Raw genomic sequence first — 53,644 nt, forward strand, 5'->3', positions numbered from 1 at the left:
GGTTTCGAGCCCGAAGCGATTGTCGGCGAGCAGCGCCGCCTCGGGTTCGTAGATTTCGATTCGGTCGGTCTGCTTCGCCCGCTTGAGCGCGATCTGCGCGTGGCGGATCTGATCGGCGACATCGGTGTCGGGCGCGGATTGAATGGCGCACCCCAGCGCGCAATCGACGCTGACCTTCAGCTCGCCGATGCGGAAGGGGTGGTCGAAGCAGCCGCGGATGCGGCGCGCCATTTCGCGGACGTCGGCCTTGCCGCCAGCGATACGCGTCGAGATGGCGAATTCGTCGCCGCCGGTTCGCGCCAATATGTCGCCGCTGCGCAGGCTCGATTTCAGGCGCCGCGCCACGGTGATGATCAGCTCGTCGCCGGCGAGCGGACCAATATGTTCGTTGATGCGGCTGAACCGCGCGAGATCGAGCAACAGAATGGCGTGATCGCCCGCTTCCTGCTCGGCACTGCGCTGTTCGACCAGCTCCTCGAATCCGGCGCGGTTGGGGAGGCCCGTCAGGCTGTCGGAAACAAGTTCGCGGCGCAGATTGCGCTCGGTCATCATTTCCTGCGTCCGGTCGATCAGGGTCAGCAGGAACAGCGAATCGTCGCCGCTCTCGTCCGACAGCGGACCGATCGATCCGCGCAGGTCGCGCGCCGCCGGGCCTTCGCCCAGGCGGCAGGAAAATTCGTGGACGCCGCCAATATGCTGCGCGGCCTTTTCGATCGCGCGGCGCAGTTCGATCGGCGCCTCGACACCCGCCGGGGACAGGTCGAGCCGGTCGAAGGCGGCGTTGCTGGCGTGCAGGCGAAAATTGCCGCGTGCCAGCGGCCGCACAAGCGCGGCGGGGACCGGTAAGGCGTCGATCCAGCCGACAAACAAGGATGGCCGGTCTTCACCGGTTCTATCTATTGGCATAATAAAGGGTTTGATGCGACCTTTCCCCATTGGTCGATGCCTAAGTGACCGGAGGTAAAGAAGCTATTTACGGCAACGTAAATTGCGATCAGTCGAAGCGATTGTTACGCGGGAAACCGGTTGGCGGCATCCGCCCCGACGCACTGCGCGCGACGCGCCACGGCCCGAGGTCGGTTTCGGTGCGCACGCGCCCCGTCTCGCCGCCCATCGTCCAGCTCAGCCCCTCGGCAAAGACGAAGCTCGTCGCGTCGGACAGGCCGCCATCGCGATATTTCTGCAGCATCACGCCCTGACCGCGCGCCATCACCGGCACTTCGGCAATCGGGAAGACAACAAGTTTGCGGTTCTCGCCGATCACCGCGACGCTGTCATGGTTTGCCGCGATCGTGCGGACGACCGACAAGTGCGCCCTGGGCTTCAGATTGACGACATTGCGGCCCTTGCGCGTCTCGGCGATCACATCGGCCACCTGCGCTACGAAGCCGTGCCCGCTCGTCGAAGCGAGCAGCAGCCGGCCGTCGGCGCTCGCGGGGATCAGCGCTACGATACGGGCGTCGGGGTCGATGTCGACCATCAGGCGCAGCGGCTCGCCGAAGCCGCGGCCGCCGGGCAGCTTGTCGGCGCCTACGGTATAGAAGCGCCCGTCGCTCGCGGCGACGAGCAGCTTGTCGGTCGTCTGGGCATGCGCCGCAAAGGCGAGTTCGTCGCCTTCCTTGAACTTGAACTCACCCCATTGGTCCGCCGCGACATGGCCGCGCTGAGCGCGAATCCACCCGCGCTTCGACAGGATCACCGTCACCGGTTCCTTCTCGATCATCGCGTCGAGCGGAATGTCGCGCACCGGCGCGGCTTCGGCGATCGCGGTGCGCCGCGCGCCGAGCGGCGTGTCGAGGCCATAGACGGCCTTCAGCTTTTCCAGATCCTTGCGCAGCCGCGTCTTCTGGCGGTCCTTGCTGGCGACGAGCTTCGCCAGCTCTTCGCGCTCGGCGATCAGGTCGGCCTGCTCGCGCTTCAGCTCCATTTCCTCAAGCTTGCGCAAGCTGCGCAGGCGCATGTTGAGGATCGCCTCGGCCTGGCGGTCGGTCAGCTCGAATTCGGCCATCATCACCGCCTTCGGCTCGTCCTCGGTGCGGATGATCTCGATCACCCGGTCGAGGTTCAGGAAGGCGATGAGGTAGCCGCCGACCAGTTCCAGCCGATCGTCGATCTTGCCGATGCGATGCTCCGCGCGGCGAACGAGGACGATGATCTGATGCTGCAACCATTCGGTGAGCAATTGGTGCAGCCCCATCACCTTGGGCGTGCGCGTCGCATCGAGGACGTTGAGGTTTAGCGCGAAGCGGCTTTCGAGCTCGGTCAGCCGGTAGAGGCTTTCCTTCAGGATGTCGGGATCGACGTTGCGGCTCTTGGGCACCAGCACGATGCGGATATCCTCGGCGCTTTCGTCGCGGACATCTTCGAGGATCGGCAGCTTCTTGTCGGCGATAAGCTGCGCGATCGTTTCGATCAGCTTGCCCTTGGAAACGCCATAGGGAATCTCGCTGATGACGAGCTGCCATGTGCCGCCCGCCTGCTTCTCGATCCCCGTCTCCTCCCACGCGCCGTCCTGCTTGCCGGTCGAAAAGCGCGCGCGGACGCGAAAACTGCCGCGTCCGGTTTCAAAGGCGTGGGCAATCGTCTCTGCGCTGTCGACGATGACGCCGCCGGTCGGGAAATCGGGGCCGCGCACGTGCGTCAGCAACTCGGCAAGCTCGGCCCTGGGATTATCGAGCAGGACGAGCGCGGCGTCGATCACCTCGGCGGCGTTGTGCGGCGGAATGTTGGTCGCCATGCCCACTGCAATGCCGCTCGCGCCATTGGCAAGCAGGTTGGGGAACAAGCCGGGCATGATCTCCGGCTCTTCGTCTTCGCCGTTATAGGTCGGACGGAAATCGACCGTGCCTTCGTCGAGCCCCTGCATCAGGTCGATCGCGACGCGCGTCAGCCGCGCCTCGGTATAACGATAGGCGGCGGCGTTATCGCCGTCGATGTTGCCGAAATTGCCCTGCCCGTCGACCAGCGGATAGCGCAGCGAAAAATCCTGCGCGAGGCGGACCATCGCATCATAGACCGCAGTGTCGCCGTGCGGGTGAAATTTACCGATGACGTCGCCGACGACGCGCGCCGACTTCTTGTAGCCCTGCGACGGGTCGAGCCGCATCGCGCGCATCGCCCACAAGAGGCGGCGATGCACGGGTTTCAGCCCGTCGCGCAGGTCGGGCAGCGACCGCGCCGTGATCGTCGACAGCGCATATACCAGATAGCGCTCCGACAGCGCGCTGCCGAAGGGGGTGTCGATGTTGCCGGGTTCAGGAGGCGTAAGGTCGTCGGTGGTGCTGGCCATTGTCGCGGCGCGATAGCAATCCTAGCGCATCAACGCAAAGGGCTTGGGAGGATCGCGTAGGGACAGGGCCCTAAGGCTTGTCGGCATAGGCCTTGACCAGATCGTACATGAAGTCGCGGCCGACATAGACCGCCTTCACTTCGACCCTTTCGTTGAGGCCATGGACGCCGTTGCCATCGGGGTCGCCCCAGATGCCGGGAATGCCATAGGTCGGGATGCCCACCGCGCCGAGGAAGGTCGCATCGGTATAGCCGTTCGCCATCGACGGGATGACCTTCAGCCCCGGCCAATAACGCGCGACGAGCTTTTCCATCGGACCGATCACCTTGGGGTCGAGGGGCGGTGCTGGCGGCGCGGGGCGCTTGGGCGGAAGCTGCGTCACGGTGACGCCGGGGTCGCCGATCACCTTTTCCAGCTCGGCCTTGATCTCCTCGATCGGATGACCGGGGAAGATGCGGCAGTTGATATTGGCGCCCGCCCGCTGCGGCAGCGCATTGGGGGCGTGACCGCCGTCGAGCAGGGTCGCGACGCAGGTCGTGCGGATATTGCCGTGGAGGAACCGATCCTTGTTGACGATTGCCTCTGCCGCCTTGTCGGCGGGATCGGCGGCGAGCGCGGCCATCGCCTTGCCCGTTGCGTCGCCGCGCGCGGCGCCCGCTTCGCTGAAGAAGCGCCGCGTCGTGTCGGTCATTTCGACCGGAAATTCATATTCGTCGATCCGCGTCAGCGCCCGCGCGAGCTGATAGATCGCATTGTCGCGCACCGGCACCGAGCTGTGGCCGCCCGCGTTGCGGGTTTCGAGGCGGAAGTTGGCGAAGGTCTTTTCGCCAACCTGCACCGACTGGCCGATCACATGGCCCTTGCCGTCGCTGTCGCCGCCGCCGCCTTCATTGAGCGCGAATTCGGCATCGATAAGATCGCGCTTGTTCGCCGCCAGCCATTCGGCGCCGTTGAAGGCGCCATTGGTTTCCTCGCCGCAGGTCAGTGCCAGCTTGACGGTGCGCTTCGGCTTGTACCCTTCCGTGCGGAAGCGGATCAGCATGTCGGTCCAGATCGCCGCCTGCGCCTTGTCGTCGAGCGTTCCGCGGCCATAGAAATAGCCGTTTTCCTCGACCATCTTGAACGGGTCGCGTTCCCAGTCCGCACGTTTCGCCTCGACGACGTCGATATGCGCGATGAGCAGGATCGGCTTGGCGGTCTTCGACGTGCCGGGATAGACGGCGACAAGGCCGCCCTCCTTCGGATGATCGGGGTCCGCGAACAGCGTCAGTTGATCGTCGCCAAAGCCCGCTGTCTTGAGGCGCGCGGCCATGCGTTCGGCGGCGAGCGTGCAGCTCCCCGCCGACAGCGTGGTGTCGGTTTCGACCAGTTCCTTGTAAAGATCGCGAAAGGCGAGCTGGTCCGCGCGCGGCGCCGTCTGCTGCGCGGTGGCGGGCGCGGCGACGAGCAGCGCCGACGACAGCAAGGCGGACAAGATTTTCATTGGTTGGCCTCCCCTGAACAGGCCGCGAAAGGAGCAGAAAGCGCCGCGCGCTGCAAGCCGCTTGCGCGCGGCGCCGCTTTCGCGCAAGTCGCGCTGAGGATGGGGAGAGAGACGTGACGCCGATCGAAGACGATCAGCCTGGGCCGGTCGCGCGCGCGGTGCGCCGCCTGCTATTGCTGCTGTACCGGCTGCGCGGCTGGACCGCGGTGGGCGAGGTGCCCGAACCGCGCCGCTTCATCATCATCGCGGCGCCGCACACCAGCAACTGGGATTTCGTCAACTATCTCGGCCTGACAGCCGACCTAGGCGTGCGCGCCCATTTCATGGGCAAGCTGTCGCTGTTCAAATGGCCGCTCGGCGGCTTCATGCGCCAGATGGGCGGGATTGCGGTCGATCGCCGGAACAGCAGCAATGTCGTACAGCAGATGGTGCAGGAATTTGCGCGGCGGCGCGAGTTCATGCTGACCGTCGCGCCCGAAGGGACACGGGGCAAGGCGAAGAAATGGCGCACCGGCTTTTACCAGATTGCGCTCGCCGCGAAGGTGCCGATGGTCGTCGGCCTGATGGATTATGGCACCAAGACCGGCGGCCTGGGGCCGCTGATCTGGCCGACGGGCGATTTCCGCGCCGACATGATGAAGGTGTTCGACGTCTATAAAAGCTGTATTCCCAAAATACCCGAGCGCGCCGTCCGGTCGATCGACGACATCGTCGGCCGCCGTGAGGAAGCGCAGGACACCGAGGCAGAGAGCGAGGAGGCACGGGGCCGATGACCGACATGGTGACGCTTCTGGCGATCAATTTCGCGGCGCTGATCGCGGCGATCCTCGTCCTCTGGGGTATCGCGGTTGCGATCCGCGATGTCTCGTTCATCGATGCCTTCTGGGCTTTCGGCATGGTGCTGCTGGCACTCGCAAGCGCGGCGCAGGTCGGTATCGAAGGCGTGCACGCGGCGGCGATCCTCGCGCTCACGGCGCTGTGGGGGCTGCGCCTCTCGATCCATCTTTTCGTGCGCTGGCGCGCGCATGGCGAAGACCCACGCTACGCACGGATCATGGCGCGCACGATGGAACGCCGCGGCTGGAGCTGGGCGCAGACGGCGCTCCTAACCGTCTTTCTGACGCAGGCACCGCTCCTGTTTCTCACCTGCCTGCCCGCGCAGATCGGCATATGGGCCAGCGTGGCCGATCCGGTGCCGGCGCTTGGCGTCATCGGCTGGGCGGGCGTCGCCGCGGCGCTCATAGGTATTGCGTTCGAAAGCATCGGCGACGCGCAGCTCGATGCCTTTCGCAAGAATCCGGCGAACAAGGGCAAGGTGCTCGACACCGGCCTGTGGCGGTATACGCGGCACCCCAATTATTTCGGCGATGCGCTGACCTGGTGGGGCATCTGGCTGATCGCCGCCGACATCGGGCTGTGGGCCGCCGTGGCGAGCGTCATCGGCCCCATTTTCCTGACCTTCACCCTGACGCGCTGGTCGGGCAAGGCGCTGCTCGAAAAGGGCCTGCACAAGACGCGACCCGGCTATGCCGACTATGTCCAGCGCACCTCGGGCTTTTTCCCATGGCCGCCAAAGACCAGGGGCTAGGCGAAGAGACGGCCGCCGCCGATGCGAGCGCGCTGGGCGACGCGCCGCGCATTCGCGCGATCCTGACCGCCGCGGCGCGCGACGGACGCAGCGTCAGCTATTCCGAAATACTCGGCGACCTGGGCTTCCGATTCACGCGGCCCAAGATGCGCGCGCTGTGCAAGACGCTGGGCGAGGTCGACCGGATGTGCGCGCTCGACGGCGAACCCGATCTCGCCGTACTTGTGGTGCGCGAGAGCGACCGGCTGCCCGGTCAAGGCTGGTGGGTCGGCGGCACGGCGCTGTTGCTCGGCTACGACGGCCCGTGGGAAGGCGCCGCCGCGGCGCGTTTCATCCGCGAACAGCAACAGATTGCGTTCGATTATTGGGCGTCGCGATAGGCCGGAAAATATCGCGGCGCGCAGCAAAGGCAGAGGCATATTGAGCGACGCCATCGCGACCTAGCCAAAAGCCGCCCTTCGCCCTAAAGAGCGCCGATGCATTTCCTCGATCAGGCAAAGATTTTCGTGAAGTCCGGCGACGGCGGCCCCGGCGCCGTTTCGTTTCGCCGTGAGAAATATGTCGAATATGGCGGCCCCGACGGCGGCAACGGCGGCAAGGGCGGCGACATTGTGTTCGAGGCGGTGAGCGGGCTCAACACGCTGATCGACTTTCGCTATACCCAGCATTTCAAGGCCCGCCGCGGCACCCCCGGCGCCGGCCGCGATCGCACCGGCGCGGGCGGCGACGATCTGGTGATCCAGGTGCCGATCGGCACGCAGATCCTGGCCGACGACGAAGATCGCAGCTTGCTCGCCGATCTGACCAAGGAGGGCGAGCGCATCGTCTTTCTGCGCGGCGGCGACGGCGGGCGCGGCAATGCGAGCTACAAAAGCTCGACCAATCGCGCGCCGCGTCAGCACGGCCCCGGCTGGCCGGGCGAGGAGATGTGGGTGTGGCTGCGCTTGAAGCTGCTCGCCGACGCCGGGCTCGTCGGGCTGCCCAATGCGGGCAAGTCGACCTTCATCAACGCCGTCTCCAACGCGCAGGCCAAGGTCGGCGCCTATGCCTTTACGACGACGCGGCCGCAACTCGGCGTCGTCAGCCACAAGGGGCGCGAATTCGTCATCGCCGATATTCCCGGCCTGATCGAAGGCGCCGCCGATGGCGCGGGGATCGGCGACCGCTTTCTGGGGCATATCGAACGCTGCCGCGTGCTGCTGCATCTGGTCGATGCCAATGATGCCGATGTCGCGACCAGCTATCACATCGTGCGCGACGAACTCGACGCCTATGGCGCGGGGTTGACCGACAAACCGGTCGTCGTCGCGCTCAACAAGGTCGATACGCTCGACGAGGAATTGATCGCCGCGCTCAAGGCCGAGCTCGAAGAAGCAAGCGGCTATCCGGTCATGGCGCTGTCGGGCGCCAGCGGCGAAGGTGTCGGTGCGGTGCTCGACAAATTGCTCGAAGCCATCGGCCCGGTCGCCCCCGCGGCCGACCATCGCGACGACGCCGACGACGAAGGCGCTTGGTCGCCGCTTTGACGTCGCGGCGGCCGGCGCGGAACGAAACGCGTCCGCGGGGCATTTGATCGCGGAACAACAAGGAGTTCCTCATGCCTCCCCACGCGTCCCGCGCCCTGCACGCGCCTCTCTCGCTCTGCCTGGCCGCGGCCACGGCGCTCACCGCCGTCCCGGCCGCCGCGCAGGACGAAGGCGAAACGACCGGCAAGCGCACCCGCGTCTTCGCCGGGCCGCAATTCTGGCCCGAAACGCCCGGATCGAAAAAGCTCGTCCTCGGGCCCTTCGTCGACCTCTCGCGCGCCAAGCCCGGCGAGGACTTCGCCTTCGAGGCCCCGGACCAGAGCTTTGGCTTCGACCTTGTCGACGACAAGAAATTCGACTTCGGCCCGACCGCCAGCATAATCCGCAAGCGCAAGCCCGAAGCCGTCGGCGGCAACCTGCCCAAGGTCGGACTGACCGTCGAAGCGGGCGCCTTCGCCCAAGCCTGGGTGGCGCCGGCGCTGCGCGTGCGGGTCGAAGCGCGCAAGGGCCTCGGCGGTCATGGCGGCTGGGTCGGCGATGTCGGGGCCGATTATGTCGCGCGCCAGGGCGACGACTGGCTGTTTTCGATCGGTCCGCGCGTCTCGCTCGGTGACAGCAAATATAGCCGCGCCTATTTCGGCGTCGCTCCTACTGATGTCGCCGCCTCGGGCCTGCCCGCTTATGATCCCAAGGGCGGCGTGCAATCGGTCGGCGTCACAGCGGGCTATATGCGCCAGTTGACGCGAAATTGGGGCGTCGCGGCCTTTGCGCGCTACGACCGCCTCGTCGGCGATGCTGCCGACTCGCCCGTCACCCGCGCCTTCGGTTCGCGCAACCAGCCAGCATTCGGGATCGCGCTGAGCTACACCTTCGGCGGCAAGCGCTAGGCCGCGCGGACAAATTCCAACGCCGCAGGGACTGCAGCTAACCGCCAGTTCGTTCGGAAAGCTACCTTTCCGGAAACGACCGTTTGCGGCCGTTCGCTTAAACCCTTCGAATTAGACGAACGAAAATTGGCAACGCGAGTGCGGCGGCGAACATAGAGCTTTGAATTAGACCGAGAAGGAGTTGCCATTCGATAGGCACATCTCGCGCATGAGTGCCGACGTCTGCGCTAAAAACCCATAATGTGACGCTGATATCGACGGCATAGAGAACTATGAAGGCGGCCACGAAATTTGGTAACGTCACGGCCTGACGATATGTGACCGTCGCAGCGATCAACCACAAAGCGCCAAAGATAATCGCGCTGATTTGGCCGGGCACTGAGACCCCATACAAGAAAGGCACCCAATGCCATTGTAAGGTCAAGGCATAGAGCATGACAGCAGGAAATTTGTTTCGGGCCATGCGGTTCTTACTAGTGGCTCAGGGTTTACAGAAAGATGTCCGCTTCCCACCAAAACAGACGCTATTCCTTATCGTCCGGCTTGAGCAACGCGCCTACCAGCCTGCCGCGCTGGTAGCGGCCCTTGCGTTCGTGCGGGATGGTGTAGAGCGCGGTCAGGAAGCGTTTGTCCCACTCGGTCAGTTCGCGCTTGCCCTGGCGGTCGTCGAACAGGCCGAGGATCGATTGCGACTGGGGCTCGGCGCGGATGCGGATGCCGCTCAGCGCGACGAAGGCGGCATAGTCGGTCACCGCGCGCAACGTGGCGCCCTCGGCGTCGTTGACGTCGATGACGATCGTCGCGCCTTCGATGCTGCGGAGGGTTTGCGGCCCGATCAGGCTGAGGCCGCCGCTGGTCCGGCGGACCGAATACCACCAGCGCACCGGCTTATCGAGCTCGACGAGGTCGCGGATGTCGGGGCCGCTCATATCGGCGAACTGGCCCGGATAGCGGGCCTTGAACAGCTTGATGAAATTCGCGCCGTCGTCGACGAAGAGGAGGAGGACGTTGGTGTCGCATTTGCCGTCGGCGATTCTTGCGCCGCTCGAGCGGACGGTGTCGCGAAACCAGCCCTCGACGAGCGCGGCATGTTCATCAGACAGGCCGAGCGCGCGCGGGCAGAGCCTGACCGTCCAGCGCGCGACGCTGTCCTGGGAATAGATGCCGGGCGCGACGCCGAGGGTGCGGATGAAGGCGTTGGCGCGCTTCTTCGCTTCCTCGCGCGTCAGCCGCTCGCCCTCGACGACGATGTCGTCGGGCGAGCGCAGCGTTGCATCGGCGGCAGGTTCGGCGAAGGCCGCGGGTGTCTGCGCGAACAGCGCGGCGGCAAGCAGAAGGCGGGGGAAGAGCATCGGCCTGATTCCTTCCTGTCGGGCAGCCAACCCTAAATCATTGGGATCAATTGCAGAAGCTCAATTCTCTCCGCTCTGGAGCGTTGGCAGCCGCGCGAGCATCGCGACGAGTTGCGCCTGGCTGGTCGCGCCGGTCTTGCGGAAGATGCCTTTCAGGGTGAAGCGCGCGGCGTTGAGGCTGACGGCGCGGAGCGCGGCATAGTCCTGCAGCGACTTGCCGCCGGCGAGCCAGACCGCGAGGCGCGCCTCGGTCGGGGTCAGTCCGTACCATTGCGCGACGCGGTCGATCTCGACCACCGGCGTTTCGCCGACCGCGCTGCCCATTGTGACGATCAGCGAGGCACCGAGCGCGATGCCGCCGGGGGGCGTCCACCCATCACCCCAAAGTGGACGTTCGATCAGCTTGGAACGTGTTGGCGCGCCTTAGTCTAATTTCGTTGGCGCGCAGGCATCGGCGCGCTATCGGGCGCGCATGTTGTTCGCGCCCGCCTCTTGCCCGCGGCTGATCGTCAAGATCGGATCGGCGTTGCTCGTCGATGAAGGCGGCGCGGTGCGGCGCGACTGGCTGGCCGGGATCGCCGCCGACATCGCGGCACGGTGCCGCGCCGGGCAGCAGGTTGCCGTGGTGTCGTCGGGGGCGATTGCGCTCGGCGCCCGCCGTCTCGGGCTTGCCAAGGGCGGCCGCGCCAGCCTTGAGGATGCGCAGGCGGCGGCAGCGACCGGTCAGATTGCACTGTCGCAGGTTTGGGCCGAGGTTCTGGGCGCCGAAGGGCTGACCGCAGCGCAGATCCTCGTTACGCTCGACGATCTCGAACATCGCCGCCGCTACCTCAACGCCGCCGCGACGCTCGACCGGCTGCTCACCCTGGGTGTGGTTCCGATCATCAACGAGAACGACAGCGTCGCGACCGAGGAAATCCGCTTCGGCGACAACGACCGGCTCGCGGCGCGCGTCGCGCAGGCGGCGGGCGCGGCCGGCGTCGTCCTGCTCTCCGACATCGACGGCCTTTATGATCGCAACCCGGCGCAACCCGGCGCGACGCATATCGCGCGCGTCGACCGCATCGACGCCGCGATCGAGGCGATGGCCGACACCGGATCGGCATCGGGCATGGGGTCGGGCGGCATGGTATCCAAGATCGCGGCGGCGCGCATCGCCAATTCGGCGGGCGCGAGCCTCGCCATCGCGTCGGGGCGGATCGGGCGCCCCCTGTCGGCCGACGCGCGCCACACGCTCTTTGCGGCCGAACGCGGCGCAAGCGCGCGCAAGGCATGGCTCGCGGGCGGGCTAACCGCCAAGGGACGGCTGACGATCGACGCCGGGGCGGTGCGCGCGCTTGCCGGCGGCGCCAGCCTGCTCGCCGCCGGCGTGACCGATGCATCGGGTGACTTTGCACGCGGCGATATCCTCGACATCGCCGGTCCCGACGGGCGCACGATCGCGCGCGGATTGTCGGAATATACCGCGGCCGATGCACAAATGATCCTCGGCCTCGGCCGCGATGCGCAGGAGGCCGCGCTCGGCTATGCGCCGCGTGCGGCAATCGTCCACCGCGACCATCTGGTCCTGTTGTGACGGCGCCGGACCAACCGCGCGTTCTGGCCATGACCGGCGCGACCGGGTTCGTTGGCGGCGCGACGTTGCAGCAGGCGGTCGCTGCCGGATGGCAGGTGCGCGCGCTGACGCGGCGGCCGCAAGAACCGCGCGATGGCGTGAACTGGATCGACGGCGCGCTCGACCGGCCCGACAGCCTGGCCGCAATAATCGCGGGCGCAGATGCGGTGCTGCACATCGCCGGCGTCGTCAACGTGCCGACGCGCTCCGCGTTCGAGGCGGGCAATGCCATAGCGACCGCCAATGTGGTTGCGGCCGCCCGCGATGCGGGGGTGGCGCGCTTCGTCCATGTCTCGTCGCTCGCCGCGCGCGAGCCGGCGCTGTCCAACTATGGCTGGTCGAAGGAGCGCGCCGAAGCCGTGGTGATGGAAAGCGCGCTCGACTGGACCATCATTCGCCCGCCCGCCGTCTTCGGCCCCGGCGACACCGACATGCTCGACCTGTTCCGCATGGTGGGCCGCGGCATCGCGCTGCTCCCCCCGCCAGGGCGGATGTCGGCGATCTATGTCGACGAACTTGCGCGCCTCCTGCTGGCGGTAACGGCCGATAATGACGAGACCCTCGGCCGCATCTACGAACCCGACGACGGTCAGGACGGGGGCTGGACGCACCGCGAATTTGCCAAGGCTATCGGCCGCGCGATCGGGCGGCCGAACGTGCCGGCGCTGTCGGTGCCGGCGGCGGTGCTCAAGGCGGGCGGGCATCTCGACCGCCTCGTCCGCCGCGATCGCGCCAAGCTGACTCCCGACCGCGCCGCCTATATCGCGCATCCCGACTGGGTCGCAGCCGCCGGGACACAGCCGCCAACAGCGCTGTGGCAGCCCGCGCTCGCCACCGATGAGGCACTGGCCCGAACGGTGCGCTGGTACCGCGAACAGGGCTGGCTCTGACGTCGCCCGTGGGGCTTCGTCGGACGCCCGTCGAAGCTTGGATTGCCAAGGCCGGGCGGGCGGATTAGGCACGGGGGCATGACCGACACCAGCGCCACGCCGCCCCAGACCCCCGATTCCGCCGGCCCCTGGGCCATTCCGGTTCGCCGCCCGCTGCCGGGCGACGACCGGCCGCGCGGTGGCACCAGCTTTCCGCGCAAGGTTTGGAACCTGCTCGTCGCGATCAAGGACGGGCTCGCGCTCCTGTTCCTCCTGCTCTTTTTCGTCGGGCTGTTCGCGCTGCTCTCCGGCCGTCCCAATGCGTCGCTGCCCGTCAGCAAGGGCGCGCTCGTCGTCGAACTCGACGGCGTACTGAGCGAACAACCGGCCGAGGTCGATCCTTTTGCCGCCGTGTCGGGCGGCGATCGGATGAAGGAATATCGCACCCGAGACGTCGTCCGCGCTATCGAAACCGCGGCGAAAGACGACCGCGTCAGCGCCGTCGTTCTCGACCTCGATCGCTTCGTCGGCGGCGGACAGGTATCGCTTGCCGAAGTCGGCGCCGCGGTCGACAAGGTGCGGGCGGCCAAGAAGCCCGTGCTCGCCTTCGCCACCGCTTATACGACCGACAGCTATCAGCTCGCCGCGCACGCGAGCGAAATATGGACCGACAGCATCGGTGGCGTCGCCGTCGCCGGTCCCGGCGGATCGCGCCTCTATTACAAGGGGCTGATGGACCGGCTCGGCATCACTGCGAACATCTATCGCGTCGGCACTTTCAAGAGCGCGGTCGAACCTTATCTGCGTAGCGACCAGTCGCCCGAGGCGAAAGAGGCCAATCTGGCCTACGCCTCGGTGCTGTGGGACACCTGGCTCGCCGAAGTGAAGAAGGCGCGGCCGCAGGCAAAGCTCGACGCGGTGCTGGCCACGCCAGCCGCGGTGGTGAAGGCTGCGAACAATGATCTCAGCAAGGCGTCGCTCGACGCCGGCCTGGTCGACAAAATCGGCGGCCGGCTCGCCTTTGGCGAGCGCGTCGCCGAAATCGCCGGCGCGCCCGACGATAGCCAGCCCTGGGCTTATAATGCGATCCCGCTCAAAAACTGGGTCGCCGCGAACCCGCCCGAAGCCAAGGGCGCCGCGATCGCGGTCGTTCCCGTCGTGGGTACCATCGTCGACGGCAAGGCGCGCCCCGGCAGCGCTGGCGGCGATACGATCGCTGAACATATTCTCGACGCCGCGTCGGACGACGGGGTCAAGGCGATCGTGCTGCGCGTCGATTCGCCCGGCGGATCGGTGCTGGCGTCCGAACAGATCCGCCAGGCGCTGCTCGTCGCCAAGGCGAAAAAGCTGCCGATCGTCGTCTCGATGGCGAATGTTGCGGCCTCGGGCGGCTATTGGGTTTCAACCCCCGCCGACCGCATCTTCGCCGAGCCCGAGACGATCACCGGCTCGATCGGCGTGTTCGGCATCCTGCCGAGCTTCGACAAGACGCTCGCCAAGATCGGCGTCACCACCGACGGCATCCGCACGACGCCGCTGTCGGGCCAGCCCGACATCCTCGGCGGCGTCAACGAGGAGTTCAACCAGCTCGCGCAGGCGGGGGTCGAGGACGTCTATGCCCGCTTCACCGGCCTCGTCGCAAAAAGCCGCAAGCAGCCCGTCGAAAAGATCGAAGCGATCGCCGAGGGCCGCGTCTGGGCTGGCGGCACCGCGCGCCAGATCGGGCTGGTCGACCAGTTCGGCGGCCTGCCCGACGCGCTCGCGGCCGCGGCGAAGCTTGCCAAGGTCGATGGCGCCTTCCACGCCAAATATTTCGAGGAAGAGCCGAGCGAGTGGTCGAAGATGCTCGCCGCCTGGACCGGCGCCGAGCAGGATGAAACCGCGCTCGCGCCGCGTGGCTGGTTCGGTATTGCGGCAATGAACCGCACCCTCGCCGAGCGCCGGCTGGTGCAGGATGTGCAGATGCTGACGAGCAGCGGATCGGTACAGGCCGCCTGTCTCGACTGCCGCGCCTATCTGCCGCCCGTTCCGGCCGGCTCGGCAGAGGCGAAAGGCCTGATCGGGATGCTGGCGTTCCTTTTGAAATAGCGAAGCGGCACATCGCCGGGCGGATCGAAACAATATTGCTGTAAACGCCGCCGAATCGCCGGGGCTTGCCGCCATCGGCAAAGGCGTATAAAGCCGCGGCCAATGTCCGGCCGCCCCGCGAGGGGCGGCCCTTATTATTTCCGCTTTTGGAGAAGCAGTCATGGCCAATGCCGATGCCACCCCGCTGATGCCGCATGCGACCGCCGCCTGGCTGGTCGACAACACCGGCCTGACCTTTGCGCAGATCGCCGATTATTGCGGCATCCACATCCTGGAAGTGCAGGCGATCGCCGACGAGACCGCCGCGACCAAATATACCGGTCGCGATCCGGTTCGCGCCCACGAACTGTCGATGGAAGAGATTGAAAAGGGCCAGAACGACCCGAACTACAAGCTCAAGATGACGAAGCAGGCGCAGGATACCATCCGCCGCACCCGCGGCCCGCGCTACACGCCGGTCAGCAAGCGTCAGGACAAGCCCGACGGCATCGCCTGGATCCTGAAGAACCATCCCGAAGTGTCGGATGGCGCGATCGGCAAGCTGATCGGCACGACGCGCAACACCATCGGCGCGATCCGCGATCGCAGCCACTGGAACAGCGCGAACATCGTGCCCAAGGATCCGGTGACGCTCGGTCTCTGCTCGCAGCGCGAACTCGACGCGATCGTCGCGAAGGCGGCGAAAAAGGCGGGGATCAAGGCCCCCGAAGACAGCCGCTTCGAAGGCGACCGCGAGGCGCTGCTCGAGGAACTGCGCGCCGAGCGCAGCGCCGCCGCCGAAGCACGCGCGGCAGAGGATCATTCGGACGACGAAGCCTGACGCATGGCGGTCGGCGGCGATGAGGATGATATTCCGGCGGCCAGCGGTTCGCCGGACGCGTCGCTGACCCAGGACGACAGCTTCACCGCGACGAGCCACGCCGGCCTGACCTATCCCTGGGGCGACGCCGCACCGGGGATCGGAGAAACGATCCGCATCGCCGATGGCATCAGCTGGGCGCGCATCCCGATGCCGGGTTCGCTCGGCCACATCAACAGCTGGCTGCTCGACGACGCTGCGCCCGACGGCTCCGACGGGGTGGCGGTGGTCGATACGGGCATTTGCCTGACCATCTGTTCGGACGCCTGGAAAGCACTCTATGCCGGGCCGCTCGCGGACAAGCGCATCACGCGCGTGTTCGGCACCCATCTGCACCCCGACCATATCGGGCTTGCCGGCTGGATTGCGAAGAAGCAGCAGGTGAAGCTGTGGATGACGCGCGGCGAAATGCTCACCGCGCGCGCCATCGTCGCCGATTCCTCCGACGTCGCCCCCGACGAGGTGCTGGCCCAGTCGCGAGCCGCGGGTTGGGACGACGAGGCGATCGAGCGCCAGCGTGCGGGCGGCTGGAACATGTTTCAGCGCATGATCTTCGCGCTGCCGCGCAGCTATGTCCGCATCGCCGACGGCGACCGGATCGATTTCGGCAAACAAATGTGGCGCGTCGTCACCGGGTCGGGCCACAGCCCCGAACATGCGTGCCTGTGGAACGAGCGCGAAGGCGTGCTGGTCTCGGGCGATCAGGTGCTGCCGCGGATCAGCTCGAACGTGTCGGTCAACATCACCGAACCCGATGCCGATCCGCTGGGCGAATGGCTCGCCTCGATCGACAAGCTGCTCGCGACCGTTCCCGCCGACGTCGTGACCTGTCCTGCGCATGGCGAGCCCTTTCGCGGGCTGCACGTCCGCCTGATGGCGCTGCGCGACGAACACCGCATGCGGCTCTACAAGGTTGCCGAAGCGGTCGCCGAAGCGCCGATGCGCGCGGTCGACACCTTCCCGCTGCTGTTCAACCGCCCGATCGGCGCCCACAACCAGAATCTGGCGACCGGCGAAGCGCTGGCGCATCTCAAGCGGCTCGAGGTCGAAGGCCGCGTGCGCAAGGAGGATCGCGGCGGCGTGTGGTGGTATCACGGGGTCGCCTAAGCGCCTGCAAACAGAGGCGTCGCGATCCTTCAGCGCGGGCCGATCATCCCCGCAGCGACGGGCACCTCGCGACCGTTGACGGCGAGCGCGAGCAGGCGGTGCTTTTCATAGGGGCCGGGCAAGTCCCACGCTCCCGTCGCGTCCGCGGTGAAGCCGAAGAAGCGGCCATAATATTCGGGATCGCCGATCATCATCAGGGCGCCGTCGGCCATCGTCCGCGCCGCTTCGAGCATATGGTCCATAAGCGCCCGGCCGTGGCCGCCGCGCTGGACGTCGGGGCGCACCGCCACCGGGCCGACCATCACCAACGGCGTCGCCCTTCCCTGCACATCGCGGTGCGCGACCGGCCAGCACTGAATCGTGCCGACCAGCGCGCCATCCTCGACGGCGGCGAAGCTGAGGCAGGGAACTGCATCCATGCCCAGGCGGATGCGATAGGCGGTTCGTCCAAAGCGGTCCGATCCGAAAGCGGCGTCGAGGAGCGCCTCGACCGCCTGCGGTTCGATTTCGGACAATGGAAGTAACTCGACCAACGCGCACCCTTTCGCTAATGCGGCGGCGCTTTAGGGTCGCCGACCGGCAATGGAAAGCCGAATGTCGCGCCCGTACGACAGGAATTTCTTGTGACCGACACATTGTGGCTGGAAGTGGACGGGCTGACCGTCGATGTGCTGACCGGCATTTACTCCGAGGAAACCCACCTTCCGCAGCCGCTGCGCATTTCGGTGCGCGCGCGCTTGGTGATGGCCGATCATTATGACCCGGCAACCCCGCTCAGCGCCTCCAAAAACTATATGAACCTGAAATTCGCGGCGACCGAGGGACTGCCCAAGGACGTCCATTTCGTGCTGATCGAAAGCGTCGCCGACCATATCATCGACACGCTGTTCCTGCAGGACGAAAAGGTCGAAGAGGTCGAGGTGAAGATCGTCAAGCTCGCGATCGCCGAGGACGGCGAAGAGATCGGCATCACGATGCGCCGGACGCGCAAATGACAGCGGCGCCGATCGCGCTCGTCACCGGTGGTCTGCACCGGATCGGCGCGGCGATCGCGGCGCGGCTTGCGCGCGAGGGTTATGCGCTCGCAATCCACAAGCGCAGCCCCGGCGAGGCCGACGCCGTGCTGGCCGAGGCGCTCGCCGAGACGGGCGCCGAATGTCACCGCTTCGCCGCCGATCTCGCCGATCCGGCCGCCGTCGATGCGCTGGTGCCCGCGGTGACCGCAAAGTTCGGCCGTGCGCCCGTGCTGCTCGTCAACAACGCCTCGCTGTTTCCCGAGGGCGAATGGGACACGCTCACCGGCGCCGCGCTGGCCGAAACGATGCAGATCAACCATCACGCGCCGGTGATGCTCGCGCGCGCGCTGGTCGCCGCGAACGAAGGCGGCAGGCGTCCCGCGATCGTGAACATCCTGGACCAGCGCATCGCCAACCCGGTGCCCGACCAGCTTGCCTACAGCCTGTCGAAGCAGGCGCTGTGGCAGGCGACGGCAACGCTGGCGGTCGCCTTAGGCGCGCGCGCGCGCGTCAATGCAGTTGCACCGGGGCTGACCCTCCCCACCGACGATTACAGTGCGGGACAGATGACGCGGCTTGCGGCGCGCATGCCGCTCGGCGCGCTGCCGACCCCGGACGATATTGCCGACGCGGTCGCCTGGCTTGCCCGCGCCGAGGCGGTGACGGGGCAGACGATCTTCGTCGATGGCGGCGCGCATCTGGCGCCGCTGGGCCGCGATTTCGTGGCGCTGGAGCGCGATTGACGCCCCGCCTGTCCCCGCGAAGGCGGGGACCCATAGCCAGATTAGGCGAGCTTCGCTTCAGGACGCTCTGGGCTCCCGCCTGCGCGGGAGCACACGCGAAGCTTTTGGCCGCTCAGTAAATATGCACCGCCTTGGCGACCAGATAACCGTCGAGACCCTCGGGTCCGCTCTCGCTGCCGAAGCCCGACTCCTTGATCCCGCCGAAGGGCATGTCATTGGCCGAGATGACGAAGCTGTTGATCCCGACCATGCCGCTTTCGATGCCGTCGGCGACGCGGTTGATGCGGCGGCCGTTTTCGGTGAAGGCGAAGGCGGCAAGGCCATAGGGCAGCCGGTTCGCCTGTTCGAGCGCATCTTCTTCGGTCGCGAACGGCCGAATCAGCGCCATCGGGCCAAAAGGTTCGTTGTTCATCGCATCGGCGTCGAGCGGAACGTCGGCCAGCGCCGTCGGCTGGAAGAAATAGCCCTCGCCCGTCGCGGCGCCGCCCGCGATCACCCGCGCGCCCTTTGCGGTCGCATCGGCAATCATCGCCTCCAGCGCGGGGGCGCGGCGCGCGTTGGCGAGCGGTCCCATCTGGGTGCCGGCGTCGAGCCCGCTGCCGATCTTCACGCGCGCGGTGCGTTCGGCAAAGCCCTTCACGAAGGCGTCGTAGATGCCGTCCTGCACATAGAAGCGCGTCGGCGAGACGCAGACCTGGCCGGCGTTGCGGAACTTCTGCGTCACGACGCGGTCGAGCGTCGTTTCAAGGTCGCAATCGTCGAACACCAGCACCGGGGCGTGTCCGCCGAGCTCCATTGTGATGCGCTGCACCCGGTCGGCGGCGAGCTTCATCAGATGCTTGCCGACCGCGGTCGATCCGGTGAAGCTGACCTTGCGGATCACCTCGCTGCCGAGCAGGTGGCGGCTGATCATGTCCGGATTGCCATAGACGAGCTGGACCACATCTCCGGGGATGCCCGCATCGGCAAGGCAGCGCATGATCGCGCTGGTGCAGCCCGGCGTTTCCTCGGGCGCCTTGGCGATCACGACACAGCCCGCGGCGAGCGCTGGCGCGACCTTCTTGATCATCAGATTGACAGGAAAATTCCACGGGCTGAACGCCGCGACCGGACCGACGGGCTGTTTCAGCACCATCGCGCGCTGACCCGCCGGACGCTGCACGACGCGGCCCTCGATCCGCTTGCCCTGTTCGGCAAAATATTCGAGCAACGACGAGGCCGAAAGCACTTCGCCGCGCGCTTCGGCGATCGGCTTGCCCTGTTCGAGCGTGAGCAAGGTCGCGATATGGTCGGCGCGTTCGCGGATCAGTCCGGCGGCCTTGCGCATCAGCGCGGCGCGCTCGTCAGGGGTCTTGGCGCGCCAGACCGGCCAGCCGCGCGCGGCGGCGGCAAGCGCTTCGTCGAGGTCGGCCGCGGTCGCCACCGGCAGCTCGGCGATCGTCGCCGCGGTCGCGGGGTTATAGACCGGCCGCGCCTCGCGCCCCTCGCCGCTCCGCCAGGCACCGTCGATGAAAAGCTGGAGGTCGGCGTCGTAGGTCGCGGTCATTGGGCAATTTCCTGTCTGACCCGTTCGCATCGAACGGGAAATGGAGGGTCATCAGATGGCGCCCATATAGGAGCGATCAGCGATAGTTAAAGCTGATGCTGATCCGTTCGTCCTTGCCGGCGTTCGGCATCACTTCGTGCCGCAGCCAGCTTTCCCACAGAAAAATGCGCCCCGCCGCGGGCTCGGCATAGATGAAGGGCTGCTGGCTCTCGGGCGCATCCTCGCTCCGCCCCGGCGCCGCCATCAGCATCGCGAGTCGCGGATCTTCGAGCTTCAGCGCGCCCGATCCGGGCGGAACGGCGACATAGAAGGTACCCGATACGATGCTGTGCGGGTGGATATGCCCGCTGTGCGTGCCGCCGGGTTTGAGGACATTGACCCACAGGCTGTCGAGCTTGAGCGGCTTGGCGAGATCAAAGTGACACGCCTTGGCAAAGGCCTTCACATGCTTGTCGAGCAGGCGCTTGAGGTCGTGAAAGGCGGGGTCGCGGTCGGGCAGGTCGTCAAGGCTGGCGTAGCTGGTGTAGCCGCGATAGCCGTGCGCGCGGCTCCACGCCTTGCCCGCGCCATCCTCGCGAGCGAACAGCCGGCAGCTTTCCTCCAGCTCTTGCAATAGGTCGGGCGCGGCAATGTCGGCCTCGTAAAAATTTGTGGCGAAGAGCGTGCGAACGGGCATGATGCGCGCAAAGCACAGCAAGGGCATGAGAGCAAGGGAGACGAGAATGGCCGAGTTTGAACTGATCGCCGACGGATTGCGCTTTCCTGAAGCGCCGGTGGTGATGGACGACGGCAGCGTCATCGTGACCGAGATCGAGGCCGGCCGCATCACGCGCTGCTGGCCCGGCGGCCGCAAGGTGGTGGTCGCGGCGCCCGGCGGCGGCCCCAACGGTCTGGCGATCGGTCCCGACGGCAAGCTTTACTGCTGCAACAACGGCGGCTTCGAATATACCGAATCGAACGGCTATCTGGCGCCGCACGGCATCGCGAAGGATTATTCGGGCGGCCGCATCGAACGCATCGATATCGAAACGGGCGCGGTCGAAATCCTCTACAAATCGGGCGACAACGGCGTCGTGCTGCGCGGCCCCAACGACATCATGTTCGACAGCCACGGCGGCTTCTGGTTCACCGATCATGGCAAGGTCGATTATGAAAAGCGATGTCACGACATCGTCGGCATCTTCTATGCCAAGGCCGACGGCAGTTTTATCGAGGAAGTGATCTTTCCGTCGAACAATCCGAACGGCGTCGGCCTCTCACCCGACGGCAAGGCGCTCTACGCCGCCGAGACCTACACCTGCCGCCTGATGAAGTTCAACATCACCGCGCCCGGCAAGGTCGCCCCCGACGCCGGTCCCGGCGGCCCCGGCATCCCGCTCTATCGCCCCGCCGGCTATAAATTCTTCGACAGCCTGGCGATGGAGGCGAGCGGCAATATCTGCGTCGCGACCATCGGCGAATGCGGGATCAGCGTCGTGTCGCCGTCGGGAGAGTTGGTGGAGTTCGTCGCGACCGACGATATTTTCACCACCAACATCGCCTTTGGCGGCGCCGACATGCAGGATGCCTATATCACCTTGTCGGGCACCGGGCGGCTGGTAAAGACGCGCTGGAACCGGCCGGGACTGATGCTGCAATATTGATCGGCCGCCGGTCGGAAAAGGGGAAGATATGCGCCGCGATACTCACCGCGAAACCCACGCCGTCGCGCGGATCGGATGGCTGCGCGCCGCAATCCTGGGCGCCAACGACGGCATCGTCTCGACCGCGAGCCTGATCGCGGGGGTCGCGGCGGCGGGCGCGGCGCAACCCTCCATCCTCCTCACCGGCACCGCCGGGCTGGTCGCTGGCGCGATGTCGATGGCGGCGGGCGAATATGTCTCGGTCAGTTCGCAGGGCGACGCCGAAAAGGCCGACATTGCAAAGGAACGGCACGAACTCGCCACCGACCCTGAATTCGAGCTGGAGGAGCTGACCCAAATCTATCAGGAGCGCGGGCTCGACCGTCCGCTCGCCGAACAGGTCGCCGCGCAGCTTACCGCACACAATGCGCTCGACAGCCATTTGCGCGACGAACTGGGGCTGACCCACCATATGAAGGCGCGTCCGGTGCAGGCCGCCGTCGCATCGGCCGCCAGCTTCACTGCGGGCGCGGCGTTGCCTCTGCTGGTGGTTTTCCTCGATACGGGATCGTCGCTGCCATGGACGGTGTCCGGCGCGTCGCTCGTTTTCCTCGCAATCCTCGGCGCGCTCGGCGCGTGGGCGGGCAATGCGCCGATGCTGCGCCCCGTGCTGCGCGTTACCTTCTGGGGCGCCTTCGCCATGGCGCTGACCATCGCGATCGGATCGCTGTTCGAAGCGCCGCTGGGCTGACGGGAGAGAGAAGTATGAACGATACGGCCTGGACCATCGACATCGATCGCGACACGATTTCGAAGGCGGCACTTGCACGGGCAGATCATGCGCCGCTGCGCGCCGGCGAGGTTCGTGTGCGCGTCGACAGCTATGCGATGACGGCGAACAACATAACCTACGCCGTCTTCGGCAAGCCTGCGGGACTGTTCGGCAACGACCAGGGTTATTGGGACTTTTTCGCCGAGCGCGATGCGCCCGCCCGCCTGCCTGTCTGGGGGTTCGCCACCGTGATCGAGAGCGCCGCCGAGGGCATCGCGCCCGGCGATCGCTTTTACGGCTATTATCCGATGGCAAGTCATGCGGTGCTCAGCGCGGGCAAGATCGGCGCCAGCGGCTTCACCGACATCACGCCGCGGCGCACCACCCTGCCCCCCATTTACAATCAATATCAGCGGATCGAGGCTTTGCCCGACTATCGCGCCGATCATCATGATTATTGGCCGATCTTCCGTCCGCTCTTCCTCACCGGCTGGCTGATCGCCGACCAGTTCGAGGATGAAGGCGATTATGGCGCCGACCAGATCCTGATCGCCAGCGCGTCGAGCAAGACCGCGATCGGCCTCGGCTTCGCGCTCGCCCAGCGTGCGGGGCCCCGCCCCGTCAGCATCGGACTGACGAGCAAGGCCAATGTCGCGGCGCTGGCCGCGCAGGGCATCTACGACCGTGTGATCGCCTATGACGATATCGCTATGCTCGACGCTGCGGTGCCGTCGGCCTTTGTCGACATGGCGGGCAATGGCGCGGTCACCCGCGCGGTGCACGGACATTTCGGCGATGCGCTGAAGGTATCGATCATCGTCGGCAAATCGCACTGGGACGCCGAGGCCGACGCTGCGGCCTTGGCCGGCCCCGAACGGCAGGGCTTCTTCGCCCCCGGCCGCAGCCAGAAGCGCGTCGGCGACTGGGGCGCCGCGGGCTTCGGGCAGCGGATCGCCGAGGCATGGCTGGGCTTCATGGCGGTTGCGCCGCGCATCGCGCGCATCGACCGGCGCGAAGGTAGCGCCGCGGCGCTCGATGCCTATCGCGAAATGCTGTCGGGACGCGCCGATCCCGCGGCGGGGATATTGGTCATCCCCTGACGCAGCGCCCCCTCCTGCGTCCCCCTCCCGCTCAGAGCTTGACCGCGGCGTTGCCGCCTTCGGCCCACAGCGCCGATCCCGAAACGAAGCTCGCCATATCGCTCGCCAGAAACAGCGCCGCCTGCGCGATCTCGTCGGGCTCGGCGATGCGCTTCATTGCGTGCAGGCCGGCGGCCCATGCCTTCGACTTGGCATCGCCCGCCATCGCCGTATCGGTCCCGCCCGGGATCAGCGCATTGGCGCGAATGCCCGCCGCGCCATAATCGGCGGTGATACCGCGCACGAGCCCGAGCAGCCCCGCCTTGGCAGCGCCGTAACAGGCCATGCCCGGCAGGCCGACGCTGTTGCCGACAAAGCTTGAGGTAAAGATCAGGGCGCCCTTGCCGCGCGCCAGCATCGACGGAATCTGCGCGCGGGCGCCCAGAAAGGCGGCGGTCAGATTGGCCGCGATCACCGCGTCCCAATTGCCCGGCGCCTGATCGGCGAGCGGGGCGAGCGCGCCGACCGTACCCGCGTTGTTGAAGGCTATGTCGAGCCCGCCCCACGGCGCGCAGGCGGCAACCAGCGCCTCGTGCGTCGCCGCATCGGCAACGTCGCCCGCGACCGCGCGCGCCGTTCCGTTATCGGCGGCAATTTCGGCGACCACGGCATCAAGCCGCGCCCGGTCGCGTCCGCCGAGCACGAGCCGCGCGCCGTGACGCGCAAACAGCCGCGCGGCGGCGCGCCCGATTCCCGAACTGGCGCCGGTGATGATGACGGTCTTTCCTTCGAGCAGCATAAATCCTCCGGTGAATGAACAGCGCCGCGCCTTGCCGTAGCGGCAGGGGCGTGGCGTCCCGAAAGATGCGGTCAAATTCGCTTGATCTTGGACGATAGCGCGCGGCATGGCCGTCGGCATGGCTCAATATACGCATGTGATCTTCGACTTCGGCGGCGTCATCACCGCCTCGCCTTTCGAAGCCTTCAACCGGCTGGAAGCCGAACGCGGGCTACCGCGCGATTTCGTGCGCGGGGTGAATGCGCGCAACCCCGACACCAATGCCTGGGCGCTGTTCGAGCGCGCCGAGATCGACGCCGCGACCTTCGACACATTGTTCGCCGAAGAAGCGCGCGCGCTGGGCCACGACCTCGAAGGTGAAGCGGTTCTGGCGGTCCTCGCCGGCGCGGTGCGCCCGCAAATGGTTGCGGCGCTCGACACGTTGAAGGCCGGCGGCTTCACGATCGGATGCATCACCAACAATGTGCCGTCGGGCAAGGGCGCCGGCATGGCGCGCAGCGAGGCGATGGCGGCCGAAGTCGCGGCGATCATGGCGCGCTTCGACCATGTCATCGAATCGTCGAAGGTCGGCGTGCGCAAACCCGACCCGCGCATCTATCAGATGATGTGCGCGGCACTGGGCGTCGAGCCCGCCGCCTGCATCTACCTCGACGACCTTGGCATCAACTGCAAACCCGCCGCGGGGCTCGGCATGCACGCGATCAAGGTGACGAGCGGCGAACAGGCGCTAGCCGACCTGTCCGCCGCACTGGGCGTGCCGCTACCCTGAGGGTCCAGAAGGGGACGTTGGCCCGCGTCATCCCGGACTTGATCCGGGATGACGCGGGTGGATGTGGCAGGCTTCGGTCGTTCGCCGTCGTCCAGGCCTGTGTTTCCGGCCTAGTGCGCGAGCAGCAGCGGATAGCGGCCGCCCGTCACCAGATATTGCGTGGCGCCGCCGAAGATCGTCTCGCGCAGCCGGCTGCGACCGAAGGCGCCCATCACGATCAGACCTGCATCAAGCGCGCCGGCTTCCTTTTCGATCCGTTCCTCGGGGGTTTCGACACCGCGCTCGATCGCGCGCAGTTCGGCGTGGATGCCGTGCCGTGAGAGATAGCGCGCCGCATCTTCGGCCGCGAAATCGCCCTCGTCGCCGCCTATCGTGACGATCACGACCGGGCGGTTCTTCAGGAAAGGAACCGCGGCGCGCACCGCATGGGCGGCTTCGGGGCTGCCGTTCCACGCGATCAGCGCCGGCTTGTCGAAATCGAGCCCCTTGCTGTCCTGCGGCAGCGCCAGAACCGGAACCGACGCGGTCAGCGCCAGATCGCCCGCGAGCATCGGCGGGCCGCTGCGGAAATCCCCCTTCGCCTTGGGCAGGCTGACGATCGCCAGATCGGCGAGCGTCGCGGCGCCCGACAAGGCGCTGACGATTTCACCGTCGGCCATTTCGATGTCCCACGGCACATCTTCCTTCGCCAGCCGGTCGGCAAGCCGGCTTTCGAGCGCCAGATCGTCGGCCTGCGCCTTCGCCAGCGCCTCGGCGGCGAAATAGGTGCCGCCGAACGGATCGAAGCTGACGAATTCGCGCAGCGGCGTCGCGATGAGCAGGCTGACATGGCCTTCGAAACGGCGGGCGCAATCAAGCGCGACCTGCAAACGTCCTTCGGACGCGGCATCGCTGTCGGCGTGAACCAGAATTGAGCGCATTGGGGGCCTCCTTTATCCAGTGAACATCAGAATAATGCGCCGCGCGAACCTATCGTTCATTGACCGGGGTCAAAAGCGGCGAATCTTCGCGTGCCGCGCTATCCCGCGGTCAGGCTGAGCCCCGCGGCCTGATCGAAGATGCGCGTCAGCACCGGTTCGGTATCGGACACGCGCATCGCGACGCGGAATTCGACCGGCGCGAGCGCGGGCAGCCCCGCCAGTTCGACGAGCGTGCCTGCGGCAACCTCGGCGCGCACCATCGGTTCGGGAAAGATGCCGACACCGCCGCCGGCGCGTGCGATGTCGATCATCATCCGAGCGTTGTTGCACAGGTTCAGCGATTTCTGCGCGATCCGCGACGCCGCGATCGCCTCGCGCATCCGGCCGTGGATCGGCGAAGGGCTGGCGAGCGACCAGACGGGCACCTGCTGTTCGCCCGTTCCGCGCTCGAACAGCGCCGCGACCGCGGGATTGGCGAGCCAGAGCAGCGCAACCTCACCGATCGGGCTGGTCCGAAGCGCCGGATGCGCGATCGGCCCTGCCGCGAAGGCAAGGTCGGTGCGGCCGGTCAGCAGTTGCTGGATCAGATTCGCGGTCAGGTCGATCTCGATCTCGAGCGCTACATTGGGCATGTCGGCTTTCAGCGCCGCAACGAAGGGCGGCAGGCAGCTTGCGGCCGCGATCTCGCCCGCGCCGATCCGCACCACGCCGCTCGCCTCATTGAAGCCGCCGCTGCCGAGCAGCGCGAGCTGCATGTCGCGCAGCAGCGGGGTGCAGTCATTGACGAGTTTACGTCCCGCCGGGGTCAGCGACATGGTGCGCCCGTCGCGGCGGAACAGCGTCGAACCCAGGCGCTGCTCCAGCTCGCGCATCCGCGCCGACACCGCGGGCTGCGTCGTGTTGAGCCGTTCGGCAGCCGCCGAGAAGGTGCCGAGCCGGTCGATCCACAGCAAGGTTTCGAGATGATAGATGGAGATGCGATTGATCGACATCGGTTATGGATAATCGAAAAATAGAACAATTAGAATTGATGATTTATTTGCGCCAAGGTCGCCGCCGATCAGTGGGCCGATCCGCGAGCCGATCAGAGGAAGGAAGTCCCGTCATGGCGAACAAGCAATATCCCGATGCAGCATCCGCGCTCGAAGGGCTGCTCTTCGACGGCATGCAAATCTGCGCGGGCGGCTTCGGCCTGTGCGGCATTCCCGAACGGCTGATCGACGCGATCCGCGACGCCGGGACAAAGGATCTCACCATCGCCAGCAACAATGCCGGCATCGACGGCGAAGGGCTCGGCAAACTGCTGCGTACGCGGCAGGTCAAGAAGATGATCTCCTCTTATGTCGGCGAGAACAAGGAGTTCGAGCGGCAGTATCTGGCCGGCGAGCTCGAAGTCGAGTTCTGTCCGCAGGGCACACTCGCCGAACGCTGCCGCGCGGGCGGCGCGGGCATCCCCGGCTTCTATACCAAGACCGGCGTCGGCACCGCGGTGGCCGAGGGCAAGGAGGTCAAGAATTTCGACGGGCAGGATTATATCCTCGAACGCGGCATCTTTGCCGACCTCGCGATCGTCAAAGGCTGGAAGGCCGACGAAAGCGGCAATCTGATCTTCCGCAAGACCGCGCGCAACTTCAACCAGCCGATGGCGACCGCGGCCAAGATCTGCGTTGCCGAGGTCGAGGAGATCGTCCCCGTCGGCAGCCTCGATCCCGATTGCATCCATTTGCCCGGCATCTATGTGAAGCGCCTGATCGTCGGCGCGCCCTATGACAAGAAGATCGAATTCCGCACCGTACGCCCGCGGGAAGCCGCATGATGCGCGCGCTTGCCCTTTCGGCCGGCCTGCTGCTCGCCGGCTGCGCCCAGACCGCGACAACGACGGCGCCCGCGGCGCCCAGCGCGGAGGTGATCGCCTCGCAGGTCGGTGAAAAGCCGACGCCGACCTCGCCGCCGGCGGGACAGCAATGGCTCTATGGTTCGGCGGAGGGCGCGATCGCCTCGGCACAGGTCTATCGCACCATGGCCGATTATGTCCGCATGGCCGCGATTTCGGCGGCGCCGCGCCGCCAGGTCGTGCTCGCCGAAGGATCGACGCCTGTCGCGCCGAAGTTCGACGATTGCGGGGACAAGCCGCTCGCGGCGGTGTTCGACGCCGACGAGACGCTGATCTGGAACCTGGGCGCGATGCGCTACTTTGCCGAGCAGGGGAAGGATTTCGATCCTGCCGTCTGGGACCAGTGGGAAAAGACCGGCGCCGGCAAGGCGGTGGCGATGCCCGGCGTCATCGACGCGCTGGCGATCATGCGCGGTGCGGGGGTGACGATCATCGTCAACACCAACCGCAGCGCCGCCAATCCCAAGGGCAGCGAGGATACGCTGCGCGCCGCGGGCCTCGGCGATTTCAAGCATGGTGAGACGCTGTTCCTGATGGGCGACACGCCCGACGGCGCGAGCAAGGACGGACGCCGGGCGCTGATCGCCTCGCGCTGGTGCGTGATCGCGATGGGCGGCGACCAGCTTGGCGATTTCGCGCAGGCGTTCAACGCGCGCGGTCTGTCGGTCGCCGACCGCAGGACGATGGCGACGAGCGGACCGGTCGCGGGGCTGTGGGGCCATGGCTGGTTCCTCTTCTCCAACCCCGTCTATGGCCCGTCGATCCGCGGCGGCTTTGCCGACATCTTCCCCTCCGACAAACAATGGGAGCCGAACTGACATGGCCTGGACGCGTGATGATATGGCGGCGCGCGCCGCGAAGGAATTACAGGACGGCTTTTACGTCAATCTGGGCATCGGCATCCCGACGCTGGTCGCCAACCACATCCCCGACGGGATGGACGTGACGCTGCAGTCGGAAAACGGCATGCTTGGCATCGGTCCTTTCCCGATCGAGGGCGAGGAAGACGCCGACCTCATCAATGCGGGGAAGCAGACGATCAGCGAACTGCCGCAGTCGGTCTATTTCAGCTCGGCGGAAAGCTTCGCGATGATCCGCGGCGGGCATATCGACCTCACTGTGCTGGGCGCGATGGAAGTCGCCGAAAATGGCGACATCGCCAACTGGATGATCCCCGGCAAGATGATCAAGGGCATGGGCGGCGCGATGGATCTGGTCGCCGGCGTCAAGAAGATCATCGTCGTAATGGAACATAATGCCAAGGACGGCAGCCCCAAATTCATCCCCGCCTGCACCCTGCCGCTGACCGGCAAGAATGTCGTCGACATGATCATCACCGACCTCGCGGTGTTCAAACGCGACGATCATGACAGCCCGTTCCGGCTGATCGAGCTCGCACCGGGGGTGACGGCGGACGAAGTCGCAGCTAAGACGACGGCCAAATATGAGGTCGCCGTCTGATCGAGAGTCCATGCTGCGTGCTTTGATGATATTGATTGCGGCCGGCGCGCTCGTTTTCGCCGGCTGGTTCGGGGTTCAGGCGCTGGGCGGCAGCCAGCCGCTGGCAAGCGTGCCGATCCCCTTCGCCGCTCCTGAAAATCTGCCCGACACGCCCGACAAATGGCGCGGGCGGATCGACTATCGCGCGCTCGACCGGCAATTGACCGATCTCGCCGCCCGCCCCGAAATGGCAGGGCTGGCGGTGGCGGTTGTCGAGGACGGCAAGCTGAGCTTCGTACGCACCTACGGCGTCGCCGACGCCGATAGCGGCGCGCCGGTGACGCCGCATACGCTGTTCCGCTGGGCGTCGGTGTCCAAGACCGCGACCGGCGCACTGGCGGCGGCGCTGAGCAAGGATGGCGCGGTGAACCTCGACCGGCCGGTCGCAAGCTGGCACAGTTCGCTGCGCCTCCCCGGCGGCGCCGAATCGCATGTGACGCTGGCCGAACTGCTCGCCCAGCGCACCGGCCTCACCAAAAATGCCTATGACGAAAAGCTGGAGGAAGGGCAGAGCCCGGCGCTCCTGCGCACCAGCCTCGCCGGCGCGCCGCTGCAATGCGAGCCCGGCACCTGCCACACCTATCAGAATGTCGCCTTCGACACGGCGAGCGAGATTCTGGGCGCCGCGGCGGACAAATCCTTCGGCGATGCCGTCGAGGACCGCTTTTTCCTGCCGCTCGGAATGGTCAGCGCCGGCTATGGCGCAGAGCGGCTAACGGGCGCGAAGGATTGGGCACGGCCGCACCGCGGGCGCCACGTCCAGCCGGTCAAGGAAGCCTATTGGCGCGTCCCCGCCGCCGCCGGCGTCGAAAGCGATATCGTCGATTTCGCGACCTGGATGCAGGCGATGATGGGTAATCGCCCCGACGTTCTGCCGAAGGATGTGCTGCAAATCGCCCACCAGCCGCGCGTCGGCACAGCGCGGCTCTATGGCGGCGCGTTGCGGCAGGCGATCGGCGATGCCTCCTATGGCCTCGGCTGGCGTAACTTCACCTATGCTGGGCTCCACCTCCAGGGCCATTCGGGCGCGGTGTCGGGTTATCGCGCCACGATGATCTTCGAACCCGCGACGCGCACCGGCGTCGTCGCGCTGTGGAACAGCGACTGGGGCTTCCCCTTCCGCATCCCATTTGCCGCACTCGACAGCTACCACAAGCGCGCCGATCCGGCCTGGCTCGACCTCAGCGAACTGCCCAAGGTCAAGCGCGCGCCCGTCGCGACTGCGCCGAGCGCCGACGACAGCAATGGGTGAGGAGCCACCACGCATGTATGTGCTGATCACCGCCAACCGCAATTATTCGAGCTGGTCGCTGCGCCCGTGGATGCTGATGAAAGGGCTCGGCATCGGCTTCGAGGATCGCGTCGAGCCTTTCGCCAAACCCGTCAATTACGACGCCTTCCGCAGCTTTTCGCCGACTGGTCAGGTTCCGGCGCTGCTCCACGAGGGGCGCACCGTCTACGACTCGCTCGGCATTACGCTTTATCTCGCCGACCGGCACAATGGCGTCTGGCCCGACGATCCCGACGCACGCGCCTGGGCGCAATGCGCGGTGGCGGAAATGCACAGCGGCTTTGCCGCGCTTCGCAACGATTGCACGATGAACGTCGGCGTCCGCGTGACGCCCAAGCCGATGTCGGACGCCCTCACCGCCAATGTCGCGCGCATCCGCGAGCTGTTCGAGGAAGGTTTGACGAAGTTCGGCGGCCCATGGCTCGCCGGCGCCGACTTCTCGGCCGCCGACGCCTTTTTCGCACCGGTCGCCTTTCGCATCCGCACTTACGGCCTCGACGTCGGCGCGGGACAGGCGTGGGTCGACCATATGCTGGCGCACCCCGCCATGCGCGAATGGGAGCGACAGGCGCTCGCCGAAGAGTGGCGCGAAGAAAGCCACGAAGCCGAGCTGGCCGCAGCCGGGGTGATTACGGCGGATTACCGGACGGCCTGAGCCCTCCTCCTTCGTCATTGCGACCCTGGCGAAAGCCAGGGGAAGCAATCTCCAGCGATCGGAATTTAACGCCGCCAGCTGGAAGTTGCTTGGTCGCTTCGGCTCCTCGCAATGACGAAGTTCAGTCTGCCAGCGCCTCGCGCACAACGGCGATGCCCGCTTCGCGCTGCGCCTTCAATTCGGCCTTCAGCCTGGCCGGGTCGCGCGCGAAGACGAAGCCGAAGCTGACCCCGCCTTCCTTGCCGATCGTCGCATGGTGCAGCTTGTGCGCCTGCACCAGCCGCTTGGCATAGCCGCGCCGCGGTACCCAGCGGAAATAGCGCTGATGGACCAGCCCGTCATGCACCAGCGTGTAGATGATGCCATAGCAAAGGATACCGAGGCCGATCCACGTTCCTGGTTCCCACGCCGCCGCACCGAAGATCATCGGGCTGCCGATCGCGAACATCGAAATGCTCATCGCGGCCCCGACGATGGCGAACAGGTCGTTCTTCTCCAGCCGACGCCCGTGCGGTTCGTGATGGTCGCGGTGCCAACCCCAGCCGAAGCCGTGCATGATATATTTGTGGCTTGCCCAGGCGACGCCCTCCATCGCGATGACGGTGGCAAGGACAAGGGCGATGATGGCGAGCGTCGACATGGGGGAGAGTATAGGCCGGTTAAGGCAGCCGCGCCATCATCTCCTCATTCCCCGCTATGGGTATCGGCGACCGAAAATTGCGTTTTTGATCGCCACTCGCTTGCAAAGTTGTGTGGGCAGCGTAAGTGAACCCGCATGACTCGGCCCCGCACGCTTTATGAGAAAATCTGGGACGCGCACGTCGTCGAACAGCGCCCCGACGGTACCTGCCTGATCTTCATCGACCGCCACCTCGTCCATGAAGTCACCAGTCCGCAAGCCTTCGCCGGGCTTCGCGCGAGCGGCCGTACGGTGCGCCGTCCCGACCTGACGCTGGCGGTTCCCGATCATAATCTGCCGACGACGGCGCGGCGCGATGCGGCGGGCAATCGGCTGCCGATCGCCGACCCCGAAAGCGCGGCGCAATTGGCGGCGCTCGAAAAGAACGCACCCGAATATGGCATCCGCTACATCGACGCGGTGGCGCCCGAGCAGGGTATCGTCCATGTCGTCGGCCCCGAACAGGGCTTCTCGCTGCCCGGCACGACGATCGTCTGCGGCGACAGCCACACCGCCTGTCACGGCGGCATCGGCGCGCTCGCCTTCGGCATCGGAACGAGCGAGGTCGAGCATGTGCTGGCGACGCAGACATTGCTGCTTCAGCCCGCAAAGACGATGGAAGTGCGCGTCGAGGGTGATGTGGGGCCCGGCGTCAGCGCGAAGGACATCATCCTTCACATCACCGGCGTGATCGGCGCTGCTGGCGGCACCGGCCACGTCATCGAATATACCGGCAGCGCGATTCGCGGCCTCAGCATCGAGGGCCGTCTGACTGTGAGTAACATGGCAATCGAGGGCGGCGCCCGCGCTGGCCTGATCGCACCCGACGATGTCACCTTCGCTTATCTGAAGGGCCGCCCCTACGCGCCGAAGGGGGCCGACTGGGAGGCTGCGGTCGCCTATTGGCGCAGCCTCGCGACCGATCCAGGCGCCAGCTATGACAAGACCGTCGTCATTGACGCTGCCGACATTGCACCGAGCGTTACCTGGGGAACCAGCCCCGAGGACGTGGTGCCGATCACCGGCTTCGTTCCCGATCCTGCGAGCTTTGCCGACCCGTCGAAACAGGCCGCCGCCGCCAAATCGCTTGCCTATATGGGCCTCGAACCCGGCACGCGGATGCAGGATGTCGCGATCGAGAACATCTTCATCGGCAGTTGCACCAACAGCCGGATCGAGGACATGCGCGCTGCCGCTGCGGTCATCAAGGGCCGCAAAAAGGCCGACAATGTCCGCTGGGCGATCGTCGTTCCGGGATCGGGCCTGGTAAAGGCGCAGGCCGAAGCCGAAGGGCTCGACCGCATCTTCATCGACGCAGGGCTCGAGTGGCGCGAGCCGGGCTGTTCGGCGTGCCTTGCGATGAACCCCGACAAAGTGCCCGCAGGCGAACGCTGCGCATCGACGAGCAACCGCAATTTCGTCGGCCGCCAGGGTCCGGGCAGCCGCACGCATCTTGTGAGCCCCGCCATGGCGGCGGCGGCGGCGGTGACCGGCAAGCTCACCGACGTGCGGGAGTTGATGGCATGACCCCACTGGAAAAGGTCGAAGGCCGCGCGATTCCGCTCGGGCTCAAGAATGTCGATACCGACGTCATCATTCCCGCGCACTGGCTCAAGACCACGAGCCGCGAAGGCATGGGCCGCGGCGCGTTCGAAAGCCTGCGCGCCGATCCCGACAATCTGTTCGACCGCCCCGAGAACAAGGGCGCTCCGATCCTGATCGCGGGCGACAATTTCGGCTGCGGGTCGAGCCGCGAACATGCCGCCTGGGCGCTCGGCGACCTTGGCATCCGCGTCGTCATCGCGCCCAGCTATTCCGACATCTTCTCGGGCAATGCCGTCAAGAACGGCATCTTGCCCGTGGTGCTGCCGCAGGCGGCGGTCGACCGGCTGATCGAGGTCGCGGCAACCGATCCGATTCACGTCGACCTCGACACGCAGACGGTGACGACGCCCTTTCAGGATCGCTTCACCTTCAAAATCGACCCGTTCCGCAAGATGTGCCTGCTCGGCGGTCTCGACGAGATCTCGCTCACCGAAAAGAGCGGCGGGGCGATCGACGCTTATGAGGCAAAACTGGCGGCCGAGCGGCCCTGGCTGCAGCCCGCGCTCACCGAATAACCAACGAAACAGGAAAAGGAGACGATGATGAAGGCTCTTCTGTCGACCGCGACCGGCGGCCCCGAAACGCTCGAACTGGGCGAGGTTGCGCGCCCCACCCCCGGCAAAGGGCAGATGGTCGTCGATGTGAAGGCCTGCGCGGTCAACTTCCCCGACGTGCTCATCATCGAGGATAAATATCAGTTCAAGCCGCAGCGCCCCTTCGCCCCGGGCGGCGAGGTCGCGGGCATCGTGGCCGAGGTCGGCGAAGGCGTGACCGATTTCAAGGTCGGCGACCGGGTGATTGCGGCGTGCGGCAACGGCGGCATGGCCGAGGCGGCGCTGGTCAATGCCGCCAATAGCTATCCGCTGCCCGAAGGGCGCGACTTTGCCGAAGGCGCGGCGCTCCTGATGACCTATGGCACCAGCATTCATGCGCTGGTCGATCGCGGCCATATCGAGGAAGGCGATACGCTGCTCGTCCTTGGCGCCTCGGGCGGAGTCGGCATTGCCGCGGTCGAACTGGGCAAGGCATTCGGCGCGCGCGTCGTCGCCGGCGTATCGAGCGAGGCAAAGGCCGACATCGCACGTCAGGCCGGCGCCGACGAAGTCGTCGTCTATGGCTATCAGCCGTTCGACAAGGAGGCCTCGAAGGCGCTCGCCAACACGTTCAAGGCGGCGGTCGGCGGCGACGGCGCCAATGTGATCTACGATGCGGTCGGCGGCGATTATTGCGAACCGGCGCTGCGCTCGATCGCATGGGAAGGACGCTACCTCGTTGTCGGCTTCCCCGCGGGCATTCCGCGCCTGCCGCTCAACCTGACCCTGCTCAAGAGCTGCGACGTCGCCGGTGTCTTCTGGGGAGCCTTCGCCGCCCGCGAGCCGCAGCGCAACCGCGCCAATATCGCACGCCTGTTCCAGCTTTGGGAACAGGGCAAGATCAGCCCGCGCGTCACCGAACGCTTCGCGCTGGCCGATGGCGGCAAGGCGATCGCCAAGCTGGGCGACCGCAGCGCCGTCGGCAAGCTGGTCGTGACCATCTGAAATATCGCCCCGATCCCGCGCTGACCGAGGCGCTCGACGCACTGGCGCGGCCGACCGGCCGGATCGAGGTGCGCGTGACGCCTGGCGCGGGGCGCGACGAGGTACGGATCGAGGCCGGCGCCGTTTTGCTGCGCGTCACCGCCCCGCCCGCCGACGGCGCCGCCAACGAGGCGGTGCTGCGCCTGCTCGCGGCCGCGCTCGGCCGGCCACGCCGCGATCTGACGCTGCTGCGCGGCGCAACGGCGCGGATAAAACTGGTCGCGGTCGCGCTCGACTGATCGCAAAGCAAGGCCCCGCTTAACCATTTATCAGGGGCTCCCCCCTATCGTTCAATGCAGGACTATTGGGATTCAGGGATCAACGATGGCGGACCCCCGTTCGGCCAGTGATGGGCAGGCGATGAGCCTTGCGAATATTTCGCGGACTCGCCGTGCGCAGTTGATTGCCGAGTTCGAGGGCGAACTCGGCATCGATCACAAGGCGCGCGCGCGCGCCGCCTATGAAGAAAAGCGCTGGCGCATCATCAAGACGATCATCGTGTGGACGATCGCGCTGATGTTCTTCGCGGTTGCCTGCTACAAATTGTGGCTGATGGGCCTGCAGGTCGACAGGCCCTTTTCCGACCTCAATCCGATCGACAATATTCTGGGCAAATAGGCGGAGCGGCCGATCCGGGCACCCGAAGGCGCCCGGTCACAAACGCGTCCTCAGTAAACGCGCGCCTTCGGCTTGATATATTCGGCATCGTCGGTCAGCGTATATTCGTGGACCGGGCGGTAATCGAGCGTCACCTTGCCGTCCTTGCCGCCCCAGCCGTCGAACCAGCTGATCGTGTGCTTCATCCAGTTCGCATCGTCGCGGTTCGGGAAATCCTCGTGCGCGTGGGCGCCGCGGCTTTCCTTGCGGTTGAACGCCGAATGCATCGTCACCGTCGCCTGCGCGATCAGATTGTCGAGCTCGAGCGTTTCGACGAGGTCGGTGTTCCAGATCAGGCTGCGGTCGGCGACATGGACGTCGGTCATGCGCTCATAGGTCTTGGCAAGCTTGTCCTTGCCCTCGGCCATCAGCTCGTCGGTGCGGAAAACCGCCGCATGCTGCGACATCGCGCGCTGCATCTCGGTGCGGATTTCGGCGGTCGGCGAACCGCCGCTCGCGTTGCGGAAATGGTCGAGGCGGCCAAGCGCGAGGTCGGCGCTGTCCTTGGGCAGCGCCGGCTGCGCGGCGCCGGGTGCGACGATTTCCTTGAGCCGGTGCCCCGTCGCGCGTCCGAAGACGACCAGGTCGATCAGGCTGTTCGAGCCAAGGCGGTTCGCGCCATGGACCGAAACGCACGCCGCCTCGCCGACCGCGAACAGGCCGGGGACGACCGCATCGGGGTTGCCGTCCTTCAGCGTCACGACTTCGCCATGATAGTTACAGGGAATGCCGCCCATATTGTAATGGACCGTCGGCACGACCGGCAGCGGCTGGCGCGTCAGGTCGACGCCCGCGAAAATCTTGCCGCTTTCGGTGATGCCCGGCAGACGCTCCGCCAGCACCGCGGGATCGATATGATCGAGGTGCAGGAAGATATGGTCCTTGTGCGGACCGACGCCGCGGCCTTCGCGGATTTCGAGCGCCATCGAACGCGACACGACGTCGCGCGACGCCAGATCCTTCGCCGAGGGGGCATAGCGTTCCATGAAGCGCTCGCCCTCGGAGTTGGTGAGATAGCCGCCCTCGCCGCGCGCGCCCTCGGTGATGAGGACGCCCGCACCGTAGATGCCGGTCGGGTGGAACTGGACGAACTCCATGTCCTGGAGCGGCAGGCCCGCGCGCAGCACCATCCCGCCGCCGTCGCCGGTGCAGGTATGCGCCGAGGTGGCGGTGAAATAGCAGCGGCCATAGCCGCCGGTCGCGAGCACGACCGCCTGGCTGCGGAAGCGGTGGATGCTGCCGTCTTCCATGCACAGCGCGATCACGCCGCGGCACACGCCGTCTTCCATGATCAGGTCGAGCGCGAAATATTCGATGAAGAAGTCCGCGTCATACTTCAGGCTCTGCTGATAGAGCGCGTGGAGCATCGCGTGACCGGTGCGGTCGGCGGCGGCGCAGGTGCGCTGCACCGGCGGGCCTTCACCCATATTCTGCATATGGCCGCCGAACGGGCGCTGATAGATGGTGCCATTGGCGTTGCGCGAAAAGGGCACGCCGGCATGTTCGAGTTCGTAGACCGCGGCGGGCGCCTCGCGCACCATATATTCGATCGCGTCCTGGTCGCCCAGCCAGTCGGAGCCCTTGACGGTGTCGTACATATGCCACTGCCAATGGTCGGGGCTGTTGTTGCCGAGGCTGGCGGCAATGCCGCCCTGCGCCGCAACGGTGTGGCTGCGCGTCGGGAACACCTTGGTGATGCAGGCGGTGCGCAGGCCGGCCTCGGCGCTGCCCATCGTGGCGCGCAGGCCCGAACCGCCGGCGCCGACGACGACGGTGTCATAGGTGTGGTCGATGATCTTGTAGGCTTCGGTCATATCACATGCCCCCCGGGCCGAGCGCGGCGGGCGCCAGCGCGATGCGCACGATCGCGAAAATGCCATAGGCCGCGCCGCCGAACGCATAGAAATTCAACAGGACGATCGACAGCAGGCGCGTCGCTTCGCCGTGCACATAATCCTCGATCAGCACCTGCAGCCCGAGGCGCAGGTGCCAGAAGACGCTGACCACGAGCAGGATCAGCGCAAAGGCGACCATCGGCTTCGACGCCCACTGCATCAGCGCGGCATGGTCGCCGAGCGGCAAGCGGAGCAGCGAGACGACGAACCAGGTGACGAGCAGCACATTGCCGAGCGCGGTCAGCCGCTGCTGCAGCCAGTGGCCGGTACCGTGGTGCGAAGCGCCAAGTCCGCGAACCCGGCCGAGAGGCGTTCCGTTACCCATTGAGCGCCTCCTTGGCGATATAGAGCCAGGTCGCGGCGGTCGCGAGGATCGCGCCCACGATCACGACGGTCGACCAGAGCTTGTTGGCCTTGAGTTCATAACCCGCGCCGGTATCGAGGACGAAGTGGCGCAGCCCCGAAAACAGATGCTGGAAAAAGGCCCAGGTCAGACCGACGAGCACGATCTTGCCCAGAATATTGGTGACCTGATGCACGCCGCCGCCCGCAGGGTCGTGCCAGACGCAGGCGACGAAGGCCGCATAGGCCTCGGGGCCCGCCGCTATCGCGCCGAGCCAGCCGAGGAACATCAGCGCACCGACGATGGCCAGCCCGTCACCGCTGACGCGGTGAAAGATCGAGACCGCCATGTGCGGCCCCCATTTATACACCTGGAGGTGCGGCGAGAGCGGACGCCCGCTCGGTTCTTTGCCAGCCATATCAGCCCCATTCCGTGACTCTAGTCGGTCGATGGGCGCCGGTTTAGCGCCGCGCGCACGATATGCAATTGCTTAGGGGGCGATGGAGGCAAGAAATCGCAGGCAGCCGGCCCCGGGATCGAAGGATCGTCCGGGGCCGACGCGCCTTATTTGATCTTGTCGCGGTTCGCGTAGAGCAGCGCCGCAAGCACTGCGGCCGAACCGACGCCGATCCCCGCCGCCGTCTTCCAGCCGATCTTGCGGCCGCCTTTCGCCGCCTCCCGGTCGGCCGCCTCGGTCGCCTCGGCGGCTTCCTTCTGGGCCTGCTGCTCGCGCGCGGCGCGCAGCACTTCATTTTCTTCTTCGTCTTGCGGGGGAGGCGGCACTTGGTCGGTCATCGTCTCTCTTGATCCTATGGTCTGGCGTCAGGCGAGTGCCTGCTCGACAGGCACATAGTCCGTTCCCACCGCTTCGGCTACGGCTTCGAACGTCACCTTACCATTCCATACGTTCAGGCCCTGCGAAAGATGCATATCGCGGCGCAGCGCTTCTTTCCAGCCGAGGTCGGCGATGCGCAGCGCGTGCGGCAGGGTGACATTGTTGAGCGCATAGGTGCTCGTGCGCGCGACGGCGCCGGGCATGTTGGCGACCGCATAATGGACGATGCCGTCGACGACATAGGTCGGATCGGCGTGCGTCGTCGCATGGCTCGTCTCGAAACAGCCGCCCTGGTCGATCGCGACGTCGACGAGGACCGATCCGGGGCGCATTGTCTTCAGCATGTCGCGCGTGACGAGCTTCGGCGCTTCGGCGCCGGGGATCAGCACCGCGCCGATGACCAGATCGGCCTCGGCGACGCATTCGGCAAGGTTCGCGCGGTTCGAAAAGCGGGTCTTCGCGCGCGCTTCGAAAAAGGTGCCGACGCGTTCGAGCACTTCGGGATCGCGATCGAGGATCGTGACGTCGGCGCCCAGCCCCGCCGCCATCTGCGCCGCGTTGAAGCCGACGACGCCGCCGCCGATCACGCAGATTTTGCCCGGCGCCACGCCCGGCACGCCGCCGAGCAGCACGCCGCGGCCGCCATGCGCCTTTTCAAGCGCGGTCGCGCCGGCCTGGATCGACATGCGCCCCGCGACCTGGCTCATGGGCTTCAGGAGCGGCAGGCCGCCATGCGGGCTGGTCACGGTTTCATAGGCGATGCACACCGCGCCCGATTTCATCAGATCGCGCGTCTGCTCGGGATCGGGCGCAAGGTGAAGATAGGTATAGAGAATCTGGCCTTCGCGCAGCATCGCGCGCTCGACCGCCTGCGGCTCCTTGACCTTCACGACCATTTCGCAGGTCGCGAAAATTTCTTCGGCGCTGTCGACGATCTCGGCGCCCGCCTCGACATAGAAGCGGTCGTGAGCGCCGATGCCCTCGCCCGCGCCGGTCTGGACGAGGACGCGGTGACCATGTGCCACCAGTTCGCGGGCGCTCTCGGGCGTCAGGCCGACGCGATATTCGTGATTCTTGATTTCCTTGGGGGTGCCGATGATCATGCTGTCTCTCCGATTTGCCGGAACGGACGCGCGCATTTTCGCCTATCCGAAGCCTTCGGGCAAACATAACAGCGTATCGGCGGGATTTGCTTGCAAACTATCGTTCGCATAACGATAAACACGCAATATTTTTGCGTCATTCTGGATGAACACGCGACATGATCGATCGAATCGATGCAAAGCTGCTCAACCTGTTGCAGCGCGAGGGGCCGAAACCCGTCGCTGAACTGGGCGAACGGGTCGGACTTTCGGCCTCCGCCTGCCATCGCCGCATCCGCGCGATGGAGGCGGCGGGGATCATCACCGGCTATGCCGCGCGCATCGCCCCTGACACGATAGGCCTCGGTCTCGACGTGTTCGTCGACATCAGCCTGACCTCGCAGAGCGAAGAGGCGCTCACCGCTTTCGAAAGCGCGGTCAAAAGCTTCGACGAAATCCTCGAGTGCCAATTGCTGTCAGGCGCGTCCGACTATCGGCTGCGCGTCGCTGCGCGCAATGTCGCCGATTTCGACCGGCTGCACCGCCACTGCCTGTCGCGCCTTCCGGGTGTCGCCGCGATGCACAGCGCCTTTGCCCTGCGCACCATAAAGGGCTTCGAAGGCTATCCTGTCCAACCCACGGAGCGCCGCTGAACCGAGCGAAACCGGCCGCGCTGGTTAACGGTGAATTTACCAATTTCCTTCCATATCCGGCAGACGCAGTTTGGGATGATGGCGGGCGACAGACCTGCGCGTCCCGGGGTCGGCAAGGGAACAGGATCATGGTGAAGGAAAATCCGATTCATAAGCAGCAAATCGAGCCCGTTCTGATGGCCGATCGCTTCCCGACCTATGACCTCGACGGCCGGCTCGCCGCCGACGGGGCCGAAGTGCACATGATCCTGTCGGGGCTGGAGACGCAGCTGGCGACCGCCTATTGGGATGCCTTCAACGCGCTGCCCATCGTCACCCGCAAGATCGAGGGTGAACTGCTTGAATCCTATATTCGCGGCAGCGCGCGGCACATGCAGACCAAATATGCCGACGCCGGGGGGCAGGAGGCCGCGACCATCGCGTGCCAGAACACCCATATGGCGCTGCGCGTCGGCCTGCCGATCGCGACCGTGCTGTCGTGCATCGGCGAAAGCCACAAGCTGGCCATCCATTATGTGATCGAGGCGTGCGCCGGCGACACGGCGCGCCAGACGCGCCTGACCGCGGCGATCAACCGTCTCGCGCTGCTCGAAATGGACATCATGCTCGCCTATGCCGAAAAGCTCGACCGGGCAGCGATCTCGCAGGAGCGACAGGCGCTGGCGAGCGATTTCGACCGCTCGATCGCCTCGCTGGTCCAGGACAGCGACGGGGTGCGCCAGCAGCTCGCCAAACAGGCCACATCGGCCGATCATGCCGCGCGCGGCATGATCGCCAAGACGAGCGAAGTCGCCGCGGCGTCCGAGCAATCGGCGATGGCGATGCGCGAAGCCGCATCGACCGCCGCCGGGCTGATCCGCGCGATCGAGGATGCCCGCACCGAAGTCGAAGCATCGGCCAGCGTCGCGACGCGCGCCTCCGAACAGGCGGGCGAAGCGGTGGCCATGTCCGACGCGCTGTCGCGTCACGCCGAATCGATCGAATCCATTCTGGGCCTGATCCGCGAAATTGCGGGCCAGACCAACCTCCTCGCGCTCAACGCGACGATCGAGGCGGCGCGCGCGGGCGAATCGGGCCGCGGCTTTGCCGTCGTCGCGCAGGAAGTGAAGAGCCTCGCCAACGAAACCGCGCGCGCGACCGACGATATTGCGGGCAAGATCACCGCGATCCAGCAGGCAACGCGCGGGTCGGTCGCGGCCAACCAGTCGATCCAGCAGACGATCATCGAGGTGCAGCAGTCGGCGCAGCGAATTCGCGATGCGATGGACGCGCAGGCGCAGACGGTCACCTCGATCACCGCCGCCGTCGACGAAACCGCGCTCGCCGCCGACAGCATGTCGTCGACCATCGCCAGCATCCGCAACGATTCGGGCACCGTCGCCAGCGAAATCAGCGTGCTCAGCCAGGAATTTTCCAAGATGGGCGAGCGGCTGCAGGCACTGGAAACCGCCGCGAGCGAATTCAGCCGCCGCGTCGCCTGATCCGTCGCGCCTTGCTTGGCAAGCGGCCCGCCGCTCGCCTAAGGCGGGGGGATGAAAACCCACATTCTGATTACCGGCGCGAGCCGCGGCATCGGTGCCGCCATCGCCGACGCGCTTGCAACCGACGCGGCGAAGGTCGCCGCGCTGTCGAGCGCCGACGGCGACCTTGGCGACCCTGCGATTGCGGACCAATTATGGACCAAAAGCCTCGACCGGCTCGACGGCCGGATCGACGTGCTCGTCAATAATGCCGGCGTTTTCGAAGCGAATCCGATCGACAGCAGCGACGCCGACTGGCTCGGAAGCTGGAACCGCACCCTCCAGATCAACCTGACCGCCGCCGCGCAGCTGTGCCGCCGCGCGGTGCAGCACTGGCAGGCGCGCCGGGCCGCAGGCGACACGAGCCATGGCCGGATCGTCAATATCGCCAGCCGCGCCGCCTATCGCGGCGACAGTCCCGCGCATTGGCATTATGCGGCATCGAAGGCGGGCATGGTCGCGATGACCAAGACGATTGCGCGCGGCTATGCTCATGAAGGCATCCTCGCCTTCGCCATTTGCCCGGGCTTCACGATGACCGGCATGGCCGAGGACTATCTCGCCAGCCGGGGCGGCGACACATTGCTCGCCGACATCCCGCTGGGCCGCGTGGCGGGCCCCGAGGAAATCGCCGAAATGGCGCGCTGGTGCGCGCTCGAGGCGCCGCCGTCGATGACCGGGGCGATCCTCGATGCCAATGGAGCCAGCTATGTCCGCTAAAAGTCTTGCCCTGGCCGCCCTGATGCTTGCTGCCCCGATGCCTGCGGGATGCGCGCCGCAGGCGAGCGCTCCGGCCGCGGCGCCTCCTGCTCCGACGGGCAAGGTGCTCGCCGCCGCCTGCGCCGATCGCGAAGGCTGGAGCGATCCCGCGCCGCCGGCCAAGCTGTTCGGCAACACTTATTATGTCGGCACCTGCGGCATCACCGCGCTGCTCATCGACGCACCGGCCGGACCGATCCTGATCGATGCCGCAACCGCCGAAGCGGCGCCTGCGATCCTTGCCAATATCCGCGCGCTGGGCTTCGATCCCAAGCGCATCCGCGCGATCCTGACCAGCCATGAACATTTCGATCATGTCGGCGGTCTCGCGGCGCTGCATGCCGCGACCGGCGCGCCGGTGATCGCGCTTGCCGACGCCGCGCCGCAGCTCGAAAGCGGAACCCCCGACCCGCGCGATCCGCAGCGCGGCGCCCTCGATAGCTTCACCGCCGTGCCGGTCGCACAGCGCCTGCGCGACGGACAGCCGCTCGCCTTTGCCGACATCCGGATCACCGCCCACGCAACCCCCGGCCACACGCCGGGCAGCACGAGCTGGACGTGGCAATCGTGCGAAGGGTCCGCCTGCCGCACCATCGCCTATGTCGACAGCCTGACCGCCATTTCGGCCGACGGCTACCGCTTCAGCGACCATCCCGACTATGTCGCGATGCTGCGCGCGACCTTTGCCAAGGTGCCGACGCTGCCGTGCGACATTCTGGTCACCCCCCATCCCGGCGCGAGCAATTTGTTTGCGCGGTTGGCGGGCGAGGCTCCGCTGGCCGGCGCCGATGGCTGCGCTGCTTATGCCGCGGCAGCAGGCAAGCGACTCGACGATCGGCTGGCGAAAGAGGCGGCGACGCGATGAGCTGGATCGTCTCGCTGCCCTGCACGCGTGCGGAGGCCGAAGCGCTGTCGGGTGAAATCCCTGCGCTCGATGCGGCCCCCGAAGCGCCGGTCGTCGTGACGCGCGAGATCGACGAAGATGCCGGAACCTGGCAGCTCGACGCCTATATGGACGACGCGCCGGGCGATGATCTGCTGCGGCTGATCCAATCGCTCGCCCCGAGCGCAAAAGGCGTCGCGCCGACCGTCGCCGAATTGCCCGACGAAGATTGGGTCACGCTGTCGCAGCAGGGGCTCGAGCCGGTGCGCGCCGGACGCTTTTTCGTCCACACCAGCAGCTATGCCGACCGCGTACCGCCGGGCACGACATCCTTTCTGATCGATGCGAGCCAGGCCTTCGGCACCGGCGGGCACGACACGACCGCGGGCTGCCTCGCGATGCTCGACCGCCTCGCCCGCGTGGGCGCCGCGCCGCGCAATATCGCCGACATCGGGACGGGCACGGGCCTGCTCGCCTTCGCCGCCATGGCGCTATGGCCGCGCGCGCGCGTCATCGCGTCGGACATCGACCCGGCGAGCATATTCGTCACGCGTGACAATGCCGCGATCAACGATGTGCCACTGGGCCGCGGCGGCGGCCGGCTCGCGCTGGCGGTCGCGCCGGGGACCGACCATCCGGCCATAAGGCACCGGGCGCCCTATGACCTCGTCATCGCCAATATTCTCGCCGGGCCGCTCATCACTCTTGCCCCCGACATTGCCGCTGCGACCGCACCCGGCGGCCGCGCCATTCTTGCCGGCTTGATCGCGCGCCAGATGGACCCCGTACTCGCCGCCTATCGCGCGCACGGCTTTCGCCTGTCCGCGCGCGGCGGCAGCGCGGAATGGCCCTGCCTGCTGCTCACCAAGCGGCGGCGCTACGGCTACCGCCGCAAGGAACGCGCCCTGCACCGCGCCAGCCCCTCGGACGCGAGCTTCGGGAGCTGGTGAAAATCAGGCTTTCGCCGCCGCATAGTCCTGCGTGCCGCGGGTGATGACGCTATCGTCCGGCAGGATGTCGGCGATCGGGATCGGCGGCAGCGCGGCGTTCGCGGCATAGAGAGGAGCAAAGTCGGTGTTGACCGTCGTCTCCAGAAGCTGGTCCAGACTATCGATCACGAAATAATTCTGCTGGAAATCGTCGATCCGGTAATCGGTGCGCATCACGCGCGCGAGGTCGAAACCGATGCGGTTGGGGCTGTCCGAATCGAGTGCGAAGACGCTTTCGGCGTAGGACGAGACGATCCCCGCGCCATAGATGCGCAGGTCGCCGCTCTCGCGGATCAGCCCGAATTCGACCGTGTACCAATAAAGCCGCGCGAGCTGCTTCAGCGCGTCGAACTGCAGGCTCCTGAGGCCGCCTTCGCCATAAGCGACCATATAATCGGCGAATATCGGGTCGGCGAGCATCGGGACATGGCCGAACACGTCGTGAAAGACGTCGGGTTCCTGAAGATAGTCGAGCTGCTGCGGTGTGCGGATGAAATTGCCCGCCGGGAAGCGCCGGTTCGCCAGATGGTCGAAAAACACGTCATCGGGGACAAGCCCCGGCACCGCCACGACCTGCCACCCCGTCGCCGCCATCAGCCGCGCATTGAGCTCGCGATAATCGGGGATGCCCGGCTTTTCGAGCTTGAGCACGTCGATCCCGCGCAGAAAGGCGTCGGCGGCGCGTCCCGGCAGCATCTCGGACTGGCGCGCGAACAGCCGGTCCCACATCGCATGCTCGGCGGCGGTAAAGGCGTCCCAATCCTGCGATATCGTCCAATCCGCCGCAGCGCCCGGCGGCGGCGTATCGTGGACGTGCGTAAACTGGCTTTCCATGCGTGCAATCTACCATCAATATGGTTTCAAGTGAAACTTTATTTGCCGACCTCGACGATTTGCGTTGCCAGCCGGTCGACCTCGGCCCGATCGTGGCTGACATAGAGGATCGGCACTTTCAGCTCGTCGCGTATCCGTTCGATCACCGTCATGATGTCGTCGCGCCGCGCCGCGTCGAGCGACGACAGCGGTTCGTCCATCAACAGGATTTGCGGCGCCGCGAGCAAGGCCCGGCCGATCGCGACCCGCTGCGCCTCGCCGCCCGACAGGCTTTGCGGCCAGCGACCGAGCAAATGGCCGATGCCCAGGAAATCGGCGGCCTCATCCAGCGTCATCCAGCGATTAGCCGGATCGGCGAGACGCCAGCCATAGAGGAGATTGGCCTTCACGCGCCGATGCGGAAAGAGGCGCCCGTCCTGGAAGACATAGCCGACGCGCCGCGCCTCGGGCGGCAGGTCGGTGGCGCCGTCGAACAATGTCCGTCCGCCGATACGGATATGCCCGCGATCGGGGCGCAGCAGCCCGGCGACCATGTTGAGCAGGCTGGTCTTGCCGACCCCCGAAGGCCCGAACAGCGCGGTCAGTCCGGCTTCGGCCGTGAACTGCGCCGCGATGACGCTCGCGCCGAAGCGCCTTTCGACGTCGATATCAATCGCCATGCCGCGCCCTTTCGGCATGGGTGCGCCGCACCAGCCACTCGGACAGGATCAGCGCACCGAGCGACAGCGCGACCGACAGCAGCGCGAGCCGGGTTACCATCGCCTCCGCCCCCGGCACCTGCAGCGCCGAATAGATGGCGAGCGGCAGCGTCTGCGTTTCGCCGGGAATATTGGAAACGAAAGTGATCGTCGCGCCGAATTCGCCGATCGAGCGGGCGAAGCCGAGCACGAGCGCCGCCAGCACGCCGGGCAGAGCGAGCGGCAGGCTGACCGTCCGGAAGGCGTGCCAGCGCCCCGCCCCCAGCGTCCGCGCCGCGCCTTCGAGCCGCCGGTCGACCCCCTCGATCGACAGGCGCATCGCGCGTACCATCAGCGGGAGCGCCATGATCGCGGCGGCCAGCGCTGCGCCGGTCCAACGGAACATCAGCGTGACGCCGAGCCACTCCTGCAACCGGCTGCCGATCGGGCCGAGCGGGCCGAAGGCGACAAGCAGCAGCCAGCCGGTGACGACTGGCGGCAGGACGAGCGGGAGATGGACCAACGCGTCGAGCAGCAGCCGCCCCGGAAAGCGATAGCGCGCGAGCACCCAGGCGAGCGCGAAGGCAAGCGGCAGCGTCGCGAGCACCGCGACCCCGCCGACCTTGAGCGACAGCGCAACAATCCCCCACTCCTCGGCCGACAGCATCAGGGCGCCGTAAAGCCGTGGCGCGCAAAGATCGCGCGCGCCTGCCGCGATAGCAGGAACGCGCGGAACGCCGCCGCCTCGCCGCTGCGCGACGTCTTGAGCAGCGCCAGCGGATAACGGATCGGCGGATGGCTGGCGGCCGGAAAGGTCCCGACGACGCGCACCGCCTGCGACGCCTGCGCATCGGTGGCGTAGACGATGCCGAGCGGCGCGGCGCCGCGTTCGACGAGCGCCAGCGCGGCGCGGACGTTCTCGGCCGGGGCAAGCTTGTTCGCCACATCGCCCCACACGCCGAGAGCGGTCAGTGCCGCCTTGGCATATTTGCCCGCGGGCACCGCGTTCGGATCGGCAACCGCCAGCCGCCCGCCGCCGAGCGCGCGCGCCAGCGCGAAGCCGCGCGCGGGGGCAAGGCGCAGCCTGCTCGCCTTGGGGGCGATCAGCACGAGCCGGTTGCCGACCAGATTGGCGCGCGTGCCGGGACGCAGCAGTCCCGCCTTGGCGACCGCGTCCATCCAGGGCTCGTCGGCGGAGATGAACAGGTCGGCGGGCGCCCCCGCCATGATCTGCCGCGCGAGCGCCGACGATCCCGCGAAGGACAGGACGGGGCGCGCATGCCCCTGCGCCGCCCAGGCGTCGGCGGCGTCGGTCAGCGATTCCTGAAGGCTGGCCGCCGCAAGGATCAGCGGCCCGCGCTCGGCCGCTGCCGCCATGGGCGCCAAGGTGGTCAGCACAAGGAGGAGGAGCAGGCGCCGGAGGATCGTCATGGCGGCGACCATAGCCATGCTAGGCCGGGCGCGAAAGCGGCGGCAGGACGCGAACATGGCGATAGCCGCGCTCGATCGTTCCGCGCACCGACAGATCGCGCAGCGCGGCGCCGAGTGTGACGCGCGAGACGCCGAGCAGATCGGCGAGCTGTTGCTGCGTCGCGCGCACCGTCATCCCGTCGGCGGCGTCGGCGGCCATCGCCGCGAGCAGCCGCGCCAGCCGTTCGGCGACGGGCAGCCGCCGTTCGGCATCGATGATGTCGAGCGACACCGCAAGCTGACGGCCCAGGCTGCGCAGCAGCAGTTCGGCCCAGCCGATGTCGGCGGTCATCAGCGCGCGGAGCACCGGGCGGTCGATGGCAACCAGCCGCGCCGGACCGCTGGCAATCGCGTCGACCTGGCGTTCGAGCCCGGTGAAGAAGGCCAGCTCGCCGAAGATATCGCCCGGCCCCAGCACGGCAAAGGCGGTGAACGCGCCATCCTCCGCATAACGTCCGACGAGTACATGCCCCTCGATCACGGCCCAGAAGGCATCGCCAGGATCGCCCTGATGCTGAACGAACTGACCATCCGCAAAGGATCGCGGCGACGTCATCGCGAGCAGCCGGTCGCGTTCGGCGCCCGACAGGCGCGTTCGCTCGGCCAGAGCCAATTGATAACTTCTTTGCATTGTCGAGTGGGTTTCTGTGCCACCACGCCGCGAAAGACAAGTGGCACGAGGCCATAGCGGGAGAATCGGGATGCAGCTTACCTCGGCCCAGTCGAGCCTGATCGTCGTTGCAATCTATGTCGGCTTCTGCCTGCTCGAGCTGATCCGCACGCGCCTGTTCGCCAAGTCCGAACAGTCGCGCCACGACGGCATCATCGAAATCGTCAGCACCTTCACGCTGCTCATCGCGACCCAGCCCGCAATCCTGCTGATCGTGGGCGCGCTCGGCCACGCTTGGCTTCCGCAATATGAAGGCGCGCTGGCGCACGCCCCCTGGTACGCCGCGCTCGCACTGTTCCTCGTCTTCGAAGACATGATGCAATATTGGTGGCACCGCGCGTCGCACAGCACCGCTTGGCTCTACAACCTGCACCGCGCGCACCATAATGCCCGCTATATGAGCGTCCGGCTCGTCTACCGGAACAACATCATCTATTATGCGATGATGCCGAGCATCTGGTTTGCCGGGGTGCTCGTCTACCTCGGGCTCGGCTGGTTCTACGCCTTCTATCTCATCGTGAAGATGGCGGTGATCATCGGCGCGCACAGCGACGTCGCCTGGGATGCGCCGCTCTATCGCATCCGGGCGCTCGCGCCGGTGATGTGGGTCGTCGAACGCACGATCAGCACCCCCGCGACGCATCATGCGCATCACGGCCGCCACGCCGACGATCCGGCGGTCAACTACAAGGGCAATTTCGGCAATCTTCTGTTTTTCTGGGACGTGCTGTTCGGCACCGCAAAGATCACGCGCAGCTATCCGCAAAGCTATGGCGTCGAAAATCTGCCGCCGGCCACGCTGGGCCAGCAGCTTTTGTGGCCGATCTTTCCCGAGAACAAGGATATGCATGCGGTCATCCCCGGCGCCGTGCCGGGGACCAGCGAACCGCATGCGGTCGCGGCGGGCTGAACGGGTCGCAGCACGTCCCGCCAGCGCGCGGCCCGGCACCTGTGGGGGATGCCGGGCCGTTTGCCGGTCGGGGGTTCAGCGTTCCGCCAGCTTGCCGAGCGCCATGGCGTCAGCATTACTGAGGTCGAGGAAGCGATGATCCGCAGCTTGCGGGTCATTGCCCAGCCGGTCCACAGAAAGAACCGCAGGTGGTGGCAATTCTGGCGGCGGTATCGCCGCTTCGACCTTGCCAAGCAGCCGCCGCACCGACAGGGTGCCGCCAGCGATGAAAACCGACCTCGACCATCTTCCAGCCAACAAGCAGCGCGAGCTGGAGCGCGTGAAGGCGATCATCTTCGAAGAGTTCGAGGATGCATTGGCGCTCGGCACGATGAGCTGGAAGAAGAAGGGGCGGATCGACAAGATCATCCTCTATGGCAGCTATGCGCGCGGCGGCTGGGTCGATGAGCCTCATACGGCCAAGGGCTATCGCTCGGACTTCGACCTTCTCATCATCGTCAACGACAAGCGGCTAACCGAGAAGGTCGATTTCTGGGGCAAGCTCGAAGACCGGCTGATTCGCGAACTCGCGATCGACAAGACGCTCAAGACGCCCGTCAACTTCATCGTTCACACCCTGCAGGAGGTGAACGACGGGCTGGCCCACGGCCGCTATTTTTTCATGGACGTCGCGCGCGACGGCATCGCGCTCTACGAATACGACAACAAACCGCTTCACACTCCCAAACCGAAGACGCCCGAGCAGGCGCTGGCGATGGCGCGGGAGTATTTCGACGAATGGTTTCCTACCGCTTCTGATTTTCACGGCAGCGCGAACGATGCCATCGCCAACGGGAAAACGAAGCTGGCCGCATTTCTGATGCACCAAGCGGCGGAACGCCTTTACCACTGCGTACTCTTGGTTTGCACCTTCTACACGCCGCACGTCCACAATCTTGCCTTCCTGCGCACGCAGGCTGAGCGCATTGATATGCGCCTCGTCGACGCTTGGCCGCGCGAACTAAAATCGGATCGGTCTCGCTTCGAAAAGCTGAAGGAGGCCTATGTGAAGGCCCGCTATTCGAAGCATTACCGCATCACCGAAGAGGAGCTGACATGGCTCGGCGGCTGCGTCGAGGAACTCGGTCGTGCGGTTCACGCGGTTTGCTCGGAGCGGATTGCAGCTTTGGAAGAGGGTGTACCCACATGACGGAGGCGTCCGAAAGCAATGATCGCGCGCGGGCGATTGCGGACCGCAAGATCGCATTGCTGATCGATGCCGACAATGTCTCACACGCCAAGATCGCAGCGATGCTGGCCGAGCTTTCCAAATATGGGACGGCGAACATCCGCCGCGCGTACGGCAACTGGGCAAGCGATAGTCTGAAGGGCTGGAAAGACAAGCTCCACGATTTCGCGATCCGTCCGATCCAGCAGTTCAACTATTCCACGGGGAAAAATGCCACCGACATCGCGCTGGTGATCGATGCGATGGAGCTTCTCTACACCCAAAAGCTCGACGCCTTTTGCCTCGCTTCGAGCGATGCCGACTTCACGCCGCTCGTCATGCAGCTTCGCGCCAATGGTCATGAAGTCTACGGCTTCGGTGAACGGAAAACGCCCAGTCCGTTCGTCAATGCCTGCACGACATTCCTCTATCTCGATAATCTCGATGGCGTCGATACACCTGCGGCACCGTCCGGGCCACCCGAATCGAAGCCGCCAAAGGCCAAGGATTCGGCAAAGGCTGCTACGCCGCCCGCAAAGGCCACCAACAAGAAACTTGCGCAGGACACCAAGCTGGTGACGATCCTGCGCGGTGCCGTTGAGGCATCAGCGCGTGACGACGGATGGGCATCGATGTCGGCGGCAGGGAGCGCGGTCAAACGGCAGGCGCCGATCGATCCAAGAAACTACGGGGCCAAGAATTTTCCGGCGTTGTTTGAGGCCACCGGCCTATTCGAGATCGTCAAGGGCGAAGGCGGCCACAGCTTCGTTGCCGACAAGCGGAACAAGGACCGCGCAGCCAAGCCGGCATCCTGATCGTCTCAATCTGGTTGCTGCTCGGTGACACGTCCGGTTCGCGCCTGATGTCGGCCGTTCCAACCACGAATAGCCTGCATCGAAGAGCGGACATTCGCTTCGTGGCACTGATCCCTCTTCCTTTAAGCATTCACAGCCCATGAGATGGCGATAGCGTTTACAATTCTCGTCGGGCTAGCCGAGGTGCTCGAAAACTCGCCCGATAAATCGATCCGATATGGAACTGAAATGCCGCCAGCTGTGGGAAGCAATACATTGAAGATAACCTCGAGCAGGCTAATGTAACTGCAAAGAGTCGCGGGGGCGGGAACAATGAGCGACTATCTGTGGGTCCATATCGCCCAGCCATCGGACTTCGATGCGCTGACCAAGCTAATCGACAGCGAATACGCCCCTGCCGATGTGGTTGCTGACCTCAAGTCGAGCATCCGACCCGCGGTTCGTGGTATACTTGTAGAAACCGGATATCTCGACAAGGATTATCGTAGCACCTTCTACAAACATTATGCGAAGAAGGGGCGGGTCTATCGTGACGACTGCGTCCGGCTGCATTTCTTTGCCGAAGGGATCAGCTTCGATCCGGCTACGACGGACATCAAGTCGGCACAAGGGAAGGTGAACGAGGGCCAATATTACGGCTTCATCGTCCTGCGCCCGACGCTGGTCGCCACAATCGGGCGGTCGATCCTCTCCCCGGACATTCGCCAAGGCGCGCGCGGCACGGCGATCCAGGCCAAGCATAAGGTGCATCTCCTCGGCCACACGCTGACCGTCTGGGGCTTTCCGTCGATGGCGCAGCATATCGACATCAGCGTCTGCGCGCATGTCTGCTGCTGGTCGATCCTCCGCCACTACAGCGAGCGCTTTCCGCAGCATCGCGAGCTGCTGCTCCACGACATTACGATGATGGCATCGCAGTTCGATCCGGGCGGAGTCACGCCGGGGCTCGGCCTCGATATCGGCGAAGCCGAGCGCGTGTTTCAGGCGGCGGGAACCTTTCCGCTGATCGTTGCGAAAACGAAGAAAACCGACGACCGCTTCTACGCCCAGATGCTCGCCTATCTGGAATCGGGCTTTCCGCTGTTCATCGCGCTCGATATCAAGGGCGAGGGCCATGCCGTCGTCGCCGCGGGCTATTCCTGGACGATGCCGCCGAAGCCGCCGCCTTATCTGATCTCGCATGCCTGGGAACAGATAGAGTCGGTCCTAGCGGTCGACGACAACCTCCTGCCGTACGGCTGCATCCCGGTCGATCCGGTCGCGAGTCCGCTGTCGACCGTGCCGGCGCCTCCCTATGTAGCGATGGATTTTTTCGCGTTCATCGTCGCATTGCCCGAGAAGATCTTTTATCCCGCCGTTGCGGTCGACACCTACACCGAGGACGTCCTGTATCCGCTCCTCGCCGCGGAGCTCAAGGGCATGCCAGCTCCCGACGTGATGCTCCGCCGCTACTTCGTGACGACCGTGTCGCGGCTGCGCGATTTCGCGCGGCGCCAGTCGGAGCTGGGTACCGAGCTGGTCAATATCCTTATGCGGCTCGACACCGCGCAGTTCGTTTGGGTCGTCGAATATGCGTCGGATGAGCAATGGAAAAACGGCCATATCGCCGCCCGGGCAATCCTCGATGCAACAGCGAGCCCGCGCGATCCGGTGCCGATTTGGCTTGCACACGACCACGAAACCGCGTTGATGTTCGATCGCAGTAATCCCGACTTGGATTTCACCGCTCTGAAGCTCGACCGCGCGCCGAATACACCGCTGGGACGGATGGAGCTGAATCTGCGTCAGGTTCGGAAATGACGTTCGATTGCGACTTGTCACAGGCTGAAAATTGAAACAGGGGCAGGCACACCATGGACGATGCACTGAAATCCTATCTCAAGGACAAAGAAACACGCCGGTCCGGCGCCGACGCGGCGCGCTCTTATGGTGACAATCTCCGTAAGGCGATGCCGCGCATCACCAGCGACATTCGCGAGAGCAGCAAGCTCGCCTCGCAACTTCGCGTATCGGGCGCCGCGGCCAACCGGCCGAAACCCGGCAAAGATTAATCGGCGGTACCGTCGGTCGCCGCGTCGCGGCGCAGTCGGCTATAGGCAGTCTCAATGATCGCTTCGAGCGCGTCGGCCGAGACGCTGTCAAGGTTGGGGTCTTCGCGTAGCAGCTTGCCCATCAGCGCCAGCGATTCAGTGCGCTTTTTTTCCCCTGAAACATAGTCGACGGGGTTCAGTCCCGCCCATGCCGAGAGCTTTGCCAAGCTTTCGGCGTCGGGCTGGCGTCCGCGCGCCATGCGCGAAAGCGTGGTCTGCGAGACG

Annotated in this window: 60 protein-coding genes (2 of these 60 only partly in view); 36 read left to right on the top strand and 24 right to left on the bottom strand. The window is 66.0% G+C overall.

Annotated elements, in window-relative coordinates; translation table 11 throughout:
- The 3 genes from P1IM2_RS01030 to P1IM2_RS01040 form a co-directional block, all read right to left on the bottom strand.
- On the bottom strand, positions 1–870 hold the 5' portion of the coding sequence (locus P1IM2_RS01030) for a putative bifunctional diguanylate cyclase/phosphodiesterase (RefSeq protein ID WP_062901023.1). The gene continues 771 nt to the left of window position 1, outside the view; the window shows 870 of its 1,641 coding nt (coding positions 1–870); the start codon lies at positions 868–870; its stop codon lies beyond the left edge, outside the window.
- A 124-nt stretch (positions 871–994) separates the two neighbouring features.
- Positions 995–3,289: a DNA topoisomerase IV subunit A gene (gene parC, locus P1IM2_RS01035; protein ID WP_186401157.1), complete on the bottom strand. Its 2,295-nt coding sequence runs from the start codon at positions 3,287–3,289 to the stop codon at positions 995–997.
- A 70-nt stretch (positions 3,290–3,359) separates the two neighbouring features.
- Positions 3,360–4,772, bottom strand: a complete 1,413-nt coding sequence (locus tag P1IM2_RS01040) for a M20/M25/M40 family metallo-hydrolase (RefSeq protein ID WP_186401158.1) — start codon at positions 4,770–4,772, stop codon at positions 3,360–3,362.
- 113 nt (positions 4,773–4,885) lie between these two features.
- Between P1IM2_RS01040 and P1IM2_RS01045 the strand changes: the two genes are divergently transcribed.
- From P1IM2_RS01045 to P1IM2_RS01065, 5 genes are all read left to right on the top strand, one after another.
- The gene (locus P1IM2_RS01045) at positions 4,886–5,545 is read left to right on the top strand and encodes a lysophospholipid acyltransferase family protein (protein WP_186401159.1); all 660 of its coding nucleotides are present in this window, start codon (positions 4,886–4,888) and stop codon (positions 5,543–5,545) included.
- Positions 5,542–6,360: a DUF1295 domain-containing protein gene (locus P1IM2_RS01050; RefSeq protein WP_062901027.1), complete on the top strand. Its 819-nt coding sequence runs from the start codon at positions 5,542–5,544 to the stop codon at positions 6,358–6,360. Before P1IM2_RS01045 ends, P1IM2_RS01050 begins: the two co-directional genes overlap by 4 nt.
- Entirely contained in the window at positions 6,336–6,740 is a 405-nt protein-coding gene (locus tag P1IM2_RS01055) for a hypothetical protein (protein WP_062901028.1), read from the top strand. The genes P1IM2_RS01050 and P1IM2_RS01055 overlap by 25 nt, the downstream gene beginning before the upstream one ends.
- A gap of 96 nt (positions 6,741–6,836) precedes the next feature.
- Positions 6,837–7,886 carry a GTPase ObgE gene (gene obgE / locus P1IM2_RS01060; RefSeq protein WP_003042868.1) on the top strand — a complete coding sequence of 350 codons (1,050 nt, stop codon included), beginning with the start codon at positions 6,837–6,839 and terminating at the stop codon, positions 7,884–7,886.
- A 71-nt stretch (positions 7,887–7,957) separates the two neighbouring features.
- Positions 7,958–8,773, top strand: coding sequence for a MipA/OmpV family protein (locus tag P1IM2_RS01065; RefSeq protein WP_062901029.1), 816 nt, complete (start codon positions 7,958–7,960; stop codon positions 8,771–8,773).
- A gap of 97 nt (positions 8,774–8,870) precedes the next feature.
- Here the strand turns inward: P1IM2_RS01065 and P1IM2_RS01070 are convergent, their stop codons facing one another.
- The 3 genes from P1IM2_RS01070 to P1IM2_RS01080 all read right to left on the bottom strand — a co-directional run bounded on the left by P1IM2_RS01070 (position 8,871) and on the right by P1IM2_RS01080 (position 10,449).
- Complete coding sequence (locus P1IM2_RS01070) at positions 8,871–9,236, bottom strand: hypothetical protein (protein ID WP_186401160.1); 366 nt, start codon at positions 9,234–9,236, stop codon at positions 8,871–8,873.
- 61 nt (positions 9,237–9,297) lie between these two features.
- A complete protein-coding gene (locus P1IM2_RS01075) occupies positions 9,298–10,125 on the bottom strand; it encodes a hypothetical protein (RefSeq protein ID WP_186401161.1) in 828 nt (275 codons plus the stop codon).
- A 60-nt stretch (positions 10,126–10,185) separates the two neighbouring features.
- Positions 10,186–10,449, bottom strand: coding sequence for a helix-turn-helix transcriptional regulator (locus P1IM2_RS01080; protein ID WP_186401162.1), 264 nt, complete (start codon positions 10,447–10,449; stop codon positions 10,186–10,188).
- 148 nt (positions 10,450–10,597) lie between these two features.
- On the opposite strand from P1IM2_RS01080, the gene proB reads away from it, so the two are divergent.
- From proB to P1IM2_RS01105, 5 genes are all read left to right on the top strand, one after another.
- Positions 10,598–11,701: a glutamate 5-kinase gene (gene proB / locus P1IM2_RS01085; RefSeq protein ID WP_186401163.1), complete on the top strand. Its 1,104-nt coding sequence runs from the start codon at positions 10,598–10,600 to the stop codon at positions 11,699–11,701.
- A gap of 29 nt (positions 11,702–11,730) precedes the next feature.
- The gene (locus P1IM2_RS01090) at positions 11,731–12,630 is read left to right on the top strand and encodes an NAD(P)-dependent oxidoreductase (RefSeq protein WP_186401164.1); all 900 of its coding nucleotides are present in this window, start codon (positions 11,731–11,733) and stop codon (positions 12,628–12,630) included.
- 78 nt (positions 12,631–12,708) lie between these two features.
- Positions 12,709–14,697: a signal peptide peptidase SppA gene (gene sppA / locus P1IM2_RS01095; protein ID WP_186401165.1), complete on the top strand. Its 1,989-nt coding sequence runs from the start codon at positions 12,709–12,711 to the stop codon at positions 14,695–14,697.
- A gap of 187 nt (positions 14,698–14,884) precedes the next feature.
- Positions 14,885–15,517: a DUF1013 domain-containing protein gene (locus tag P1IM2_RS01100; protein WP_040589884.1), complete on the top strand. Its 633-nt coding sequence runs from the start codon at positions 14,885–14,887 to the stop codon at positions 15,515–15,517.
- A gap of 3 nt (positions 15,518–15,520) precedes the next feature.
- Positions 15,521–16,663: an MBL fold metallo-hydrolase gene (locus tag P1IM2_RS01105; protein WP_186401166.1), complete on the top strand. Its 1,143-nt coding sequence runs from the start codon at positions 15,521–15,523 to the stop codon at positions 16,661–16,663.
- Positions 16,664–16,692: 29 nt separating this feature from the next.
- On the opposite strand, the gene P1IM2_RS01110 is transcribed toward P1IM2_RS01105, so the two are convergent.
- A complete protein-coding gene (locus P1IM2_RS01110) occupies positions 16,693–17,196 on the bottom strand; it encodes a GNAT family N-acetyltransferase (RefSeq protein WP_062901035.1) in 504 nt (167 codons plus the stop codon).
- A 90-nt stretch (positions 17,197–17,286) separates the two neighbouring features.
- Here P1IM2_RS01110 and P1IM2_RS01115 point away from each other — a divergent pair, with 90 nt between their 5' ends.
- Positions 17,287–17,658, top strand: a complete 372-nt coding sequence (locus P1IM2_RS01115) for a dihydroneopterin aldolase (RefSeq protein ID WP_062901036.1) — start codon at positions 17,287–17,289, stop codon at positions 17,656–17,658.
- Positions 17,655–18,422, top strand: a complete 768-nt coding sequence (locus tag P1IM2_RS01120) for an SDR family oxidoreductase (RefSeq protein ID WP_186401167.1) — start codon at positions 17,655–17,657, stop codon at positions 18,420–18,422. Before P1IM2_RS01115 ends, P1IM2_RS01120 begins: the two co-directional genes overlap by 4 nt.
- A gap of 112 nt (positions 18,423–18,534) precedes the next feature.
- Here P1IM2_RS01120 and P1IM2_RS01125 read toward each other — a convergent pair whose 3' ends face one another.
- Positions 18,535–19,968, bottom strand: coding sequence for an NAD-dependent succinate-semialdehyde dehydrogenase (locus P1IM2_RS01125; protein WP_058811182.1), 1,434 nt, complete (start codon positions 19,966–19,968; stop codon positions 18,535–18,537).
- Positions 19,969–20,044: 76 nt separating this feature from the next.
- Positions 20,045–20,644, bottom strand: coding sequence for a TIGR02466 family protein (locus P1IM2_RS01130; RefSeq protein ID WP_186401168.1), 600 nt, complete (start codon positions 20,642–20,644; stop codon positions 20,045–20,047).
- A 46-nt stretch (positions 20,645–20,690) separates the two neighbouring features.
- Between P1IM2_RS01130 and P1IM2_RS01135 the strand changes: the two genes are divergently transcribed.
- The 3 genes from P1IM2_RS01135 to P1IM2_RS01145 are packed head-to-tail and all read left to right on the top strand — an operon-like array spanning position 20,691 to position 23,462.
- Entirely contained in the window at positions 20,691–21,611 is a 921-nt protein-coding gene (locus P1IM2_RS01135) for an SMP-30/gluconolactonase/LRE family protein (RefSeq protein WP_186401169.1), read from the top strand.
- Between the two features lie 28 nt (positions 21,612–21,639).
- The gene (locus tag P1IM2_RS01140; protein ID WP_062901039.1) at positions 21,640–22,341 is read left to right on the top strand and encodes a VIT family protein; all 702 of its coding nucleotides are present in this window, start codon (positions 21,640–21,642) and stop codon (positions 22,339–22,341) included.
- A gap of 14 nt (positions 22,342–22,355) precedes the next feature.
- Positions 22,356–23,462, top strand: a complete 1,107-nt coding sequence (locus tag P1IM2_RS01145; protein ID WP_062901040.1) for a DUF2855 family protein — start codon at positions 22,356–22,358, stop codon at positions 23,460–23,462.
- 31 nt (positions 23,463–23,493) lie between these two features.
- Here the strand turns inward: P1IM2_RS01145 and P1IM2_RS01150 are convergent, their stop codons facing one another.
- Complete coding sequence (locus P1IM2_RS01150) at positions 23,494–24,240, bottom strand: SDR family oxidoreductase (RefSeq protein WP_186401170.1); 747 nt, start codon at positions 24,238–24,240, stop codon at positions 23,494–23,496.
- Between the two features lie 118 nt (positions 24,241–24,358).
- Here P1IM2_RS01150 and P1IM2_RS01155 point away from each other — a divergent pair, with 118 nt between their 5' ends.
- A complete protein-coding gene (locus P1IM2_RS01155; protein ID WP_260833886.1) occupies positions 24,359–25,009 on the top strand; it encodes an HAD-IA family hydrolase in 651 nt (216 codons plus the stop codon).
- A 110-nt stretch (positions 25,010–25,119) separates the two neighbouring features.
- Here the strand turns inward: P1IM2_RS01155 and P1IM2_RS01160 are convergent, their stop codons facing one another.
- The gene (locus P1IM2_RS01160; RefSeq protein ID WP_186401172.1) at positions 25,120–25,929 is read right to left on the bottom strand and encodes a universal stress protein; all 810 of its coding nucleotides are present in this window, start codon (positions 25,927–25,929) and stop codon (positions 25,120–25,122) included.
- A gap of 98 nt (positions 25,930–26,027) precedes the next feature.
- A complete protein-coding gene (locus P1IM2_RS01165) occupies positions 26,028–26,921 on the bottom strand; it encodes a LysR family transcriptional regulator (RefSeq protein ID WP_062901043.1) in 894 nt (297 codons plus the stop codon).
- Between the two features lie 113 nt (positions 26,922–27,034).
- Between P1IM2_RS01165 and P1IM2_RS01170 the strand changes: the two genes are divergently transcribed.
- The 5 genes from P1IM2_RS01170 to P1IM2_RS01190 are packed head-to-tail and all read left to right on the top strand — an operon-like array spanning position 27,035 to position 31,269.
- The gene (locus tag P1IM2_RS01170) at positions 27,035–27,745 is read left to right on the top strand and encodes a CoA transferase subunit A (RefSeq protein ID WP_186401173.1); all 711 of its coding nucleotides are present in this window, start codon (positions 27,035–27,037) and stop codon (positions 27,743–27,745) included.
- Entirely contained in the window at positions 27,742–28,641 is a 900-nt protein-coding gene (locus tag P1IM2_RS01175) for an HAD family acid phosphatase (RefSeq protein WP_186401174.1), read from the top strand. The genes P1IM2_RS01170 and P1IM2_RS01175 overlap by 4 nt, the downstream gene beginning before the upstream one ends.
- Position 28,642: 1 nt before the next feature.
- Entirely contained in the window at positions 28,643–29,284 is a 642-nt protein-coding gene (locus P1IM2_RS01180; RefSeq protein WP_003042921.1) for a CoA transferase subunit B, read from the top strand.
- 10 nt (positions 29,285–29,294) lie between these two features.
- Positions 29,295–30,575, top strand: coding sequence for a serine hydrolase domain-containing protein (locus tag P1IM2_RS01185; protein ID WP_186401175.1), 1,281 nt, complete (start codon positions 29,295–29,297; stop codon positions 30,573–30,575).
- 13 nt (positions 30,576–30,588) lie between these two features.
- Positions 30,589–31,269 (top strand): glutathione S-transferase family protein, encoded by a 681-nt coding sequence (locus P1IM2_RS01190; RefSeq protein WP_186401176.1) that lies wholly within the window; start codon positions 30,589–30,591, stop codon positions 31,267–31,269.
- Between the two features lie 121 nt (positions 31,270–31,390).
- Here P1IM2_RS01190 and P1IM2_RS01195 read toward each other — a convergent pair whose 3' ends face one another.
- Positions 31,391–31,909, bottom strand: a complete 519-nt coding sequence (locus P1IM2_RS01195) for a sterol desaturase family protein (protein ID WP_003042932.1) — start codon at positions 31,907–31,909, stop codon at positions 31,391–31,393.
- Positions 31,910–32,044: 135 nt separating this feature from the next.
- On the opposite strand from P1IM2_RS01195, the gene leuC reads away from it, so the two are divergent.
- The 5 genes from leuC (at position 32,045) to P1IM2_RS01220 (ending at position 35,748) form a co-directional block, all read left to right on the top strand.
- A complete protein-coding gene (gene leuC / locus P1IM2_RS01200; protein WP_186401177.1) occupies positions 32,045–33,475 on the top strand; it encodes a 3-isopropylmalate dehydratase large subunit in 1,431 nt (476 codons plus the stop codon).
- Positions 33,472–34,068: a 3-isopropylmalate dehydratase small subunit gene (leuD, locus tag P1IM2_RS01205; RefSeq protein ID WP_186401178.1), complete on the top strand. Its 597-nt coding sequence runs from the start codon at positions 33,472–33,474 to the stop codon at positions 34,066–34,068. Before leuC ends, leuD begins: the two co-directional genes overlap by 4 nt.
- 27 nt (positions 34,069–34,095) lie before the next feature.
- A complete protein-coding gene (locus P1IM2_RS01210) occupies positions 34,096–35,091 on the top strand; it encodes an NADPH:quinone oxidoreductase family protein (RefSeq protein WP_062903020.1) in 996 nt (331 codons plus the stop codon).
- 68 nt (positions 35,092–35,159) lie between these two features.
- Positions 35,160–35,369, top strand: a complete 210-nt coding sequence (locus P1IM2_RS01215) for a DUF167 domain-containing protein (protein ID WP_313906776.1) — start codon at positions 35,160–35,162, stop codon at positions 35,367–35,369.
- An 85-nt stretch (positions 35,370–35,454) separates the two neighbouring features.
- A complete protein-coding gene (locus P1IM2_RS01220; RefSeq protein WP_234181134.1) occupies positions 35,455–35,748 on the top strand; it encodes a hypothetical protein in 294 nt (97 codons plus the stop codon).
- A gap of 50 nt (positions 35,749–35,798) precedes the next feature.
- Here P1IM2_RS01220 and sdhA read toward each other — a convergent pair whose 3' ends face one another.
- The 5 genes from sdhA to ald form a co-directional block, all read right to left on the bottom strand.
- Complete coding sequence (gene sdhA / locus P1IM2_RS01225; protein WP_186401179.1) at positions 35,799–37,601, bottom strand: succinate dehydrogenase flavoprotein subunit; 1,803 nt, start codon at positions 37,599–37,601, stop codon at positions 35,799–35,801.
- Between the two features lies 1 nt (position 37,602).
- A complete protein-coding gene (sdhD, locus tag P1IM2_RS01230; RefSeq protein ID WP_003042951.1) occupies positions 37,603–38,007 on the bottom strand; it encodes a succinate dehydrogenase, hydrophobic membrane anchor protein in 405 nt (134 codons plus the stop codon).
- Positions 38,000–38,443, bottom strand: coding sequence for a succinate dehydrogenase, cytochrome b556 subunit (gene sdhC, locus P1IM2_RS01235; protein WP_062901051.1), 444 nt, complete (start codon positions 38,441–38,443; stop codon positions 38,000–38,002). The genes sdhD and sdhC overlap by 8 nt, the downstream gene beginning before the upstream one ends.
- A 146-nt stretch (positions 38,444–38,589) precedes the next feature.
- On the bottom strand, positions 38,590–38,820 hold the full coding sequence (locus P1IM2_RS01240) for a hypothetical protein (protein ID WP_186401180.1): 231 nt from the start codon (positions 38,818–38,820) through the stop codon (positions 38,590–38,592).
- Positions 38,821–38,847: 27 nt separating this feature from the next.
- Positions 38,848–39,963 carry an alanine dehydrogenase gene (ald, locus tag P1IM2_RS01245; RefSeq protein ID WP_058811169.1) on the bottom strand — a complete coding sequence of 372 codons (1,116 nt, stop codon included), beginning with the start codon at positions 39,961–39,963 and terminating at the stop codon, positions 38,848–38,850.
- Between the two features lie 158 nt (positions 39,964–40,121).
- Between ald and P1IM2_RS01250 the strand changes: the two genes are divergently transcribed.
- The 5 genes from P1IM2_RS01250 (at position 40,122) to P1IM2_RS01270 (ending at position 44,707) form a co-directional block, all read left to right on the top strand.
- Positions 40,122–40,595 carry an Lrp/AsnC family transcriptional regulator gene (locus P1IM2_RS01250; RefSeq protein WP_003042965.1) on the top strand — a complete coding sequence of 158 codons (474 nt, stop codon included), beginning with the start codon at positions 40,122–40,124 and terminating at the stop codon, positions 40,593–40,595.
- A gap of 128 nt (positions 40,596–40,723) precedes the next feature.
- Positions 40,724–42,076 carry a methyl-accepting chemotaxis protein gene (locus tag P1IM2_RS01255; RefSeq protein ID WP_062901054.1) on the top strand — a complete coding sequence of 451 codons (1,353 nt, stop codon included), beginning with the start codon at positions 40,724–40,726 and terminating at the stop codon, positions 42,074–42,076.
- 51 nt (positions 42,077–42,127) lie between these two features.
- The gene (locus P1IM2_RS01260) at positions 42,128–42,835 is read left to right on the top strand and encodes an SDR family NAD(P)-dependent oxidoreductase (RefSeq protein WP_186401181.1); all 708 of its coding nucleotides are present in this window, start codon (positions 42,128–42,130) and stop codon (positions 42,833–42,835) included.
- Positions 42,825–43,739, top strand: coding sequence for a subclass B3 metallo-beta-lactamase (gene bla / locus P1IM2_RS01265; protein ID WP_260833887.1), 915 nt, complete (start codon positions 42,825–42,827; stop codon positions 43,737–43,739). The genes P1IM2_RS01260 and bla overlap by 11 nt, the downstream gene beginning before the upstream one ends.
- A complete protein-coding gene (locus P1IM2_RS01270) occupies positions 43,736–44,707 on the top strand; it encodes a 50S ribosomal protein L11 methyltransferase (protein ID WP_186401182.1) in 972 nt (323 codons plus the stop codon). Before bla ends, P1IM2_RS01270 begins: the two co-directional genes overlap by 4 nt.
- A gap of 3 nt (positions 44,708–44,710) precedes the next feature.
- Here the strand turns inward: P1IM2_RS01270 and phhA are convergent, their stop codons facing one another.
- From phhA to P1IM2_RS01295, 5 genes are read right to left on the bottom strand one after another with little or no spacing between them, the layout of a single operon-like run.
- On the bottom strand, positions 44,711–45,580 hold the full coding sequence (gene phhA, locus P1IM2_RS01275) for a phenylalanine 4-monooxygenase (protein WP_186401183.1): 870 nt from the start codon (positions 45,578–45,580) through the stop codon (positions 44,711–44,713).
- 38 nt (positions 45,581–45,618) lie between these two features.
- The gene (locus tag P1IM2_RS01280; RefSeq protein WP_186401184.1) at positions 45,619–46,239 is read right to left on the bottom strand and encodes a molybdenum ABC transporter ATP-binding protein; all 621 of its coding nucleotides are present in this window, start codon (positions 46,237–46,239) and stop codon (positions 45,619–45,621) included.
- A complete protein-coding gene (gene modB, locus P1IM2_RS01285; protein ID WP_186401185.1) occupies positions 46,229–46,924 on the bottom strand; it encodes a molybdate ABC transporter permease subunit in 696 nt (231 codons plus the stop codon). The genes P1IM2_RS01280 and modB overlap by 11 nt, the downstream gene beginning before the upstream one ends.
- Positions 46,924–47,688 (bottom strand): molybdate ABC transporter substrate-binding protein, encoded by a 765-nt coding sequence (modA, locus tag P1IM2_RS01290; protein WP_409574521.1) that lies wholly within the window; start codon positions 47,686–47,688, stop codon positions 46,924–46,926. The genes modB and modA overlap by 1 nt, the downstream gene beginning before the upstream one ends.
- A 19-nt stretch (positions 47,689–47,707) precedes the next feature.
- On the bottom strand, positions 47,708–48,358 hold the full coding sequence (locus P1IM2_RS01295; protein ID WP_186401187.1) for a Crp/Fnr family transcriptional regulator: 651 nt from the start codon (positions 48,356–48,358) through the stop codon (positions 47,708–47,710).
- Positions 48,359–48,428: 70 nt separating this feature from the next.
- Between P1IM2_RS01295 and P1IM2_RS01300 the strand changes: the two genes are divergently transcribed.
- The 5 genes from P1IM2_RS01300 to P1IM2_RS01320 all read left to right on the top strand — a co-directional run bounded on the left by P1IM2_RS01300 (position 48,429) and on the right by P1IM2_RS01320 (position 53,380).
- Complete coding sequence (locus P1IM2_RS01300; RefSeq protein ID WP_186401188.1) at positions 48,429–49,307, top strand: sterol desaturase family protein; 879 nt, start codon at positions 48,429–48,431, stop codon at positions 49,305–49,307.
- A gap of 265 nt (positions 49,308–49,572) precedes the next feature.
- Positions 49,573–50,496, top strand: a complete 924-nt coding sequence (locus P1IM2_RS01305) for a nucleotidyltransferase and HEPN domain-containing protein (RefSeq protein ID WP_186401638.1) — start codon at positions 49,573–49,575, stop codon at positions 50,494–50,496.
- On the top strand, positions 50,493–51,329 hold the full coding sequence (locus P1IM2_RS01310) for an NYN domain-containing protein (protein WP_186401189.1): 837 nt from the start codon (positions 50,493–50,495) through the stop codon (positions 51,327–51,329). Before P1IM2_RS01305 ends, P1IM2_RS01310 begins: the two co-directional genes overlap by 4 nt.
- A gap of 312 nt (positions 51,330–51,641) precedes the next feature.
- A complete protein-coding gene (locus P1IM2_RS01315) occupies positions 51,642–53,129 on the top strand; it encodes a hypothetical protein (protein ID WP_186401190.1) in 1,488 nt (495 codons plus the stop codon).
- A gap of 53 nt (positions 53,130–53,182) precedes the next feature.
- Complete coding sequence (locus tag P1IM2_RS01320) at positions 53,183–53,380, top strand: hypothetical protein (protein ID WP_186401191.1); 198 nt, start codon at positions 53,183–53,185, stop codon at positions 53,378–53,380.
- On the opposite strand, the gene P1IM2_RS01325 is transcribed toward P1IM2_RS01320, so the two are convergent.
- Positions 53,377–53,644, bottom strand: partial view of a helix-turn-helix transcriptional regulator gene (locus tag P1IM2_RS01325; protein ID WP_186401192.1) — the 3' portion only. Its footprint extends 104 nt past the window's final position; the window shows 268 of its 372 coding nt (coding positions 105–372); its start codon lies beyond the right edge, outside the window — the gene reads right to left on this strand; the stop codon is at positions 53,377–53,379. The two genes, P1IM2_RS01320 and P1IM2_RS01325, sit on opposite strands and share 4 nt — an antisense overlap.

The sequence above is a fragment of the Sphingopyxis sp. P1IMeth2 genome (genome assembly GCF_900185685.1).
Classification (GTDB): Bacteria; Pseudomonadota; Alphaproteobacteria; order Sphingomonadales; family Sphingomonadaceae; genus Sphingopyxis; species Sphingopyxis terrae_A.

Coding starts and splice junctions, on each gene's coding strand:
- parC (WP_186401157.1), bottom strand. CDS start 3,289: ATGGCCAGCACCACCGACGACCTTACGCCTCCTGAACCCGGCAACATC.
- P1IM2_RS01040 (WP_186401158.1), bottom strand. CDS start 4,772: ATGAAAATCTTGTCCGCCTTGCTGTCGTCGGCGCTGCTCGTCGCCGCG.
- P1IM2_RS01050 (WP_062901027.1), top strand. CDS start 5,542: ATGACCGACATGGTGACGCTTCTGGCGATCAATTTCGCGGCGCTGATC.
- P1IM2_RS01055 (WP_062901028.1), top strand. CDS start 6,336: ATGGCCGCCAAAGACCAGGGGCTAGGCGAAGAGACGGCCGCCGCCGAT.
- obgE (WP_003042868.1), top strand. CDS start 6,837: ATGCATTTCCTCGATCAGGCAAAGATTTTCGTGAAGTCCGGCGACGGC.
- P1IM2_RS01065 (WP_062901029.1), top strand. CDS start 7,958: ATGCCTCCCCACGCGTCCCGCGCCCTGCACGCGCCTCTCTCGCTCTGC.
- P1IM2_RS01070 (WP_186401160.1), bottom strand. CDS start 9,236: ATGGCCCGAAACAAATTTCCTGCTGTCATGCTCTATGCCTTGACCTTA.
- P1IM2_RS01075 (WP_186401161.1), bottom strand. CDS start 10,125: ATGCTCTTCCCCCGCCTTCTGCTTGCCGCCGCGCTGTTCGCGCAGACA.
- P1IM2_RS01080 (WP_186401162.1), bottom strand. CDS start 10,449: ATGGGCAGCGCGGTCGGCGAAACGCCGGTGGTCGAGATCGACCGCGTC.
- proB (WP_186401163.1), top strand. CDS start 10,598: ATGTTGTTCGCGCCCGCCTCTTGCCCGCGGCTGATCGTCAAGATCGGA.
- P1IM2_RS01090 (WP_186401164.1), top strand. CDS start 11,731: ATGACCGGCGCGACCGGGTTCGTTGGCGGCGCGACGTTGCAGCAGGCG.
- sppA (WP_186401165.1), top strand. CDS start 12,709: ATGACCGACACCAGCGCCACGCCGCCCCAGACCCCCGATTCCGCCGGC.
- P1IM2_RS01100 (WP_040589884.1), top strand. CDS start 14,885: ATGCCGCATGCGACCGCCGCCTGGCTGGTCGACAACACCGGCCTGACC.
- P1IM2_RS01105 (WP_186401166.1), top strand. CDS start 15,521: ATGGCGGTCGGCGGCGATGAGGATGATATTCCGGCGGCCAGCGGTTCG.
- P1IM2_RS01120 (WP_186401167.1), top strand. CDS start 17,655: ATGACAGCGGCGCCGATCGCGCTCGTCACCGGTGGTCTGCACCGGATC.
- P1IM2_RS01125 (WP_058811182.1), bottom strand. CDS start 19,968: ATGACCGCGACCTACGACGCCGACCTCCAGCTTTTCATCGACGGTGCC.
- P1IM2_RS01130 (WP_186401168.1), bottom strand. CDS start 20,644: ATGCCCGTTCGCACGCTCTTCGCCACAAATTTTTACGAGGCCGACATT.
- P1IM2_RS01135 (WP_186401169.1), top strand. CDS start 20,691: ATGGCCGAGTTTGAACTGATCGCCGACGGATTGCGCTTTCCTGAAGCG.
- P1IM2_RS01140 (WP_062901039.1), top strand. CDS start 21,640: ATGCGCCGCGATACTCACCGCGAAACCCACGCCGTCGCGCGGATCGGA.
- P1IM2_RS01145 (WP_062901040.1), top strand. CDS start 22,356: ATGAACGATACGGCCTGGACCATCGACATCGATCGCGACACGATTTCG.
- P1IM2_RS01150 (WP_186401170.1), bottom strand. CDS start 24,240: ATGCTGCTCGAAGGAAAGACCGTCATCATCACCGGCGCCAGTTCGGGA.
- P1IM2_RS01155 (WP_260833886.1), top strand. CDS start 24,359: ATGGCTCAATATACGCATGTGATCTTCGACTTCGGCGGCGTCATCACC.
- P1IM2_RS01160 (WP_186401172.1), bottom strand. CDS start 25,929: ATGCGCTCAATTCTGGTTCACGCCGACAGCGATGCCGCGTCCGAAGGA.
- P1IM2_RS01165 (WP_062901043.1), bottom strand. CDS start 26,921: ATGTCGATCAATCGCATCTCCATCTATCATCTCGAAACCTTGCTGTGG.
- P1IM2_RS01170 (WP_186401173.1), top strand. CDS start 27,035: ATGGCGAACAAGCAATATCCCGATGCAGCATCCGCGCTCGAAGGGCTG.
- P1IM2_RS01175 (WP_186401174.1), top strand. CDS start 27,742: ATGATGCGCGCGCTTGCCCTTTCGGCCGGCCTGCTGCTCGCCGGCTGC.
- P1IM2_RS01180 (WP_003042921.1), top strand. CDS start 28,643: ATGGCCTGGACGCGTGATGATATGGCGGCGCGCGCCGCGAAGGAATTA.
- P1IM2_RS01185 (WP_186401175.1), top strand. CDS start 29,295: ATGCTGCGTGCTTTGATGATATTGATTGCGGCCGGCGCGCTCGTTTTC.
- P1IM2_RS01190 (WP_186401176.1), top strand. CDS start 30,589: ATGTATGTGCTGATCACCGCCAACCGCAATTATTCGAGCTGGTCGCTG.
- P1IM2_RS01195 (WP_003042932.1), bottom strand. CDS start 31,909: ATGTCGACGCTCGCCATCATCGCCCTTGTCCTTGCCACCGTCATCGCG.
- leuC (WP_186401177.1), top strand. CDS start 32,045: ATGACTCGGCCCCGCACGCTTTATGAGAAAATCTGGGACGCGCACGTC.
- leuD (WP_186401178.1), top strand. CDS start 33,472: ATGACCCCACTGGAAAAGGTCGAAGGCCGCGCGATTCCGCTCGGGCTC.
- P1IM2_RS01210 (WP_062903020.1), top strand. CDS start 34,096: ATGAAGGCTCTTCTGTCGACCGCGACCGGCGGCCCCGAAACGCTCGAA.
- P1IM2_RS01220 (WP_234181134.1), top strand. CDS start 35,455: ATGGCGGACCCCCGTTCGGCCAGTGATGGGCAGGCGATGAGCCTTGCG.
- sdhA (WP_186401179.1), bottom strand. CDS start 37,601: ATGACCGAAGCCTACAAGATCATCGACCACACCTATGACACCGTCGTC.
- sdhD (WP_003042951.1), bottom strand. CDS start 38,007: ATGGGTAACGGAACGCCTCTCGGCCGGGTTCGCGGACTTGGCGCTTCG.
- sdhC (WP_062901051.1), bottom strand. CDS start 38,443: ATGGCTGGCAAAGAACCGAGCGGGCGTCCGCTCTCGCCGCACCTCCAG.
- P1IM2_RS01240 (WP_186401180.1), bottom strand. CDS start 38,820: ATGACCGACCAAGTGCCGCCTCCCCCGCAAGACGAAGAAGAAAATGAA.
- ald (WP_058811169.1), bottom strand. CDS start 39,963: ATGATCATCGGCACCCCCAAGGAAATCAAGAATCACGAATATCGCGTC.
- P1IM2_RS01250 (WP_003042965.1), top strand. CDS start 40,122: ATGATCGATCGAATCGATGCAAAGCTGCTCAACCTGTTGCAGCGCGAG.
- P1IM2_RS01255 (WP_062901054.1), top strand. CDS start 40,724: ATGGTGAAGGAAAATCCGATTCATAAGCAGCAAATCGAGCCCGTTCTG.
- P1IM2_RS01260 (WP_186401181.1), top strand. CDS start 42,128: ATGAAAACCCACATTCTGATTACCGGCGCGAGCCGCGGCATCGGTGCC.
- bla (WP_260833887.1), top strand. CDS start 42,825: ATGTCCGCTAAAAGTCTTGCCCTGGCCGCCCTGATGCTTGCTGCCCCG.
- P1IM2_RS01270 (WP_186401182.1), top strand. CDS start 43,736: ATGAGCTGGATCGTCTCGCTGCCCTGCACGCGTGCGGAGGCCGAAGCG.
- phhA (WP_186401183.1), bottom strand. CDS start 45,580: ATGGAAAGCCAGTTTACGCACGTCCACGATACGCCGCCGCCGGGCGCT.
- P1IM2_RS01280 (WP_186401184.1), bottom strand. CDS start 46,239: ATGGCGATTGATATCGACGTCGAAAGGCGCTTCGGCGCGAGCGTCATC.
- modB (WP_186401185.1), bottom strand. CDS start 46,924: ATGCTGTCGGCCGAGGAGTGGGGGATTGTTGCGCTGTCGCTCAAGGTC.
- modA (WP_409574521.1), bottom strand. CDS start 47,688: ATGACGATCCTCCGGCGCCTGCTCCTCCTCCTTGTGCTGACCACCTTG.
- P1IM2_RS01295 (WP_186401187.1), bottom strand. CDS start 48,358: ATGCAAAGAAGTTATCAATTGGCTCTGGCCGAGCGAACGCGCCTGTCG.
- P1IM2_RS01300 (WP_186401188.1), top strand. CDS start 48,429: ATGCAGCTTACCTCGGCCCAGTCGAGCCTGATCGTCGTTGCAATCTAT.
- P1IM2_RS01305 (WP_186401638.1), top strand. CDS start 49,573: ATGAAAACCGACCTCGACCATCTTCCAGCCAACAAGCAGCGCGAGCTG.
- P1IM2_RS01310 (WP_186401189.1), top strand. CDS start 50,493: ATGACGGAGGCGTCCGAAAGCAATGATCGCGCGCGGGCGATTGCGGAC.
- P1IM2_RS01315 (WP_186401190.1), top strand. CDS start 51,642: ATGAGCGACTATCTGTGGGTCCATATCGCCCAGCCATCGGACTTCGAT.
- P1IM2_RS01320 (WP_186401191.1), top strand. CDS start 53,183: ATGGACGATGCACTGAAATCCTATCTCAAGGACAAAGAAACACGCCGG.